General features: G+C 45.1%; 49 protein-coding genes and 3 pseudogenes. 6 read left to right on the forward strand and 46 right to left on the reverse strand.

Features of this window, described 5'->3' with window-relative positions; genetic code table 11:
* From BLT32_RS11230 to BLT32_RS11265, 8 genes and pseudogenes are all read right to left on the reverse strand, one after another.
* Nucleotides 1-257 (reverse strand): annotated as a pseudogene (locus BLT32_RS11230) (IS110 family transposase); the annotation flags it as partial.
* 180 nt (nt 258-437) lie between these two features.
* A complete protein-coding gene (locus BLT32_RS11235; protein WP_053954360.1) occupies nt 438-803 on the reverse strand; it encodes a hypothetical protein in 366 nt (121 codons plus the stop codon).
* A gap of 153 nt (nt 804-956) precedes the next feature.
* A pseudogene (locus BLT32_RS11240) lies at nt 957-1,939 on the reverse strand (type II toxin-antitoxin system HipA family toxin).
* The gene (locus BLT32_RS11245; protein WP_053954361.1) at nt 1,936-2,241 is read right to left on the reverse strand and encodes a hypothetical protein; all 306 of its coding nucleotides are present in this window, start codon (nt 2,239-2,241) and stop codon (nt 1,936-1,938) included. Before BLT32_RS11245 ends, BLT32_RS11240 begins: the two are co-directional and overlap by 4 nt.
* A 79-nt stretch (nt 2,242-2,320) precedes the next feature.
* On the reverse strand, nt 2,321-2,719 hold the full coding sequence (locus BLT32_RS11250; RefSeq protein WP_053954362.1) for an acyl-CoA thioesterase: 399 nt from the start codon (nt 2,717-2,719) through the stop codon (nt 2,321-2,323).
* Entirely contained in the window at nt 2,706-3,623 is a 918-nt protein-coding gene (locus BLT32_RS11255) for a dienelactone hydrolase family protein (RefSeq protein WP_053954363.1), read from the reverse strand. The genes BLT32_RS11250 and BLT32_RS11255 overlap by 14 nt, the downstream gene beginning before the upstream one ends.
* Nucleotides 3,613-5,190, reverse strand: a complete 1,578-nt coding sequence (locus tag BLT32_RS11260) for a BCCT family transporter (protein WP_053954364.1) — start codon at nt 5,188-5,190, stop codon at nt 3,613-3,615. Before BLT32_RS11260 ends, BLT32_RS11255 begins: the two co-directional genes overlap by 11 nt.
* Nucleotides 5,190-7,367 (reverse strand): TonB-dependent receptor, encoded by a 2,178-nt coding sequence (locus BLT32_RS11265; protein WP_053954365.1) that lies wholly within the window; start codon nt 7,365-7,367, stop codon nt 5,190-5,192. Before BLT32_RS11265 ends, BLT32_RS11260 begins: the two co-directional genes overlap by 1 nt.
* Nucleotides 7,368-7,510: 143 nt before the next feature.
* Here BLT32_RS11265 and BLT32_RS11270 point away from each other — a divergent pair, with 143 nt between their 5' ends.
* The 3 genes from BLT32_RS11270 to BLT32_RS11280 all read left to right on the forward strand — a co-directional run bounded on the left by BLT32_RS11270 (nt 7,511) and on the right by BLT32_RS11280 (nt 10,490).
* Complete coding sequence (locus tag BLT32_RS11270; protein ID WP_082343268.1) at nt 7,511-8,530, forward strand: GlxA family transcriptional regulator; 1,020 nt, start codon at nt 7,511-7,513, stop codon at nt 8,528-8,530.
* A 99-nt stretch (nt 8,531-8,629) separates the two neighbouring features.
* Nucleotides 8,630-9,520, forward strand: coding sequence for a beta-keto acid cleavage family enzyme (locus BLT32_RS11275; RefSeq protein ID WP_053954366.1), 891 nt, complete (start codon nt 8,630-8,632; stop codon nt 9,518-9,520).
* 1 nt (nt 9,521) lies between these two features.
* On the forward strand, nt 9,522-10,490 hold the full coding sequence (locus BLT32_RS11280) for an L-carnitine dehydrogenase (RefSeq protein ID WP_053954367.1): 969 nt from the start codon (nt 9,522-9,524) through the stop codon (nt 10,488-10,490).
* Nucleotides 10,491-10,535: 45 nt separating this feature from the next.
* On the opposite strand, the gene cysQ is transcribed toward BLT32_RS11280, so the two are convergent.
* The 33 genes and pseudogenes from cysQ to BLT32_RS11440 form a co-directional block, all read right to left on the reverse strand.
* Nucleotides 10,536-11,270: a 3'(2'),5'-bisphosphate nucleotidase CysQ gene (gene cysQ, locus BLT32_RS11285; protein ID WP_053954368.1), complete on the reverse strand. Its 735-nt coding sequence runs from the start codon at nt 11,268-11,270 to the stop codon at nt 10,536-10,538.
* Nucleotides 11,271-11,372: 102 nt separating this feature from the next.
* Nucleotides 11,373-11,858 (reverse strand): serine protease external chaperone, encoded by a 486-nt coding sequence (locus tag BLT32_RS11290; RefSeq protein WP_053954369.1) that lies wholly within the window; start codon nt 11,856-11,858, stop codon nt 11,373-11,375.
* Nucleotides 11,859-11,873: 15 nt separating this feature from the next.
* Complete coding sequence (locus BLT32_RS11295; RefSeq protein ID WP_053954370.1) at nt 11,874-14,081, reverse strand: S8 family serine peptidase; 2,208 nt, start codon at nt 14,079-14,081, stop codon at nt 11,874-11,876.
* 134 nt (nt 14,082-14,215) lie between these two features.
* Nucleotides 14,216-15,691 (reverse strand): glucose-6-phosphate isomerase, encoded by a 1,476-nt coding sequence (pgi, locus tag BLT32_RS11300; RefSeq protein ID WP_053954371.1) that lies wholly within the window; start codon nt 15,689-15,691, stop codon nt 14,216-14,218.
* A gap of 19 nt (nt 15,692-15,710) precedes the next feature.
* Nucleotides 15,711-17,621, reverse strand: a complete 1,911-nt coding sequence (locus tag BLT32_RS11305; protein ID WP_053954372.1) for a nucleoside-diphosphate sugar epimerase/dehydratase — start codon at nt 17,619-17,621, stop codon at nt 15,711-15,713.
* A 51-nt stretch (nt 17,622-17,672) separates the two neighbouring features.
* On the reverse strand, nt 17,673-20,552 hold the full coding sequence (locus BLT32_RS11310) for a YjbH domain-containing protein (protein ID WP_235444008.1): 2,880 nt from the start codon (nt 20,550-20,552) through the stop codon (nt 17,673-17,675).
* Nucleotides 20,549-21,232: a YjbF family lipoprotein gene (locus tag BLT32_RS11315; RefSeq protein WP_053954373.1), complete on the reverse strand. Its 684-nt coding sequence runs from the start codon at nt 21,230-21,232 to the stop codon at nt 20,549-20,551. Before BLT32_RS11315 ends, BLT32_RS11310 begins: the two co-directional genes overlap by 4 nt.
* Before the next feature lie 118 nt (nt 21,233-21,350).
* Nucleotides 21,351-21,641, reverse strand: coding sequence for a hypothetical protein (locus BLT32_RS11320; RefSeq protein ID WP_053954405.1), 291 nt, complete (start codon nt 21,639-21,641; stop codon nt 21,351-21,353).
* Between the two features lie 135 nt (nt 21,642-21,776).
* On the reverse strand, nt 21,777-24,518 hold the full coding sequence (locus BLT32_RS11325; protein WP_235444009.1) for an SLBB domain-containing protein: 2,742 nt from the start codon (nt 24,516-24,518) through the stop codon (nt 21,777-21,779).
* Nucleotides 24,519-24,626: 108 nt separating this feature from the next.
* Nucleotides 24,627-25,223 carry an adenylyl-sulfate kinase gene (gene cysC / locus BLT32_RS11330; protein ID WP_053954374.1) on the reverse strand — a complete coding sequence of 199 codons (597 nt, stop codon included), beginning with the start codon at nt 25,221-25,223 and terminating at the stop codon, nt 24,627-24,629.
* A gap of 46 nt (nt 25,224-25,269) precedes the next feature.
* On the reverse strand, nt 25,270-26,994 hold the full coding sequence (locus BLT32_RS11335; protein ID WP_053954375.1) for an SLC13 family permease: 1,725 nt from the start codon (nt 26,992-26,994) through the stop codon (nt 25,270-25,272).
* Between the two features lie 9 nt (nt 26,995-27,003).
* A complete protein-coding gene (cysN, locus tag BLT32_RS11340; protein ID WP_053954376.1) occupies nt 27,004-28,422 on the reverse strand; it encodes a sulfate adenylyltransferase subunit CysN in 1,419 nt (472 codons plus the stop codon).
* Nucleotides 28,422-29,333, reverse strand: a complete 912-nt coding sequence (gene cysD / locus BLT32_RS11345) for a sulfate adenylyltransferase subunit CysD (RefSeq protein ID WP_053954377.1) — start codon at nt 29,331-29,333, stop codon at nt 28,422-28,424. Before cysD ends, cysN begins: the two co-directional genes overlap by 1 nt.
* Before the next feature lie 30 nt (nt 29,334-29,363).
* Nucleotides 29,364-30,530: a nucleotide sugar dehydrogenase gene (locus BLT32_RS11350; RefSeq protein WP_053954378.1), complete on the reverse strand. Its 1,167-nt coding sequence runs from the start codon at nt 30,528-30,530 to the stop codon at nt 29,364-29,366.
* Nucleotides 30,531-30,598: 68 nt separating this feature from the next.
* A complete protein-coding gene (locus tag BLT32_RS11355; protein ID WP_053954379.1) occupies nt 30,599-31,147 on the reverse strand; it encodes a sugar transferase in 549 nt (182 codons plus the stop codon).
* The gene (locus BLT32_RS11360) at nt 31,140-32,081 is read right to left on the reverse strand and encodes an NAD-dependent epimerase/dehydratase family protein (RefSeq protein ID WP_235444010.1); all 942 of its coding nucleotides are present in this window, start codon (nt 32,079-32,081) and stop codon (nt 31,140-31,142) included. The genes BLT32_RS11355 and BLT32_RS11360 overlap by 8 nt, the downstream gene beginning before the upstream one ends.
* A 4-nt stretch (nt 32,082-32,085) precedes the next feature.
* Entirely contained in the window at nt 32,086-33,216 is a 1,131-nt protein-coding gene (locus BLT32_RS11365; RefSeq protein WP_053954381.1) for a glycosyltransferase, read from the reverse strand.
* Between the two features lie 27 nt (nt 33,217-33,243).
* Complete coding sequence (locus BLT32_RS11370) at nt 33,244-34,893, reverse strand: heparinase II/III family protein (RefSeq protein ID WP_053954382.1); 1,650 nt, start codon at nt 34,891-34,893, stop codon at nt 33,244-33,246.
* Nucleotides 34,890-36,023: a non-hydrolyzing UDP-N-acetylglucosamine 2-epimerase gene (gene wecB, locus BLT32_RS11375; RefSeq protein ID WP_053954383.1), complete on the reverse strand. Its 1,134-nt coding sequence runs from the start codon at nt 36,021-36,023 to the stop codon at nt 34,890-34,892. Before wecB ends, BLT32_RS11370 begins: the two co-directional genes overlap by 4 nt.
* A gap of 25 nt (nt 36,024-36,048) precedes the next feature.
* Nucleotides 36,049-37,257, reverse strand: coding sequence for a UDP-N-acetyl-D-mannosamine dehydrogenase (gene wecC / locus BLT32_RS11380; protein WP_053954384.1), 1,209 nt, complete (start codon nt 37,255-37,257; stop codon nt 36,049-36,051).
* A gap of 37 nt (nt 37,258-37,294) precedes the next feature.
* Entirely contained in the window at nt 37,295-38,293 is a 999-nt protein-coding gene (locus BLT32_RS11385) for a hypothetical protein (protein ID WP_053954385.1), read from the reverse strand.
* Entirely contained in the window at nt 38,275-39,243 is a 969-nt protein-coding gene (locus BLT32_RS11390) for a sulfotransferase family protein (protein WP_053954386.1), read from the reverse strand. The genes BLT32_RS11385 and BLT32_RS11390 overlap by 19 nt, the downstream gene beginning before the upstream one ends.
* Complete coding sequence (locus BLT32_RS13065) at nt 39,233-39,778, reverse strand: glycosyltransferase family 4 protein (protein WP_235444011.1); 546 nt, start codon at nt 39,776-39,778, stop codon at nt 39,233-39,235. Before BLT32_RS13065 ends, BLT32_RS11390 begins: the two co-directional genes overlap by 11 nt.
* Nucleotides 39,779-39,808: 30 nt before the next feature.
* Nucleotides 39,809-40,369, reverse strand: a pseudogene (locus BLT32_RS13155) (glycosyltransferase); the annotation flags it as partial.
* 22 nt (nt 40,370-40,391) lie between these two features.
* Nucleotides 40,392-41,519: a glycosyltransferase gene (locus BLT32_RS11400; RefSeq protein WP_053954388.1), complete on the reverse strand. Its 1,128-nt coding sequence runs from the start codon at nt 41,517-41,519 to the stop codon at nt 40,392-40,394.
* Nucleotides 41,512-42,741 carry an O-antigen ligase family protein gene (locus BLT32_RS11405; RefSeq protein WP_053954389.1) on the reverse strand — a complete coding sequence of 410 codons (1,230 nt, stop codon included), beginning with the start codon at nt 42,739-42,741 and terminating at the stop codon, nt 41,512-41,514. The genes BLT32_RS11400 and BLT32_RS11405 overlap by 8 nt, the downstream gene beginning before the upstream one ends.
* Complete coding sequence (locus tag BLT32_RS11410; RefSeq protein ID WP_053954390.1) at nt 42,722-44,164, reverse strand: lipopolysaccharide biosynthesis protein; 1,443 nt, start codon at nt 44,162-44,164, stop codon at nt 42,722-42,724. Before BLT32_RS11410 ends, BLT32_RS11405 begins: the two co-directional genes overlap by 20 nt.
* A gap of 34 nt (nt 44,165-44,198) precedes the next feature.
* Nucleotides 44,199-45,368 (reverse strand): TDP-N-acetylfucosamine:lipid II N-acetylfucosaminyltransferase family protein, encoded by a 1,170-nt coding sequence (locus BLT32_RS11415; RefSeq protein ID WP_053954391.1) that lies wholly within the window; start codon nt 45,366-45,368, stop codon nt 44,199-44,201.
* A 7-nt stretch (nt 45,369-45,375) separates the two neighbouring features.
* Nucleotides 45,376-46,224: a sulfotransferase family protein gene (locus BLT32_RS11420; protein ID WP_053954392.1), complete on the reverse strand. Its 849-nt coding sequence runs from the start codon at nt 46,222-46,224 to the stop codon at nt 45,376-45,378.
* A gap of 49 nt (nt 46,225-46,273) precedes the next feature.
* Nucleotides 46,274-47,374, reverse strand: a complete 1,101-nt coding sequence (locus BLT32_RS11425) for a DegT/DnrJ/EryC1/StrS family aminotransferase (RefSeq protein WP_053954393.1) — start codon at nt 47,372-47,374, stop codon at nt 46,274-46,276.
* On the reverse strand, nt 47,371-48,249 hold the full coding sequence (gene rfbA, locus BLT32_RS11430) for a glucose-1-phosphate thymidylyltransferase RfbA (protein WP_053954394.1): 879 nt from the start codon (nt 48,247-48,249) through the stop codon (nt 47,371-47,373). The genes BLT32_RS11425 and rfbA overlap by 4 nt, the downstream gene beginning before the upstream one ends.
* Nucleotides 48,246-49,331 (reverse strand): dTDP-glucose 4,6-dehydratase, encoded by a 1,086-nt coding sequence (gene rfbB, locus BLT32_RS11435; RefSeq protein WP_053954395.1) that lies wholly within the window; start codon nt 49,329-49,331, stop codon nt 48,246-48,248. The genes rfbA and rfbB overlap by 4 nt, the downstream gene beginning before the upstream one ends.
* 1 nt (nt 49,332) lies before the next feature.
* Entirely contained in the window at nt 49,333-50,292 is a 960-nt protein-coding gene (locus BLT32_RS11440; RefSeq protein ID WP_053954407.1) for a Wzz/FepE/Etk N-terminal domain-containing protein, read from the reverse strand.
* A 450-nt stretch (nt 50,293-50,742) separates the two neighbouring features.
* On the opposite strand from BLT32_RS11440, the gene BLT32_RS11445 reads away from it, so the two are divergent.
* Together BLT32_RS11445 and BLT32_RS11450 are read left to right on the forward strand one after the other, a co-directional pair.
* Nucleotides 50,743-51,282, forward strand: coding sequence for a hypothetical protein (locus BLT32_RS11445; protein ID WP_143020964.1), 540 nt, complete (start codon nt 50,743-50,745; stop codon nt 51,280-51,282).
* Nucleotides 51,282-51,905 (forward strand): ImmA/IrrE family metallo-endopeptidase, encoded by a 624-nt coding sequence (locus BLT32_RS11450; RefSeq protein WP_053954397.1) that lies wholly within the window; start codon nt 51,282-51,284, stop codon nt 51,903-51,905. The genes BLT32_RS11445 and BLT32_RS11450 overlap by 1 nt, the downstream gene beginning before the upstream one ends.
* 107 nt (nt 51,906-52,012) lie before the next feature.
* Here BLT32_RS11450 and BLT32_RS11455 read toward each other — a convergent pair whose 3' ends face one another.
* Nucleotides 52,013-52,909, reverse strand: a complete 897-nt coding sequence (locus tag BLT32_RS11455) for a nucleotidyl transferase AbiEii/AbiGii toxin family protein (protein ID WP_053954398.1) — start codon at nt 52,907-52,909, stop codon at nt 52,013-52,015.
* Nucleotides 52,899-53,474, reverse strand: coding sequence for a type IV toxin-antitoxin system AbiEi family antitoxin (gene abiEi, locus BLT32_RS11460; RefSeq protein WP_053954399.1), 576 nt, complete (start codon nt 53,472-53,474; stop codon nt 52,899-52,901). The genes BLT32_RS11455 and abiEi overlap by 11 nt, the downstream gene beginning before the upstream one ends.
* Nucleotides 53,475-53,678: 204 nt before the next feature.
* On the opposite strand from abiEi, the gene BLT32_RS11465 reads away from it, so the two are divergent.
* Nucleotides 53,679-55,070: an MBL fold metallo-hydrolase RNA specificity domain-containing protein gene (locus BLT32_RS11465; protein ID WP_053954400.1), complete on the forward strand. Its 1,392-nt coding sequence runs from the start codon at nt 53,679-53,681 to the stop codon at nt 55,068-55,070.
* Here BLT32_RS11465 and BLT32_RS11470 read toward each other — a convergent pair.
* From BLT32_RS11470 to BLT32_RS11480, 3 genes are all read right to left on the reverse strand, one after another.
* Nucleotides 55,063-55,326 (reverse strand): type II toxin-antitoxin system HipA family toxin, encoded by a 264-nt coding sequence (locus tag BLT32_RS11470; protein WP_143020965.1) that lies wholly within the window; start codon nt 55,324-55,326, stop codon nt 55,063-55,065. The genes BLT32_RS11465 and BLT32_RS11470 overlap by 8 nt on opposite strands.
* A gap of 5 nt (nt 55,327-55,331) precedes the next feature.
* The gene (locus tag BLT32_RS11475; protein ID WP_235444012.1) at nt 55,332-55,643 is read right to left on the reverse strand and encodes a helix-turn-helix domain-containing protein; all 312 of its coding nucleotides are present in this window, start codon (nt 55,641-55,643) and stop codon (nt 55,332-55,334) included.
* 266 nt (nt 55,644-55,909) lie between these two features.
* Nucleotides 55,910-56,941 carry an IS110 family RNA-guided transposase gene (locus BLT32_RS11480; RefSeq protein WP_074668980.1) on the reverse strand — a complete coding sequence of 344 codons (1,032 nt, stop codon included), beginning with the start codon at nt 56,939-56,941 and terminating at the stop codon, nt 55,910-55,912.
* Between the last annotated feature and the right edge of the window lie 94 nt (nt 56,942-57,035).

Consider the following 57,035-nt stretch of genomic DNA (forward strand, 5'->3'; position numbering starts at 1 on the left):
TTTCCACGTACAAATGGTTTTACATGCTGAGGGGGGATGAGTTTGACGGTTAAACCATGCTTAATAAACAAACGGCCCCAGTAGTTAGAGCCACTGCATGCCTCCATCACAACATCAGCATCTGGGAACTGTATAACGGTCTCGAGCAATTTGTTTCTTCGGACTTGGCGGTTGAACACTTCGGTTCCCCCTTGATTAGTTCCGCAAACTTGAAAAACAGATTTTGCCAAATCGATACTAATTGTTGTAACTTTCATGGGTGGACACCTCGTTTGAGATTATTGAACACATCACTTTAATAATGGCGCATTGCGACGCCGTGTAAAGCGAGGTGTCCATCCCATCATCCCTGGGGGCTTATGTAACGCCATCCATGGCGTTACATACCGGTCTGCTCCATAATATACATCTTTATCGCATTCATTCATTTTCCTGCGTTACGGTATCCAGCAAACGCCGCCTTTTAGTTGTGGCATCGGCTCAGGTATATGTTCACAAGTTGAATAGCCGGTCTTAGCGTCCTCTTTAGCCTTTTCATTGTACTTATAAATAGCGTCTAGTAGCGTTTGTTCATTAGTAATGGTTTCGCTGCTATACACCACATAGCCCTCCGGGCCACCGCAGGCTTTCTTACCCACGGGCAATACTTTGCAGCTTTCTACCGTTTGAGCTTTCGGCGTACCAATAAGCGCTTTTATGTCCGTCATAGTGACCGGCTCATCAACCTCAGTGCCGTTTGCCGACTGCGCACTATTGCACCCTGTCAAAACTAATGCTGTTAGTAAAACCAAAAGTCGCTTCATAACTTCACCTTAATGGGTTTGATAAGTTCTTGGTGCTATTGAATTCAAACTTCAATATTAGGTATATACCATATAAGCATAAAAACTAAGTGGATATAGTATTACTTTTGTAACAGAGCAGTGGCGATTCAATTAACCGAACCAAGTTACGTTCTATACATTAAATGCACTTTGCATCATCAGCTGCTCTGCGCGGCTTATTCCCAAACGTTTAGCAACAGCCTCCCAACTTCTTACAGCGCTAAGCACGTCATCATAAATTTGTGTCGCTTCGTCCTTAGACAAGCGAAAAAAGTCAATGACTTCAAAAGCTAAATCATAATCTAACGCATTGGCAGTATCGGTAATATTAAGGTGTAACCCACTCTTACCAATAATCGGATTTAAATCATAAGCAGGCGACAGCCGCCAACCTTTTGAGGTCAATAAAAATCCGTGGTTACGCAAATGATCGTCGGTATTTGACACCGCGATATTAAAAACAATTCGCCGCCATAGCTGCGCAAGATCAGCCTCGGTTTCAGCCCCCTGGTTCGTCAGAAACTCAGCAAGCTCCAAGTAACTTGCTCCCGCAGACTGCTCACCGTCATAGTATTGAAGCTGCGTCATTGCAGAGGAGAAGTGAATGCGCTTATCAGCCACACGATCAAACCGCTTTGTCAAAAAGGTATGGTATTGAGATGAAAATTTACGCACATCACAAGCAAACATTTCCACGCCTGATGCGACAGCTAACTCATGACACAGCATCTCCCAGGCACCAACATCGTAAGCGTCATTCAGGTTGGGAAACTTAGCAATCCAAAGATGGTTATTCTCGTCCACAACACATGCTTTTGGTCTTGCGCCTCCCAGCGAAGAGCGCGGCGCTGCATCAAAATCCGTCCCCACCTATCCGGAGACGAATCTAGAAACGCCCTGAAGTTTTTATCCGGTGTGTCATTGTAAAACTCACCACGGTGTAGCGTGAGCTGAGGGTCAACCTGCAAGCGGTAGTCCGACGTTAGGAAAGCATTATCGTAGGCAAAACTAAACACGCCTCCACGGCTTGTCTCTGAAAACGTTAACTCACCAATTAACAAAGGCTCTTCAATGGGTGCCCAGGATGCATACACATTAACCGTCCGCCGGCTCATTTCTTACCATCCAACAATTGAATATTCTGCAACTTAAGACCAACCTCATCGTGAGCCGCCATTTCTGAAAAGTTATCTTCCATGCCAAGCACAGCCATCACTTTTAAATAAGTGCCAATAGCGACCCCCGGGTCGCCTGAAAATACCTTATTAACCGTTTTGTTATCAAAGCCTGTTCGTTCACATATAATTTTTTTTGTGAGTCCCCGCCGTTTTGCAGCCAGCAGTAAATCCTCGCCAAAGTGCTTCAACACTTTACGCTGTTTGGGAAATAACACATTATGCAGGTTACGTTTTGCCATAAAATATAGGACTAAATTCCTATTAAATTAGATATATAGGGAATATAGTCCTACTTAAAGGTATGTTCAACATCTAATCTTAACGAAAGGCATCCGGTAAAGGCACGGCCTTACGAGCTTTCATATCAAACAGCACCGAGGTAGCCACATTCTCCGCCGCAACTTCTCCAGTGTCGCTAAGGTACATGGTTTGGCGATAACGGATCGATTTAGTCCCCAGCTTTTCCACCTGACAATCAATATGGACTAAGGCACCAACCGGTACCTCAGCCACATAATCGATCTCGTGACGCACATCCGCCCAGCCCAGGTTTTCTTGACGAGCTTCAGACGCATTGTGACCGAGACAGCGCATAAAGTGCTGCATGGCATCATCGAACATTCCAACATAATTGCGGGTATTCAAATGCCCCATTTCATCACATAACCAAGGATGTATAACGCCTTGAAAGGTCGTAAACACCTTATTGTTTGGCATTGCCGTCCTCCTCAATCATCGCTTTTATGCGTTGCCAGGCATCCAGTGTAGCCTGCTCGTCATAAACGCTGCCTGCTTCCACGTTTGCAGGGTTTGGATCCGCGTGATCAAAGGTATGTGTTGCGTCCGGGTAGACAACATACTCAAACTCACCAGCATTCTCCGGATGTTGGTAGTTTACGCACTCGGCTTCATCGATGTATCGATCATTCCCTCCAAGCAACATTAACGAGTCAATATCGGCTGACCATTGTCCGCGACACGTTCCGTAAAACATGAAAGCCCCATCAATGACCGACTCATAATCCGTTTCCGGCCAGCTTGCTACGCTCAATGGTGTCTTCTCGGCGGATAACTGGCGTAAGAACGTCCAAATGGTGCCCGCACCGTGCGAAAAGCCCGCAAGATAGACATTGTTTTCATCAAAGGTTGTGCGCTCGGACAGCGACTCGATGGTCGCCACAATATCACCAGAGCGCTCCCAGGGAGTCATTTTCTCGAAGTTACAGGCATCGTTCCAATCAATACCACGGCCGCTGTAGCTATCCACCGAAATAACCGCAACCCCTAACTCATTAAAGCGCTCCGCCCAATCTTCTTCGTGGCTTGCCGTAGGACCACTGCAGCCATGCAGAAAGATCAGTGTCGGAAACGGTCCATCGGTTTTGTCATCCGGCAGGTACACTTCTTCATGCGGCAAAAGTTCGTCTTGTAACTGCGACATAGATTTCGGCGACACCGTTTGCTCGGCATTTTTCTGCGCCTTAAGTATCCAATCTTCCTGAATACCATTATCAACGGCTTCTTCTAAGCTTGCCCGGTTATCTCCCACGTCGGACGAGCAAGCGGTTAACGCAAGCACCGCCGTCAGCGAGAATACGGCTCCTACAGTTTTAATTGTCATTCTTTACTCCTTTCCCTTTCGTCGAATGCTTGGTCGATATCACCAGCTCAGGTTTAGCAAGCTGTCGGCCAAAGTCATCATGCAATTGATTCAATAAAGACTTAAACAACACCAGTAACACCGGAATAAGCGGCAGTGCCAACATAATTGTGGACGCTTTCACAGTATCCAGCGCATCAATCACCAGCAGGCCAACCGCCAGCGCCGCTAGAATGACCGCCCAGGCAACGCGGTTCCAGCGCGCAGGCTCTTCGTCTCCAGCCAGGTTTTTAGTGCTAATGCTGGCAAGCACATACGCCGAGGAGTCTAACGTTGTTGCCAAGAACACAAAGCTCAACAAGGTAAATACGCCAATCACCAACGTGCTAAACGGCAAGGTTTCTAATATCGCAACAACGGTGGCAGGTATGCCCGACGTCCCCAGAATGCTCGATACATCGAGAGCTCCGGTCAGTTGCAAGTGCTGCGCATAGGCGCCACACACCGCCAAAAAGGTCATACAGCCCAAACTGCCCCAGGTGAGTGTGCCAAGCACTAAGCTTTTTATGGTGCGCCCTTTGGAAATACGCCCAATAAATAATCCCATTAATGGCGCATAAGCTATCCACCACGCCCAGTAAAACAATGTCCAGTTGTCAGGGAAGTTATCGCCGGTAATGGGAGCCAGCCAGAAGCTAATTTGTGCAAAGCTATCCAGCAGCAAACCCAAGCTATTCATGGTCAGTGACAAAATGAAAACGGTGGGGCCGGCAAACAACACAAACAGCACCACAATAATCGCCAGTACAATGTTAATATCACTCAACCATCGAATACCCTGCTTTAACCCTCGGTAGGCGCTGCCACCAAACAGTAGTGCCCAAAAACCAATGACGCCTAAACGCATGCCGATAGAGTCTTCGACACCAAACAGGTGGCTCACCAGCTCTGATACTAACGGCACTCCTAGTCCTAATGAAGTGCCGGCGCCGCCCAGTAACCCCAGTAAAATCAAGGTGTCTGTCAGCGCGCCTAAGGCTCCATCACTTTGCTTTTTATAGACCGGACGGCAAGCTTCTGAAATACGCAAAAACGGGCGCTCGCGCACGTACAAGCGATAAGCAACCGCCACAGCTGGAATGGCATAGAGTGTCCATGGAACGAAGCTCCAATGGAACAAGGTGTACATGTGTCCCCAGTTATAAGCCGCGGTGGAGTGCGCCTCCAGTCCCAGGGGCGGGGTCGACAAATAGTAAATCGGCTCTACAAACGACCAGCTCATCAGCCCAATGCCAATACCGGCTGAGAACATCATCGCAGCCCAGCTAACTTCTGAGTATTCCTTATCGACGTGCTCTGTCGCTAATTTCACCTGTCCATAGCGACCAAAAGCCAACCAAAGCGCAAAGACAAAAGCGCCAAACCCAAAAATTACCAGTAGCCAACCAAAATTATTAGTAATAGCTGACATGGCCTGGCTTGCCCAGGCTTGAGACTCGATCGGGGCTAAAATCAACGCAGCCGCCACAGCAGCTGCGATGATAAACGCCGGTGTAAAAACAGCGACGTCCAGTTTCGATTGCTTCATTAGAATGATTTAGCGACGCTAATTCCGAAAGTTCTAGGCTCTCCCTGAATTGCGAAGCCAACTCCTGTTAGTGAAAACGAATGCACAATATACTCTTTATCCGTTAAGTTTTTGCCATAAACGGAAAACTCCCAACCGTCCATGGTTTCCCAGGTAAGGTTAGAATTCACCAGAGCATAACTGTCCGTTTTTGTCGTTTCTTCGTTGCCAACACTAAAGAACATCTCATCCTGATAAGTGACATCTGTACGCCAGTCCATTGTATGCCCACCATCGAGCAGCCACTGGTAATTAAAGCCAACTGAGCCACTGTGCTCTGGGGTACGAGCCAGACTGTTGCCAACAACGCTTGCATCACTTTCAAACGACGTAAACTCCGAGTCGGTATACGCATAGGTCGCAAACATCCGCAAACCGTCAGTAATAAAGGCATTAGCATCAAGTTCGATACCTTTTACTTCAGCGTCACCTGTTGCCGTTCGCACTTCACCGGTTTCAATGTCGGTCGTAAAGTTCTGCAAGTCGGTGTAATCAAGGAAGTACGCCGCACCATTTAATGACAAGGCTTTGTCAAAGAAACGCGCTTTAAAGCCTAATTCATAGTTGCGCGCTTTTTCCTGATCAAAGGGCACGCCCGCCGCTTGCTCAGTCGCGGCAATACCGTTATAGCCTCCGGCTTTGTAGCCTTCCGACAACGTCAGGTACACCATATCACCTTGCTCAGAAAAGTAGTTCACTGTCAGCTTCGGCGTAAAGCTGTTCCAGCTTTTCTCTTTTGCTACCTGATAATTTCCCTGTAAGAAACCTAACAAGTCCGGCGCGCCAGAAGCAACGACAGAAAAGTCTTTTTTGTCGTAAGTATAACGACCACCTAAGGTTATCCCCCAGTTATTGTTTAAACGGTAGCTGCCTTCACCAAATACGGCGTAGCTATCGGTTTCATTCGCGGCATCCCAAACACCGCGCGAGCTCATGTTATCAACGCCCTGTAACTCGTACATTTTGGTTGAATCCCAGGCTTCCAGACGTTCAATCTCTTCATTGAACAAGTACACACCCGCGGTCCACTCAAACGGCCCGTTGGTGAGGTTTTGCAGACGAAACTCCTGGGTGATCTGTTTGGAAGTTTCACTGGCATCGTTCATTAACGACAAGCCTGCATCACGCAAGTAACGGCCGGTTAAATCGTCAAAAAAGTAATAGTCCTGCTCACGATAAGCCGTTATAGAGGTGAATAAATGCTCGTCTAAGTCAACGGTTAAGTTCGCCGACAACCCAAAAATCTCCCGATCAGTCGAGCCGTCTTTGTATAAGTCGACCTGGTCAATTTCATCTTGCGTTGGGTACTTGGAGCCAAACACTTCGTCATAGTGTGTCACTGAACGAGCACCGGGCCCTTCTAAAGTGTCTTTGGCATAATCGGCAATGAGCATTAAGTCAGCGGACTGTGACAAGTCAAAGTCCAGCTTGCCGCGAAACGACTTATTGTCCTGATCACGCAGTTCATTGCCGGTATAGACGTTATCAACCCAACCATCGCGCTGACGGGTAGAGCCGGCAAAGCGACCATTAATATCGTCAGCGACCGGGCCGCTGACCATGCCCTGAAGCTCCATCAGGTTGTAACTACCCAATGTTCCTTTAACCTTAGCTTCAAAAAACTCGGTCGGATCTTTGGTAATAACGCTAATAGCACCACCCGCGACGTTGCGTCCGTACAACGACCCTTGTGGGCCCCGCAGTACTTCAACACGCTGTATGTCGAACATGTCCGAGCGAAAGCCTCCGGCACGCCCTGCATAAACATCATCGATAAACACGCCCACAGAAGCGTCATCACCAACAGAGCTCGAGTTTGTGCCCACACCGCGAATATACGGTTGTGGTGTCACTGGATTATAAGTCGAAATGGAAAAGCCCGGTGTCATACCGGCCACATCTTCAATGTCCAGCACGTTTGCGCGCTCAATAGTCATTGAGCCCAGTGCGGTTACCGCCATAGGTACTTCATTTAAGCTTTTTGTACGGCGGTTAGACGTAACCGTAATGGTTTCATATTGCTCGTCTTGCGCGTCTGTTTCGTTTTGATTGTCCTGGGCTAACGTCACTGAGGGTATCGTTAGCGTACTAATGGTTAATGCAAGTGCTGATAATTTAAACTGTGATAATGTTTTCATCTTTTTCCCTATTGTTTCTTACCCGTTCGTTCCCAAAATGAGTGCCTTGAGCGGCAAGAAGTCTTTCTAGTGTGTTATGTATGCTATAACTCAGGTAAGATTAAACTTTAGGTTATACGACACTTTATTTAGGTTTTTCTCCTATGGACTCTAAGCAATGTGACTACAATTTAAGCGATAACTTTCTGCCACCGAAGTTTGGCGACAGTGACACCATCCACATTGCTTTTATTTTAGTGGACCAGTTTTCGTTGTTTGCACTGGCGTGTATTTCGGAACCACTACGTGTTGCAAACAGACTTTCCGGCGAGCATTTGTTTGAGTTTTCTTTTGTTACGGACACCGGCAAACCAGCAACCGCCAGCAACGGTATGAAAATAGACGCCGATTATCGCATAGATACCTGCCCCGATGACTACCAAACCTTTATCGTCGTGTCAGGGTTCGACCCTTATGAACATGCCTCGCACGAATTATACGCTGAACTGCGTCGCCTGGCCGCCAACGGCTATAGTCTCGGTGGTGTTGATACCGGTGCGCAATTATTGATTAAAGCCGGTGTCATGAGTGGCCAGCGCACCACCATGCACTGGGAAGCGGCCAGCAGCTTCAAAGAAGGCCACCCAACGGTGCAAGTGGTACCCGAGCGCTTTTTAATTGAAGAGAACCGCATTTCCTCTTCGGGAGGGCTCAGCAGTTTAGACATGATGCTGAACATTATTTGGGCCAGTCACAGTTACGAACTTGCCGCCGATGTTGCCGAGCAGTTTATGTATCATCGAATTTTAGGCGCAAACGACTCGCAGCGTATGAAGCTACGCAACCGTTTAATGACCACCAATCGTAAGCTGATAAAAGCCGTCTCTCTGATGGAAGACAACCTCACGTCAAATTTATCCATTCGCGAAATTGCAGAGAAAGCACTGGTGTCTCAACGTGAACTTGAGCGACTGTTTGCTAAAGAGCTCAATACAACTCCGAAAAAATATTACCGCAAGTTACGTCTGGAGCATGCTCGTCAACTGCTACATCAAACTGAAATGTCGGTTTTAGAAGTTTCTCTCGCTTGTGGTTTTTCATCCGCCGCTTATTTAAGCGCTATTTACAAAGACGAATTTGGTATTCAACCGAGTAAAGACCGAGGATTACTGCTCGCTCCTTAAAAATTGTCGAAAAACCATAAGTCGCTCTCGCTTTCTCAATAGTTAGCGACGGGAAAACAGCTAGCATGATAGAAAACTTATCAATGCTTAAGGTGACTTATGAACAACAACGTCATTGTGACATGCGCTATTACCGGTGCTGGTGACACGACCGGCAAAAACCCAGCGGTTCCGGTAACCCCAAAAGAAATCGCAGAATCAACCATTGCTGCCGCGGAAGCCGGCGCTTCTGTTGCTCACATTCATGTGCGCGATCCGCAAACGGGCAAGCCCAGTCGTGACGTGGCACTTTATCGCGAAGTGGTTGACCGGGTCAGAAGCAGCAACACGGACATTGTACTAAACCTCACCGCCGGCATGGGCGGCGATCTTTTTTTGGGACCGGACAGCGACCCGACTCAGTTCACTCAAGATACAGACCTAGTGGGCGCAGAAGAGCGCCTGGTTCACATAGAAGAGCTGAAGCCAGAAATCTGCACCTTAGATTGTGGCTCACTTAATTTTGGTGACGAAAACCTCGTTTATGTGTCCAGTCCGGAAATGCTGCGTAAAGGCGCTAAACGTGTTCAAGAGCTTGGCGTAAAACCGGAGCTTGAGATTTTTGACACCGGCAACCTTGCGTTTGCCAAACAAATGCAAAAAGAAGGCTTGCTCGATTCGCCCGCTTTATTTCAGCTGTGTTTAGGCATTCCCTGGGGAGCGCCGGCTGATACCACCACTATGAAAGCAATGGTCGACAGTTTGCCCGACGACTCAGTATGGGCCGGGTTTGGAATTGGTCGCCATCAGTTTCCAATGGCAGCACAAGCCGCACTGTTAGGTGGCAATATTCGTATTGGCCTAGAGGACAACTTGTACTTGCGAAAAGGCGAGCTTGCCAGCAACGAACAACTGGTTGAAAAAGCGGTAAACCTTTTAGATAACCTGGGAGCTGTGCCAATGACACCGCAGCAAACGCGAGACAAGCTGAACTTGGTAAAGGTGGGCTAATATGACACAGGCAACAGCAGCTATTATTGGAACCGGCGTTATTGGCGCAGGCTGGGCGGCACGTTATCTTGCAAATGGGTATCGTGTGAAAGCCTGGGACCCAGGTGAAAATGCTCATGAAAAGCTGAAAGAAAGTATCGGAAATGCCTGGCCGTCGCTCGAGAAACTGGGCTTAAAAGACGGTGCCAGCATCGATAACCTAACGTTTTATGACACACTGGAAGATGCCTGCGATGAGGCTGACATTATTCAGGAAAGCGCGCCGGAAGTGGTGGAGCTGAAATGTTCGTTATTAAAGCAAATTAGTGAGTGTGCGCCAACGGATGCCATCATTGGTTCATCAACCTCAGGCTTTAAGCCCAGCGTGTTACAAGAAAATGTGGCGCTACCCGAGCGTTTAGTCGTGACGCATCCGTTCAACCCGGTGTATTTACTGCCATTGGTCGAAGTTGTTGGTGGTGAGAAAACAGCCGCCGATGCCATTAACAAAGCTCAGCGCATATATAAAAGCCTGGGTATGCACCCATTGCATGTTCGTAAGGAAATTGACGGTCACTTGTCCGATCGCCTGCTTGAAGCTTTGTGGCGCGAAAACCTTCACCTGGTGAACGACGGTATTGCAACAACCGGTGAGTTGGATGATGCCATTACCTACGGCCCGGGCTTACGCTGGGCACTCATGGGCACCAACTTGACTTATCATTTAGCCGGCGGTGACACCGGTATGCGGCACATGCTTAAGCAGTTCGGCCCCGCTTTAAAACTGCCCTGGACCAAACTGGAAGCACCGGAGCTTACCGAGTCATTGATTGATCGCATGGTTGAAGGAACTCATGAACAAGCAGCTAACCGCAGCGTTAAAGAGCTTGAGCAGCTACGTGACAACTGTCTGGTTGCTATTATGGAAGCGCTTGCTCAATATGAAGTCGGTGCCGGAAAGGTTCTGTCGGATCACCGCAAAACAGTATAAATGCAGAGAATGCACCTGAGGCTTATAGCATCAGGTGCCATTGTTTTATTTCGCAATAAAATGCGGGTTCAAATAATCGTCTTTTTGATTATAAAGCAGTGGATCGCCGTTAATGGTGGTAATGTCGCCACCCGCGGCGCTTAAGACGGCATGGGCTGCCGCGGTATCCCACTCACAGGTAGGGCCTAAACGCGGGTAAATATCCGCTTCACCTTCGGCCACCAGGCATATCTTCAATGAGCTGCCCATGGGCACCATTTCGTAAGGTTTGCCTAAGGCATCCAGCCAATCCGTCGTTTCTTGTGACGGGTGTGAGCGCGAGCCGACCACACGCAAAGTCGCGGGGGCCTCGATAGCCACTTTAATCGGCTTGTCATTCAAAAAGGCGCCCTCGTCGCGCTCGCCGGTATACATGGCATCCAGCACTGGGGCATAAACCACGCCCATCACTGGCACGCCTTTTTCAATTAACGCAATGTTCACCGTGAACTCACCGTTACGCTTAATAAACTCTTTGGTGCCATCAAGTGGGTCAACCAACCAGTAGCGACTCCAGTGTTTACGCTGCTCCCAACTAATATCTGAAGACTCTTCAGAAATAATCGGATACTGGGTCTCCAACGTACGCAGACCGTCACAAATAACCTTGTGCGCTGCTAAATCGGCCTTTGTCAGCGGGCTGTCGTCGCCCTTTTTTTGCACGTTAAAGTTATCACTTTCGTACACGTCCATAATGGCTGCGCCAGCTTCGCGGGCAATTTTCTTTACATCTTCAAGCATAAATAGTGTGTTTCTAAAAGTTATGTCCAAATTGTACCTTAAACCCCATAAAAAAACCGCACCAGGAACGAACCAGATGCGGCTTCATTGGTTGGGCAACTATTAAAGCACGTGAGGTTTGCGAATATTCTCGACAATCTCGACTTTAATACTGTTAACACCTTCTACGCCTTTAAGCTGCTCTCGCAACTGCAGCATGTCAGTGCCTTCAGGAGCCTTAAGTAAGGCCAGATTCAGGCGCGAATAGACACGCTCTACGATTAATCCAAACTCTGAGGCTAAGTCATCAGCACTTACGTTCTCGGTTAACACCGTGACCACACCCGAAACATAAGCTTTCTCTCCGGTAAAGCGGTCAACCATCTCAGTGCCGGCCAACAAAACATCCCCACTTTGCTCAGAAGCATCAACTGACTCTGGCAGGCTTGTAAAGCTATACCGTTGGTAATCCGCCTTTCCGTCAAACTTTTTGGTTAAATCGACAGCAGGCGTCTTCTTCTGTTGAGGAGCCGGTAGCTCCTGCGCGGTAGCCGAAACTGCAACTACGCCGCTTACGGCCACTGCTAATAGTGCTTTTACTAAACTCATATCTCTTTGCCCCTATTAATGACCGAATGCACGAACGCTGACAGCTTCCAGAACTGAAGGTACTGTATTATTAGATACCGCGAGTTCACCTAAGTTCAAATCATCACCATTAGTATCGACTAAACGAACTGTCCATTCGCCGGCTAAGTTTTCACCGTAAAATGCATTTGCTAAAAATACTGTCTCTTCAAGTATATACGAACTGCATTGCCCGTTTGCACCAACAACAATCTCCTGGCGACCAGACAATAACTGAGTTGTTGTTCCTGCCGGTGACGTTAACTCCACCGCCAAGTCAGATCCAGCGGTGCTATAAAAATCACACCCTGCCCCTTCGAAGTCATCGTTACTTACGGTTAAGGCCATTTGCAGACCTTCCAGTGTCATGTCGCTTTCAACGGTGAAGCTATAACTCGCACCTTCAGCATTGTTATCCGGAATATTTAGCGCGGTCTCAGGCGAAACATCCATCCAACTCGTTTCGACCAAAGCTGGCATAGAGCCCGCTTCCGTTTCTTTCGCCATAGCAACCGCAGCACCAGCATTCACACGACCAAAGCCGTATTTCAGGTTAAATGCATAGCCTGCTGCGTTTTCAACCCAACCTGGATCTGCAACGAACTCGCCGCCATTAACTGCAAGGACAACGCCTTCGTCTTCAGCATCAACCTGGTCAGCAGTATTCGCTAAAATATGACGAATTTCGCGAGCACTTAACGCAGGGTTAGCCGAACCAACCAGAGCGACGACTCCTGAAGCGTTTGGTGCCGCTGAAGAGGTACCGTTAAAGGTGCTGGTAAAGTTACACGATGGGTTTTCATCATGGCCTGGCGCGTTAAAGTTGCGGAACGCTTCGAAATAACCCGGCGCTCCGGCTAGCTCATCCAAGTACTCCTGGTAAGCGAAGCTACTGTAGCCTTGTAAACAAGTCGACTGGTCGGTCGTTACCATAGCCGGTGCAAACTCACCACTTTCGCCTGCCGGAGCGGATACGAAAATATTAGCACCTGCAGTAGAGTAGCTACTGTGTCCACCGTCTGAGTTTACAGCCGCAATTGTCGTTGTGTAGAAGTTCGCGTTAGACGGGTCCATATTACCGTTCAAACAAGATAGTCCAGAGCTGTTGGCTCCGTTGATATCACAAAGCCCGGTGGCACTGCCATAACTGTTAAATGCATTACCCGCAGACTTAACATTTAAAGCGCCGAGCCCACTACGCAGCTGAGTCGCTACATATTTCTCAAACGCTTCGTCTGTTGGGTAAGTATATAACGCCGCTGGGTAAGAAATACCGTAACTGCGGTTATAAGCGATAAGAGGATCATTTTCTGTCACACCACTGCCCGGCAAACCGTGGCTTAAAGCGGTATTAAGTACACTTTGATCAACATTAGCATTCAAATAGTTAGTACCAAACACCTTCGCCTGTGGCGCGACGCCTCGCCCCCCAACTCCGTTTCCTGAAACAGCAGCTATTAGCCCAGCAACTGAAGTGCCGTGGTCTCCGGTAGCCGAAGAGCGATTGGTTGGGTCCATTTTGTCCAACGCATTCGGCGCAAAGTTCAGTGACATATTGGCAGCAATGTTAGCGTTTAAATCCGGGTGGTTAATTTCTAAACCAGAGTCGACCACGCCAACCATCATGCCCTGACCAAAGGCACCTTGCGCATAGGCTTCCAGCACATTCATGTCTTCGCCCGGCACATAAATACTTTCATCAAAGAAGGCTTCGCGCGCTTGCTCTTCCGTCCAACCATAATTATTGACTAAAAAGTCTAGTGCGGCCTGGGTTTGGGTATAAGCTTTTTGCCCAGTATTTTGTAAGTGCCACTGTTGATAAGCAATTGGGTCACTTGGAATTTGCTCGGCGGCTAATTCAATAGTTTCAATCGTTTCTTCTTCACCATCACTAACCGTCACTTCAATAGTTACGTCCTCTGCAGCTAGGGTGATGTATTTAAAATGACCAGAAGAATCGATAGTGACTATGCCATTGGCTTCTTTACCGTCAGCAGTGAAAGCGCGTGCAGAGTAGGTTAATGCATCGCCGTTAGGGTCTGTTGCCTGAACTTGCCCTTCAATAGTCTGACCTTCGCCGACCATTACTTCGGTTTCAGCCGAGACCGTTGGTGCGTAGTTGTCATCGCTGCTGCCACCGCAGGCTGCCAAGCCCATGACCACCGCAGCTGACAATGCCGCTAATTTGAATTGTTGTTTTGGCATTTTTACCTCTTATAGTACGTACCCTGAATAGGACCAACACTATAACGCTGATGTTAAAATGCCGTAAATTAGAAATGTAACAAGTTATTAACCGAAGTGTGCGTAGCCTGACGTTATTACGTCAGGAGAGATATTTAAAACGATGTCATGCGTTTTATAACCGCATCAGTACTTTCATCAAAGGACTCATCGCTGTCGCCGTCCAACACATTCAACACATCCATTGCTATTTTCTTGCCTTTCTCAACCCCCGGCTGGTCGAAGCTGTTTAAGCCCCAAATAACGCCCTGGGTAAATACCTTGTGCTCATAAGCGGCTATCAACGCACCGAAGCTTTCGGGGGTCAGCTCATCCATTATCAGTAGGTTCGATGGGTGTCCGCCGGGGTAGTTATCTCGCGGTGACTCAACGTTCTTACTGCCTTCCCACATCAGGCGTCGGTGCGCCAAACAATTAGCAACGGCCAAACGCTGTTGCTCTGCCAGACCATCCTGAACTGCGGGTTCGAAACCCGGCGCAGCGCGCTTTAACACGGCAACAAAGTCCGCAGTAAACTCGTCATAGCCCTGATGCAAATGCTGGAAAAACGCATGTTGTCCGTTAGGTCCAAAACCGCCCCAAATAATAGGGCCGGTTGGGTAATCTATTGCTTTATTGTCTGCCGTTGACTGTTTACCGTTACTTTCCATGTCCAGTTGCTGCAAATAGTTGGGCAACATACGCAAGCGACCGTCATACGGCAAAATAGCCAAATTATTAATGCCTAGCTCTTCACGGTTATATGCTCCGTAAAGCGCTAATAATATGGGCAAGTTTTCTTCTGCCGGCGCCGTAAAGAAATGCTCATCCATGGCTTTGGCACCTTCCAGCATACGCTCAAATGCCCGCACACCAGTTGTCAGCGCTATGCTCAAGCCTATAGCTGACCATAACGAAAAACGTCCACCCACCCCTTCGCCAAAGGTAAATTGCTGCGCCGGTGGAATACCGTAGTCCGTCATAGCCTGGGCGTTCGCCGACACACCTATTACGTGTTTGTCCAACCACTGCTCCCGGCTTAACGCAGGCTCTATCCAGCGGCGCACAGTATCGACATTAGCAAAGGTGTCGATAGTGCCAAACGACTTAGACGAAATAATGAATAACGTGGTTTCGGGGTCGACAATAGGTAATACCGCGTAAAGCTGTCCACCGTCCATCGATGACACAAAATGCACTTGTAAGTCATGCAAAACTGCATCATCAGCGAACTCTTTCAACGCAAACGAGCCCATTTGCGGACCTAAGTCAGAGCCACCTACGCCAATATTGACTACGTTGGTAATTGGTTTACCGGTAGAGCCTAACCAACGCCCCGAGCGCAGCTTTTGTACCACTTCCACAAAGCGGGTTTTACGGTTCGCCTGCTTAGCCACCGCGTGAACAGAGCGGCTTAAGGTATGGGTCACCGGGCGGTTTTCACTGACATTCAGGTATTCACCACGGCTTAAGTGCTTACGAGCTTCATGAAACGATTCAGGCAAGCGTTTGCTTGCCTGCTCTGTTAATTCATTTACTGACAGCTTCTGGTAGCTGGTATCCAGTGCCAGATAAGGTCCGTTTTTTATCATTTAACTGTCCCTAAGTACGTCATGCAACGTCTGCGTCGTCGCTTTTATCTTCACAAGTTCTGTGTTTGTTCCAAATCACATCACAAATACGGTCGTCTGTTGGCTTGTAACCTGTTGGGGCTTTTAGCAACACGTCACGTAGCTCATCAATCGCAAAGCGTTGGCAAGTGTCATCAAGTTTTTCAAGCAACAACTGCATGTCGCTCCAAGCCAGAGACTGCTCATTTGCGCGCAGAATACGAGCGTGATCACTGGCTTCCACATTGTCGCCAATGAGTAACTCTTCGTACAACTTCTCACCAGGGCGCAAACCGGTAAACTCAATAGCTATATCGCCGTGCGGGTTCTTCTCAGTTTTTTCTTCAAGACCAGACAAGCGAATCATCTTACGGGCTAAGTCGACAATTTTAACGGACTCGCCCATGTCTAATACAAACACGGACCCAGTGTGTCCCATAGTACCGGCTTGAATCACCAGCTGAGCCGCCTCGGGTATGGTCATAAAGAACCGCGTAATATCCGGGTGCGTCACCGTTACCGGTCCGCCACGTTCAATTTGCTCTTTAAACAGTGGTACGACAGAGCCCGACGACCCCAAAACATTACCAAAACGCACCATGCAAAAACGGGTCTCTGACTGACGCAACGCTAAGGCTTGCAACACCAACTCCGATAGACGCTTCGTTGTTCCCATCACATTGGTCGGGCGCACCGCCTTGTCGGTAGAAATCAGTACAAACTGTTTAACGCCGGCCGCTATAGCAGCTTCCGCGGTATGCCAGGTACCAAACACGTTATTACGCACGCCTTCGACCATATTGTATTCAACCAAAGGCACATGCTTATAAGCCGCAGCATGGTACACCGTATCGACATTAAAGCTTTTCAGTACAGTCTCAATGCGGTTACGCCGTTGCACGGTACCAATAACCGGTATCACTTCGGCACCAATGCCCTGTTGCTCACAGATATCAATCAAGTCACGCTCAATGCTGTACAAGGCGAACTCAGAGAGTTCATAAAGCACCAACACTTTCGGTCGCTGCAACAATATCTGACGACACAGCTCAGAGCCAATAGAACCGCCGGCTCCGGTCACCAGAACCGTTAAACCAGTAATGTGCTTTTCCATTAAACGGGCGTCGGGAGTTACCGGATCACGTCCCAAAAGGTCTTCAACTCGAATATCCTGTAACTGGTCAATGGACATTTCATTGTTCACCATGTCGGCCATGCCCGGCACTGTTTGTACTTTAACCGGCAAAGACTCTAAGGCTTCAAGAATTTCACGACGGCGTGAACGAGGAGTACTCGGTAGGGCTAAAAGCACACGTTGGATATCAGCGTCGTACACGGCTTTTTCAATACGTCCCGGTTTAATAACGCTCATACCCAGTACCGACGTATCTTGCAAGCTAGAATCATCGTCAGCAAACATCACCGGATGAAACTCGCCACCATTATTCAACGCTTGCGCCAGCTGACGGCCAGCAGACCCAGCGCCGTATATCAGCACCCGATCCTTCTTACGACTCATAGCACGCTGGTAGCCTTCACGAACAATCAAACGGCTGCCACCGGTTAACAAAAATGCCAGCAACACATAATTCACGACCGCTGAAACCGGCAACGCAATACCCATGACCAAAGCGCCAATCACTAAGAACGCGCCACTGAATATCACGGTGACAAAAACTAAGCTTAGAACTTTAAAGCCAACGTAGCGGACAACCGCGCGGTACAAGCCAAAACGAATAAACGCCAATAAGGTTGCGCACAAAACAAGACCGCCAAGAATCATCCACTGCGACCATTTCAGCGGCATAATGGCATCAAAGCTGAGTAAATAGGCCGTTACCATTGCTACCGTAATAGACACAACATCAACGAAAAGCCCTATTCCGCGCTTCACATTTCTCGGTAACTGCATCAACAACTTCAATGGATTCACGGTATTTATCCTTTTTATCGTTTCCGTGTATTAGCGGTTATAAAACGGCGCTCTGTTATCCGTATAGTCATACAAACGGGCGCGACGTTGCAACTGTTGTCCACCATTTCGTGATAATGGTACCCAGGTAAAGCCAACGCGCTCACGTGTCGGACGCACACTCATTAAGTCGAACGGTATGCTAATGAAGAAGCCTTTGGTAAAGCTTCCTTCACCATACTCTTCCGATGACACATCCGTAAAGGCCGCATACGCACCGGCAACCACACCGCTGTCAAAGCGTTTTTGCATGGTCACCTGTACACCTTTGTCTTTCGCCAGGAACTGGCCAAAGTCTAACTGCAATAACGAGTCAGACAACCATGGCATTTGATAATACACACTAGCAAAACCTGTCGTCACTTCGTAATCTAAGAAACCGGCACCGCCTTCAAAGTCACGTTTACGAACCCGGTTAGCATTCAAACCAAAGGCCCACCGACTGTCTACCGGCTTATAAAGCACTTCGGCCCCCAAGCCACCGTACATACGCTCTAAATAACCGGCATAAGCCATGGCAAACCAGTCCTGCCCTAAACGTTTGTGGTAGGTTACCTGCGCTGAGTCTAACCAAATGTCACTTTGTACATATTTACGAATGTCAGTACGCACCGGCGGTAGCGCATCTCGTCCACCACCTAAGAACAGAAAGTCGTCATAGTTAGTAGCAATGTTAAAGCCTACCTCACCAAACAACTCAATATTGTCATTCAGCCAACGACGGCCAAAGGCGTACACACCCAACTGGTAGGTATAGAAGGTTTCCGGGTTACCAAAGCTTTGGTCCAGGAAAGGCTTCAGGCCATAGCGGTTGGTGAACTTATTCTCAGGGTTCAGCATCCAGCTATCGTCGCCGCGCTCAGGCATATCCGGCGACTCCAGTCGAACGAACAAGTCGTCCACTTCGTCAACGTCTTTGCCCGGCTCCCGGTTAAGCACCCTATCTTTAAACTGTTCGGCATCAATTTTGGTATTCACGTTCGGGTCAAACAGCGTCATATCGACCATATTGTAGGTTTTTACACTGTCGGGTAATTCCGCCGCCATAACGCGAGCCGCCCGGTCATAAGCTTCGTCACTGTCACGGTAACGGAAGTGGTAAGCATACATCGTCACTTCATCGTCTTCCGCCGCAAAGCGCGCTCCGCTAAACGCCATTTGTTCACGCATAGTGCGGTTCATTCCTGCCCAGTCTACGTCGGCCAATGACTCTTTGCGCTTTTCTTCCGTTGGGACGACCTTATCTGGCGTCACCTTTATCTGGTTCAGCGTATTGAAGTTGGTGCGCAGGCTGAAGTTGAACATGAGCGTATTACCGCGCTCGTAACTCAGTTGCACATCGAAGTAATCAGAAACCTGATAATTAGCACCAAAGTTCCAGCGGCTGTCTTGTTTTATCGGTACGCCGGCACGCTCGGTCGAGTAGTCGTTACCGTCATACTCAACTTTCAGACTAAGCGGCTCCCATGGGGTTTGATACTCCAAGCCACCGAACACGGCCATAGGTCCGGTAAACCAGCGGTCAAATTCAACCTTACCGCCGTTGCCGCCGAAGCTAGTTTCTCGTTGGCAGTACTCGTCGGACAATTCACAAAATGGGTTGGTGAAGTCGTCATGGGTCCCCATGCGCCCAAAGCCCAACCCTAAGCTCACATCAACCGGGCCAAAACGTTTATTCGCGACTAGGTATTCCGCATCAAACAAGCCGGTACCGGCAAAGTCACGAAAACCCACGCTCACTTCCGGCAGCCAATAACTCTCTTCCCATAAACGGGCTTTAATATCAAAGCCTTTATCGGCAAGAATGTTGTCACCACTAAAGTCCGGCACATCACTGTACAGTTTATTCGGAAATTCCGTATAAAACGCCGTGGTTTCTAACCAAGGCAACAACTGCAGACTCACTGTATAGCGGCGATACTCATCCATATCGGTGTAGCTAAGTGCAAAAGCGCCTTCATCCATCATGCGGGCTGTCGGATTCTGTAATAACCCCACCGAGCCATAATCGTTATAACTGGGCGATAAATCACGGCGCGACCAATGCCATTCTGAGGTGGGTGTTGCGCTTACCTGATACACAGGCGCGTTAGTTGCTGAACGAACCGATGTATCTGCCACAAAATGCTTCAACAAACCCCGAATGTCGTCATTCAAGGACTTATATTTTGGCGGTAGCTGATTCGGCTCAAAGCCTAACCAAAGAATATTGCCGGGCATAAGCTCGGTGTCACTTTGTTTGTAGTACGCCCAGTTAGTTTGTTGTTCGTCATCAACAGACACCACCGTCGCAACGTTTTTGTTATAGCCATCAAGTAACTCAGATTGCTCTTCAACACTACTCAGCCAATTTGCGACTGTCTTTCCTGTATGAAATGCGTACTTACCTGGCTTACTGACTAAGCCATACATATAAATATGCTCTGGGCGTTCAGGCAAAACTAGCGAGTAACTTCCTTCCGGCAACAGTGGGTTGTCAGCTAAATTTTGGCGCGTTTGCTCAATGCGTATGTGGCCCCAGTATTGTTGCCCCAGCTGCCAGCCCTTAATTTGCCCTTGCAACATCAGCGCGGCATCGGCTTTGTCGGTTTCACGGCGGCCGCGCCAATAAGCTTCCAGCTCAGCCAACTGCAATAGTATATTTTGTTTTTTACGTTCTAAGTCAGCAGCCTCATCGGTTTTAACCAAGCGCACAGCCGGCCAATAGACATCCGCCAGAAGGCCTTGCTCTTCAATGGCGTTCAAAGCTTGTTTAAGTCGAACCGGCCCCTCAAATTGCACCTGTTTGGTTTCTGCGTTTGCCACGTCTGATTCCGCCAAAACGGCCATAGCGAATAAAGCAATAAGAATACGTTTCATAACATCACTCATTGGGCTGACTCTGAGTTATTGGTGCGACCAATCCAGGTGACCTGGGTAAGGTTTAATAGCGGCTTATTGGGAATAATGCGTTGCTCGCTTTTTATGACATGACCGTCCTGTTCCACCCAGAATCGATTTACAAAGCGCTCGCCGGTTAGAAGAAACTTACCCGCTTCTTCGACTTGTGTCGCCGTTGCCTGACCATAAGGCATAGCCAGTTGCTCAGGCTGCTTCACAGTGAAAGTCGACTGCACGTTTCGGCTAACACGAGTGCCGTCGTCGAACTGGTAGTCATAAGCGCGCTGCCAGGTGTTATTACAAGACTGAGGGGCTGTTACAATGCAGCGCAATGGGTCATTCTTTAAATTCGAAACGCTCAACAGGTTATCGTCCAGGCTTTGGGTGCGTGTAACGCGCCCATTCTCAAGAACGAAGGTCTCTTTCTCGGCAGTAATAAAATGGTACTTATTCGGTTTATTAACAAAGCCTAAAACAATCAGGCTTCGGGCTTTTCCCTGCCACTGAGCATACAAAGAGGTGTAAGGGAAGTTATCTATTTCTTCAGCGCTTAGCTCTGCATCTTCAGTGTCTTTAAACGCATATTCAACCGTTTCACGAACTTCGTCCGTGACGGCTGTACAGCCCGCTAAAATAAGTAAGAAACCAGCAAAGAGTCCGTTCCGAATCATAAGAAGTCTCACAAGTTAAGCTATCACGCATAAAAAAATACCGCCAAACGGCGGTATTTTATCACAGCTCTTTTAAAGTGTTCACTGCGAAGCGCTTCGCAATTAACACAATAAGCTATTACTGAGCTGGAATAGTAATAGTGTAGGTGTTAGTACCTGTACCAGTAACCGTTACGATTGGGTCTGGATCTGTTGGATCTTCAGGGTCGTCAACTATTGGGTTTGATGAGCTGTCAGAAACAACGGCTACAGTTGCTGCTGCTGCAACACCTGCAAATACTAATGCCTGAGTTGACATGCCACCGATGCCAGCGCCTGAAGCACCTTCACCAGCTGCACCGTCTTGTGCCATTGCTGGTGCAGTCGCTAAACCTAACGCAGCAATAACTGATAATGCTAAAGTTTTCATAATATTAACCTCACTCCCGAGATATTGATACATGTATCGCTGTAGACTGAAAACACTCCAGTTAACAGCAACTTTCATAGTATGTTTATACGCTGCTAAATGCAAACTGGATTTATAAATTTTCAGTAAAATTTGTTAAATACTGTTAATAGCAGCCACTGCTACCGCCGTGTTATACAAAATGGTGGTAACCTGTGACCAAAGCTCAAGATCTTCTGTGTAAGTTGTGTCCATAGGCACAATAATAGCATCGCCCGGGCCTAGCTGTGAGCTTTCGCTAAAGCTAAACCAACTGCTGCCGCCTTCGTAACGTTCAATGGCCCCGTTGGCTTTAACAATATAAATGCGATCTTCGTCCGCTTTTTCTTTAGTGCCACCACTGCGGTCAATGTACTCTTCCACCGATACGTCAGGGTCGAAACGGTAGGACGTTGCCATTTGCACTTCACCCATAATACTCACCGAGTCATTACGGGAAGGAACGTGCAAGGTATCACCGTCTTTTAACTGAACGTCGTTGGCACCATTAGCGCTTAACAGTTTCGGCAAGTCCATAATTAGACGACCCACCGGCTCTGCCGACAGCAAGTCAGCCAACAACGTGCGCATTTCATCATAAGAAACGCGACTATCGCCGGTGCCAGTCAGCATATTTCCGGCAACTTCGCGCTGAAGCTCTTGCGCCAGAATTTTTTTACGCTCTTGCTCCTGCTTGCGCAGCTCTTCACGAGTAAACACCGCACCTTTTATAAACGCATGCTCTGTAAAGCCACCTGCCCGTTCAATAAGCTGCGTGAGAGTTTCCCCCCGCTTAATGGCGTAGGTTCCCGGGAAGCGGACTTCCCCCCGCAGGGTTACTTCATAGGTATTTTGCCACTCAGGAATACTCAATACATTTAAGCGGTCACGACCTTGTAACGGAACATCCATAGCGCCTTGCAGAACATTGTTTAAGGCAACAGTAACGTAGTCTGTCTTCGTGGTGTCTTTATTGAACTCAAAGCGAGTAATTTCAGCTCGTTTTAAGTAGGCCGAGTCTTTAACTCCGCCAGCGGCTTCCACCAAGCGACTAACACTGGCGTTTTCCACTAACGGATACACGCCAGGGTGGTTTACCTCACCAGACACATAGACTAACGGCGTATTACCGTTACTGGTACGCTGACGCTGTATACGCTGCATAATCGGCTCTAATAGCTTGTCGCGCGAATACAGCGCTAAGTCTTCTTCGGCAACTTCAACGTCGTCTTCATCGGGTGAGCCGAACAAATCAGACAGCGGTGTTAAACGGCGCTCTTCTGCCAAACGCTCCCGCTCTTCCTCTTCTGACGCTTTAGCGTCTTTAACCAAGTCTTTCAAAAACGCCTGACGGTAATCACTTAATAGTTCCTGACGCTCTTCCGCCTGACGCTCTTGCTTGGTTAAAGTAAAGCGAGAGAGTTTCTGCTTTTCTTCTTCTTTCGTCTGATAGCGGCTAAAAATGACAATTTGGTCACGCTCTTGCAGTTGTAAGTTCTCACCTTCAACGCCAGAAATAGCCTCTGCTACGTTAAACTGGTACAAGCTCAAGTCACGTTTCGTACCAGTTTCACGCACAACAAGGCCATAGCCTAGGTCAGCCTGCTCTAATAAGTCCTGACGGCTATCGAGCAAAATATCGTTAATGCGAATGCCCGGCTTCCACTCATAATGTCCCGGGCGAGTCACCGCGCCCACTAACAATAGGCTATTATTAAGCGACTCTGACACCTGACGAAGCGTTAATACGTCACCACCTTTCAATTCTTTGCTCAGTTCCGCGTTTGAGGTTAAGTCAACCGTACTAATAACTCGCTGGCCTCGAACAATACGCTCGAGCTGTGCCGACGCTAAGTAAGCGTCGTCTTCACTACCACCAGCAAAACGCAATGCGTCTTTTAAAGTTTCATCGCCTTTTAGCTCATATAAAGCCGGACGTTTAACCTGGCCTTTAACGGTCACCATGTCACCACGTGCCGGAATGAAAACGACATCGCCACTTTGCAAAATGCGGTCGTCAGACGCGTCGCCTTTTAATAGCAAGTCGTACAAGTCAAAGTCTACAATAACCTCGCCAGCACGCATTAGCCGAATAGAACGCAGTGACGCAATGTCCGACACACCACCGGCAACATACAGCGCTTGGCTAATGGTCGACAGCGAGCTTACCGTGTAAGAGCCCGGCTTATAGGCTTCTCCAGCAATAAACACCTGAATGGAGCGCAGCTCACCCATAGAAACAGCTGCATTAAAGCCAATAAGGCGCTGTTTTACCTGATTTTGAATTAGCTCCTGCATTAAGGTGTAGCTTAAGCCCGCAACCGTTAGCTCGCCTAAGTCAGGAATAACCACTTTACCTTCTCGGTCAATGGTTAAGTCGTAGGTGCGGTTTTCTTTACCAAAAAGCTGAATTTTAATGGTGTCGCCAACGCCCATAATGTAACTGGAAGGCACTGGTGCATAAGAGGTGGGTGCAAACGTTTTTGGCTCGCCGGAAAACAAGTCATAGCCGAATGCTTTTAACTCATCATCGTCACGAGTGAACTGAGCTTCTAAGTCTTCCGGAATTATCGGGTCGCCATTTTTATCAAAACGAGTACCTCGCGGGAAAACGACATCTTCTTGTTGCTGGCTCTTGCTGCCTGAGCTTGAAGAAGAACCGTTTAACTGATCCAACATGCTGGGGTCAATGCCAAACTGTCGGGCAAGAGCTTCCTGCTGAGCACGGGGCAGTTTTTTTAACTGCTCAATTTGAGCCTGGCTCGGCATAGACTGCGCATGTGCCGTTACTGAATTACCTAAAGCCACAACAGCAACGAGCAGTACCATACTCGACAAGATAGACTTCCAAGAAATCAAAGCGCTTCCCCTTTATGTTTATTACTTAATTTGCACCCGGATAATCGCAGCATTTTATAAGCTAACTTCCAAAAAAGCTACGGTAGCTTCACGTTATCTACGTAAACCTTAGTAAGGTATCATGCCTTTGTTTTTCAAATACTGCACCACTTGCTCTGCTGCTTGCTCTATGGTCATTTCATCAGTTTTTAAATGCACTTCCGGCTTCTCTGGTGCCTCATAGGGCGACGAAATACCCGTAAAGTGAGAAATGTCACCAGCACGGGCTTTTTTATAGAGGCCTTTAGGGTCTCGATGCTCGCAGATTTCCAGCGGCGTATCGACGAAAACTTCAATAAAACCTTCGCCCGCTAATTCACGCGCTTGCGCCCTATCAGCAATAAAAGGAGAAATGAACGCCGTACCAACAATAAGGCCTGCGTCTAAAAACAAGCGACTGACTTCAGTAATGCGTCGAATGTTCTCAACACGGTCAGTGTCGTTAAAGCCCAAATCTTTATTCAGGCCATGGCGAACGTTATCGCCATCTAACAGGTAAGTGTGGCAACCCAGCTCAAACAATTTACGGTCAACAGCATTAGCAATGGTTGACTTGCCGGAGCCACTTAACCCTGTATACCAAAGCAATGCGGGTTGGTGTTGTTTCTGCGTCACACGGTCATTGTGCGAAACGGCGGCATCATGCCAGACAATATTTTCTGTCATTGGTTTGTCATCTTGTCAGTTATGGAAAAATTGTACCGCAGGGGTCTTAAAACGGAAACACTAACGGAATAAGCCACAAGCTCATTGCAATGTAGGTTGCCGAAACAGGCAGGCCTGCGAGCAAGAAGTGCTTAAGCCGGTAATGGGTTGCGTTAAAGACCATCAGGTTGGTCTGATAGCCGTATGGGGTAATAAAGCTGGCAGAGGCGGCAAAAGCAACGCCCATAACCATAGGGAACGGGTCTACCCCCATACCCAGCGCCAGAGAGTATGCGACCGGGAACATCAGCGCAGCAGCGGCATTGTTGGTGACCAACTCTGTCAGTAGGTACGTCAGCAAAAAGACACCGGCAAAGGTTAAATACACACCATTGCCCGCCAACGACGTTGCCGCAAAGTCACCAATGGCGTCCGCAACCCCCGTGCTCTGCATAGCAGTCGCGAGGCACAAAGCGCTGGTCACTATCAGCCATATTTCAACCGGAAAACGGCGCTTAATTTCATTCAGCCGCAAACAACCGGTTGCAACCAATGCCGCCAACAGAAACAATACGCCCAGAAACAAAGAAGAGCCCGTCGCTACGGTTGCGCCTATCATGGCGACAAAGCCCCATAGCGTCAGTTTTTCACGCCAACCGCTAAGCATGTTCTCGGGGCGCACACCACTTAATACAAAGAAGTTTTTCGTTAAGTTAGTGCGGGCAGCAAAGTCGGGGCCCGTCGCCAGCAACAAAATGTCGCCGGCCCGCAAGCGCACATAACCTAGTCGACCATTAATGCGCTCGCCCTCTCGTCGTATTGCTACCACGGCGGCATCAAAGCGAGCCCGGAAGCCACTTTCTTTTAGTGTTTGTCCACACAGTACAGACTCGGACTTAATCACCACCTCTGTCAGCTCATGCGTTTCCAGCCCTTTTTGCTCAGCAAAAAGTGACAGACCCGGGAACTGGTTCAGTACCTTCACCTTGCCAACATCCCCCGAGAAAATGAGCTTGTCGCCAGCCTGCAACACGTCGTAACGTGTCACCGGTCGCTTTATTTCTCCGTCACGGTGCAGTTCAGCTAAAAACAGATCTTCTAAATGGCGCAATCCCGCGGCTTCAACAGTTTGGCCTACTAAGGGTGAGTTGTTCTCAAGCTCTGCTTCTACAAAGTACTCTCGCCCACCTTCGTCGGCTTCGGTGAAGCTCGGTAGAAAACGACTCACCACAAACAGCACCAATAGCCCGGAGCCGAGAACACCAACACCCACCAGCGTGAAATCAAAAAACGCAAAGCCGCTGTGACCGGTTTCGGTAAATAAGCTGTTAACAATAAGGTTGGTAGAGGTACCAATAAGCGTCAGTGTACCGCCCATAATAGCCGCGTACGACAGAGGAATAAGCAATTTAGAGGCAGGAATGTAGCGGTTGCGCCGCACAGCGTTAAGCAGCGCTGCAACAACCGCTGTATTATTCAATACTGAAGAGGCTAGCGCGCTCAACCCCATAACGCGCCACGTGGTCAAGGCATTTGAACGACTAAACAGGTAACGCGACAGGGTTCTCAGTAAACTGGTTTTCTCTAGCGCAAAAGAAATAAGCACCAGCATAACCAGTGTCGCCAGACCCGGGTTGGCTGCGTTCGACAGCAATGCGTCTTGCGACACCCAGCCACTGGCCACCGTAACAAGCATAGCGCCAGAGAAGATCATGGCAGAGCGCTCCTGGTAGCGTATAAGCAACACCACCATGAGCAACATCAGCCCTGCCAGTAATATCCCCGGCGTCATAGCGACAGGTTACTTCAGCAGGTCTTTCGCTTCCCAATGCGGGAAGTGTTTGCGAATGAGAGCATTCAGCTCCAGTTCAAACTCGCTGTACTCGTGCTTCACTGCATCGCTGTCACCCGAGTCCGACAACGCCTGCTCTATCATGCCCGCGCCTACGGTCATATTGGTCATGCGATCAATCACAATAAAAGCCCCGGTTTTCGGGTTGCTTTGGTAGTCGTCGAACATGACTTTTTCAGTCACACGCACATCGACCTGACCAATTTCGTTCAGCGCCAGTTCACCAGCTTTGTGCTCGTCAAAGGTATTTACGTCAATGCGATGCTGAATATTCTCAATTTCACCGGTCGTCAGCTTACTGTTGAACTTCAGGTAGTACTCACGATGCGTTTGCATAGCGTCTTCGTTCATCCACACCAACTTGGCACGGAAACGCGACGACACATTCGGCAACTCGTCTTTTTTGACAATCATGTCGCCACGACTAATGTCGATTTCATCGTTCAGCGTCAGCGTTACCGCCGCCGGTGCTTTAATTGACTTGTGCTCACCTTCAAAGGTGACAATCGATTTAATAGTCGAAATTTTACCCGACGGTAATACCCGAACCGTGTCGCCTACCGCAATTTCACCAGAGGCAATAGTACCGGCAAAGCCGCGGAAGTCTGAGTTTGGACGGTTCACATACTGAACCGGGAAACGAAACTCCGAGTTGTTCGCGCCGCGCTGTACTTCCATGGTTTCCAGGTACTGCATTAAGGTCGAGCCACGGAACCAGCTGAGCTTTTCACTGGTATTTACCACGTTATCGCCTTTAAGCGCCGAAATAGGCACAAAGCGAATATCAGGGATATCCAGCGAGCCAGCCATGTCCAGGTAGTCAGCTTGTATTTGCTTATAAACGTCTTGTGAATAATCGACTAAGTCCATTTTATTCACCGCAACTACCACGTGCTTAATACCCAACAGCGAGCAAATGAAGCTATGGCGGCGCGTTTGTGTTTGCACACCTTTGCTGGCATCAATAAGAATAACCGCTACGTCACAGGTTGATGCGCCTGTAGCCATGTTACGGGTGTACTGCTCGTGGCCCGGGGTATCTGCAATAATGAACTTACGTTTGTCAGTCGAGAAGTAGCGGTAGGCCACGTCTATGGTAATACCCTGCTCACGCTCCGACTGTAAGCCGTCAACCAATAAAGCCAGGTCAACCTCGTCGCCGGTTGTTCCCATCTTTTTACTGTCAGCAGTAATAGCCGCCAGCTGGTCTTCAAAAATCATTTTACTGTCATGCAGTAAACGTCCAATTAGGGTGCTTTTACCGTCATCGACACTACCGCAGGTAATAAAGCGCAGCAGCTCTTTATTCTCGTGCTGTTTTAAATAAGCAAGTATGTCCTGTTCAATTAATGGGCTGGCGTGTGACATTAAAAGTAGCCCTCCATTTTTTTCTTTTCCATGGAACCGGCACTGTCGTGGTCAATCACTCGGCCCTGACGCTCAGATGTGGTTGTCAGCAGCATTTCCTGGATAATTTCCGGCAAGGTTGCTGCGTCAGACTCAATAGCACCGGTTAGTGGGTAACAACCCAGTGTACGGAAGCGCACCATCTTCATTTCCGGTGTTTCTCCGTCTTCCAGCGGCATGCGGTCATCGTCCACCATAATTAAGGTGCCGTCGCGTTTAACCACTGGGCGCTCTTTCGCAAAGTACAGTTCTGGAATATCAATATTTTCTAAATAGATGTACTGCCAAATGTCCAGCTCTGTCCAATTCGACAGTGGAAAGACACGAATGCTTTCGCCTTTATTCACTTTGCCGTTAAAAATATTCCAAAGCTCAGGGCGTTGATTTTTCGGGTCCCAACGGTGGTTTTTGTCACGGAAGGAATACACACGCTCTTTTGCGCGAGACTTTTCTTCGTCTCGACGGGCGCCGCCGAAAGCAGCGTCAAACTGGTATTTATTTAACGCCTGCTTCAACGCCTGAGTTTTCATTACGTCGGTATGCAACGCACTACCGTGGCTGAAAGGTCCAATGCCTTTTTCCACACCTTCCGCATTAATGTGCTCAAGCAATTCAAAGTCATACTTTTCTGCCATGCGGTCACGAAACTCTATCATTTCGCGGAACTTCCAAGTGGTGTTCACGTGCATTAGCGGAAACGGAATTTTACCCGGCGCAAACGCTTTACGTGCCAAATGCAGTAACACAGAAGAGTCTTTGCCCACGGAGTACAACATAACCGGGTTATCGAACTCTGCCGCTACTTCACGGAAAATATGAATAGATTCATACTCTAACGCTTTTAAGTGCGTTAACTTCTCTTCGCTGATCATTGGTTTTCCATCTTGTCTAAGCGTAAATGTTTAATCATTGCCGAATAGGTCGCGAGTATACACTTTCTCGCTAACATCCTGAAGTTCGGGCGCCATACGGTTCGAGACAATAACGTCCGCTTCAGCCTTAAAAGCCTTAAAGTCATTCACTACTCGCGAGTTATAGAACTTATCGTTTTCTAACACAGGTTCATACACAATAACGTCAATACCCTTGGCCTTAATGCGTTTCATAACGCCTTGAATGGCCGAAGCACGGAAGTTGTCGGAACCTTGCTTCATGACTAAGCGATAAATACCCACGACCTTTGGTTTACGAGCAATAATACTGTCCGCAATAAAGTCTTTACGGGTACGGTTGGCATCGACCACCGCACGCATCATGTTTTGAGGTACATCCTGGTAGTTGGCTAATAGCTGCTTGGTGTCTTTTGGTAAGCAATAACCGCCGTAGCCGAAACTCGGATTATTGTAATGGTCACCAATACGCGGGTCCAAACCAACTCCCTCAATAATCTGCCGGGTATTCAAACCGTGAACTTCAGCATAAGTATCCAGCTCGTTAAAGTAAGCGACTCGCATTGCAAGGTAAGTATTAGCAAAAAGTTTAATGGCTTCAGCTTCGGTGCTGTCGGTAAAGAGTGTCGGCACGTCCTTTTTAATCGCACCCTCTTTCAAAAGCTCGGAAAATACCTCAGCACGCTGTGATCGCTCCCCGACAATAATACGAGACGGGTACAGGTTGTCATAGAGAGCTTTACCCTCACGCAAAAACTCCGGCGAGAAAATGATATTATCGGTCCCCATTTTCTCTTTTAACATTTCGGTATAGCCCACCGGTATGGTCGACTTTATGACCATAACCGCTTCAGGATTAATTTGCTTTACCTGAGCAATAACGGCTTCTACACTGCTGGTGTTGAAGTAATTGGTCTCCGGGTCGTAGTCTGTCGGTGTAGCTATAACAACATAGTCCGCATTTATATAAGCTTCTTCAGCGCTCAGTGTCGCTTTAAGGTTTAAGCTCTTATTAGCTAAAAACTCACTAATCTCTTTATCTTCTATTGGCGACTGGCCAGAGTTGATTAAGTCGACTTTTTCTTTGATAAGGTCTACTGCGACAACTTCGTTTTGCTGTGCAAGTAACACCGCGTTTGATAAGCCAACGTACCCTGTTCCGGCTACTGCTATTTTCATAATATACGTATTCCCTAAAGCCGCGGTTAATTAGTTTGCCTATTCTGAGCAACAGTCCAAGCGAGTTCTCACCGAACTCGATCGCCAGAACCTTTACCAGTCACTGTCATTAAAATGTAATGGAAGTAACTTCTAAGGTTTAAGGTTTTAATCATCTTTGCATCAGTTTCCGCCAACAGCTCTGGTGTCGACATATCTATTTCATTGATTTGAGCCAGTCCAGTTATGCCTGGGCGAACATCAAAAACCCCTTTTACTTCGCGCGCAGCGGTTAACTCTTCCTGATTAAATAGGCCAGGCCTAGGGCCTACCAAACTCATTTCTCCCTTCAAAACATTCCAAAGCTGTGGCAGTTCATCTAACTTCGTTTTACGAAGAAAACGTCCAAATTTTGTAATTGACGAAGCACTTGCCAAATGGCTAGCAACTGAAGCGGTATTTTTCTTCATTGTTCTAAACTTAACTAAAATAAAAGGTTTTTTATTCTTTCCTACACGCTCCTGTCGAAAAATAGGAGAGCCAGTGTCAAAAAAGCCAATTAACGCGAGCAAAACTAATATAGGGGATGCAACAAGCAACCCTACTAATGAAAAGCAAAAATCCAATAATCTAATCAACTCTTTTCTCCGTTATGAAGCAACGACGTAGACCTTGCTCTACTGAGATAGGTGGAAGCCACCCCATTAACTTTGTTGCTTTTGACATATCAACTCTTAAATCTCCAAGCAATTGCTCTGCTATTACCTGCTTTCCTGATAGCTTTGCCAAAATAGTCAAAAAGCGTTTATGAACAGGTAGTAGCCGAACTGGCTTACCCATAGCTTTCCCAACTTCCCGAAGCAATTGTGTTGTGGATATATCTTTGTTATCGCTAACCAAAAATAGCTCATTCCCCGCTCGAGGATGGCTAATTGTCGCTAGAATAAAATCCACAAGATTATCAACACTGATAAACGCTCTTTTGTTATCTACAGCTCCTAAAGGAAGGGGGATACCTTTTCTAACAAAGTTTACTAAAGTAGCAAAATTACCTGGAGCATTCTGACCATAGATCATTGGTGGACGTATAATGGTAACTTCCATATCAGTTGTTTCTGCAATTTCCCATAAAGCTTGTTCAGCCTCATATTTTGAACGAGTATACTCGTTAACAGGACACGGTTCGTCTTGTTCAGTAAAAGGGCTTCCCGATGTCGCTCCATTAACACCTATTGAGCTAATAAAAATAAACCTTTTAACACCAGCTTTAGCTGATTGCACCGCTAAGTTTTTAGTTCCATGAAAGTTTATGTTTCTATAGCTTTCCAGAGCTTCACTACCTACTTTATTCTTTTTGTGGGCGACTCCTGCCACATGAATTACCACGTCCTTGTTAGCGAGAGCCTCTGTCCAATCCTGTATGCCGTCAACTGAACCTTTAAAAGTGTTTTCAATTATTTTTTGCGGCTTTTCGCGTCTTATGACACCGGTAACCTTATAGTCAGTCTCCTCTATTGCCTGGAGTATGTTGTAACCTAAAAAACCATTTGCTCCGGTCAACAAAATATTCAAGTCATTAGTCCTCATTAAAGACCATACGATAGAAGCTATTTACCCCATCTTCTCGGATATATTTTTTTTTGATTATCTCTCTGTTATAAAAATTAAGCTGCGACCGTTCGGTACCTTCCACAAGTTGTTTAATGGTCGCAACCAATACAGAAGGTTGGTTAGGGGGAATAATTTCGACGTCCTGAAATTCGGATAAAACTGATATTGCTTGCCCTTCACCTCCGTAAACAACACGCTTACCCGTAGCCAAATATTCGTATAATTTAGACGGAACCGCCCCGGCAAACTCAGGTGTAAGTTGGGCCCATAAAACATCCGATTTTTGATAGAACTTAGGAATCTCAGACCAGTCCACACGTCCTTTTAAAAAAACATTAGCAATGCCTTTTGCTTCTTCTTGAATCCTATCAAATTCCGAGCCTTTTCCGACAACTACAAAGTCAACCTCTGGACACTCTTTTGCTGCTTCAATAAACGTTCTCAAATTCTGCGCAACACCGACATTGCCAATATATAGAACTTGCTTTCTCTCGCATTCGTTAGCATCTGACGCCTCCGTAACGGCCTGTACTTGAGCAAACTGCTTCAAAGATATTCCATTTGGGCAAAGCACCACTTTGTTTAAATCCACACCCATTTCTTCTATTAAATATTTTTTCTCCGCGTTATTCGTAACGGAAATGTAATCGAAAAAAACAAGCCTTCTTTTCGCAAAGTATCTGAAAACCTTTTTTATAAAGCGACTGAAAAATGACTTATCGCTTAAGTATTCCCATGTAATATCGCGTACATCAAGAAGAGAGACTTTGGCAATTGAGGGGTTAAATAGAAACAGCAAAAACATGGAGGGGATAGTTATACAAATACACTCGGTACCATGCGGAGTGCTTTTTAAAACTTTTCTTGCTAACCTTAGCTCTTTCCATGCTCTTATAAAAAAGTTTCCTTTATTCGCTTGTTCAGCGTCAAGAGCTTTATGCCTAAACCTCTCTATTTCACCGTAACTTCCGCCTTTAGGGTTAACAAGAGTTACCGAAGCATTTCGTTCCAAAGCCAAATTTATAAATGGGGTTATTCTGTTTCTTAAGACAGGTTCGTTTAAAGAGTAAGTAGAGAGAAATGTGATTTTTTTCATATTCAACAGGCTACAATATTCCACTGTTTAGAATTCAAGTCGGGTTGTTAATGTAGAACCATCAATAGAAACTTGAATCACCTTATTTGTAACCGACTCGCCAAAACTTGGGTGCCATGTTCCCTTAGTAACTTTAACCGCTTTTGCTCCATCAAATGAAAGCGAAAGCCTTTCACCATTTGCAGTTATTAGTGAAAAACAGCGACTACTGTTCTCTTTAAGTATCACTTCAGGGTGTAGATGCCATAGCGCAACCGCCGTTTCAAAACGACCAGTAATATTATCTTCAATAGTTAGAGAGGAGCTTTTTGCGAGCCACATCCTTTTGTGAATTACACCTTTTCTAAATTTTTTATAACCATCATGGCTTCCCTGTAATTGAATTACTCCACCTTGCTTCTCAAAAGAGACACCAAAAGGCTTGGCTCGCTGCCCCACTCTGAAACCTGACCAAACTTCCGTAGAATTCTCATCATCAACTACTACTGTATTGTGAGCTTTAGTTGAACGCTGGCGGTGCCTTTCCTCGTCATCTCCGTACTGAGAAATGCCTGAATTTACCAGAACTCTATGTCCATAAAAACTAAATTCACAGCTTAACGTGTCCGCGTGCGCATGGCCTGGCTGATAATCCGGACCTATGTGAGCCACATCAGCTAAAAGACAATGCCCTTCATTCCACTGAATGACTCCATAACCACTGCTTTCAAGTAATTTGCCATCAATATCATAGGGCTTTATCTCACTATTGTGAGTGGATATACCCAGTATTGAGGAATAGCGATTTAAATCTTCTAAGGTTGGAGCAATACCCAGAGTAGCATCATTAAAAAATGCAATATCACCATCGGGATGACACATGCTAGCAAGCCACTCACCCCCCTTTGAAAATACCTCTTTCCACACCCTCTTGTGTTTACTAAGCTCCGGCAGCTCTGAAGTGCGTTCTAAAGTAAGCAAATCTGCCAAATCCCACAAAAGGATTGCTTGGTACATAGTCGAGCGCTCAAAGTGCCCCCCATCATCTAAAAACTGCTCCTTTATTTCCCTTTCTAACAGGTTAAGGCCCATATTGAGCCAAGACTCCCCTTGCTTTCCCCCAAAAAAGGAACCAATAAACACAAGAGCTTTTGCATTTGCAAATAAGTGGTTGGCAAGAATATGGTATTCCAGTTGCTGCTCTAATGCTTTCCCTTGTTGAGCAAGGGATGCAAGCCACTCTTTTTTTATCCTGTCAGTCGGCAGCCTAAGGAAGTATTTAACCCAATTCACAATACGGAGTGATAAGCAATAAGGCTCCCAGCCATTGCCGTGCAAAGGAGGATTACCCTCTATCCACTCATCAATAATTTTTGAGCAAAGGTCTACACGGTCGCCCTCATGCTTTGCATTTAGATCATCATGATAATGTAAATTGTAGAGCCATAATTTGGGAAGTAAGTCGTCATTCCAGTCACCTTTCAATTGAGCCGTTTGCCCTAAAAAGGTGAATATTCTCGCATCATTTGTCATCGGCTCTAAATAATAATGACCCGACCAACTTTTTATACTTCCACGTAACGTTAACTGACCAGTACTTTGTAATTGTGGCTTTCTTAAACGATAGTAGAACTGATAGAAAATCTGGCTCAGTTTCAGGTACTTTAGCGTGTGAAAAAGCAACACTAACTTCTTCATTGTTTTTTAAGAAACTCAGCAATTCTCTTACACGCTTTACCATCTCCATAAGGGTTATGAGCCCGAGACATGCTTTTATAGATTTCATTATTCGTAAGCAACTCAGAAACCTCATCGAAAATCCGCCCAGCACTTGTACCTACAAGTTTCACGGTTCCGGCCTCTACCGCTTCTGGCCTTTCCGTCGTGTCTCGCATAACAAGAACCGGCTTACCCAAGCCTGGCGCTTCCTCTTGTACTCCTCCACTATCCGTAAGCACTAAAAGGCAATTTTGCATAAGGTAAACAAACGGTTCATAACCCAAAGGTTTAATCAGGTGAACATTTTTTAATCCCGCTAGTAACCTTTTTACCGGTTCCTGAACATTTGGGTTCAAATGCACTGGGTATACGAAATTTACATTAGGATAACTCGTGGCTAGCTGTTTCAAGGCCATACAAATACCCTCAAAACCCTGACCAAAATTCTCACGCCGATGTCCCGTAATTAGCACATAAGGGGAGTTAGCTAAATTAATTGATAAACCCGCTTCTTCAAGCTTCTCTCCAATGAGTTTTTTCAGCTCAGGCGAGCCACTAATTTTGTCCGATACCCACTGAAGCGCATCAATTACAGTATTACCAGTTACTAATATGCTACTTTCAGCAACTTTTTCAGCAACGAGATCTTTACGATTTCTCTCGGTCGGCGCGAAGTGCCACTTAGCTAAACGCCCAGTGAGCTGTCGATTTGCCTCTTCAGGCCATGGCGAGTGCAGGTCATGAGTTCTTAAGCCTGCTTCTACATGACCAACAGCAACTTTTTTGTAAAATGCAGCCAGAGATGCAGCAAATGTGGTCGCGGTATCTCCGTGCACCAAGACTAAATCAGGTTCTACTTTATCAATCACATCTCGCATGCCTAAAAGGACTCGAGAGGTGATATCAAATAAGTCCTGACCACCTTTCATAATATCTAGATCATAATCTGGCTCTATATCAAATAAGTTAAGCACCTGATCTAGCATTTCTCTGTGTTGCGCTGTAACAGCTACGCTAACCTTAAAGTCTGACCGGTTTTCTAACTCTTTAACAAGCGGAGCCATTTTTATAGCTTCAGGACGAGTACCAAACGCTAATAATACTTTCATTTAACAACCTTGATTGCGTTAATACTTACTTTTGCTTAACAGTAACGCCGCAAAAATCCAAAACCTTTCCTTTAGTGGTTAAATCACTAAATTCTTTATGAGCAACAAGGTAAATAACAATATCAGCGGTATCTGAAGCATCTATAAAATCATGCAGTCTAATACTCTTGTGCTCTTTCAAGTTAGGCTCAACAGCCAATACATCAATATTTTCAGCTACAAGAGCTTGAAAAACTTCTAATGCAGGAGACTCTCGCAAATCATCTATATTAGGCTTAAATGCAAGTCCCATACAGGCGACAGTAGGTTTCTTATCAAAGCTCTTTTCAAAATGCTGCACCTCAGAAAGAACTCTCGCAGTCACCCACTCAGTCTTATAGTCATTAATTTCTCGAGCTGCTCTAATGATGCGCGCATCTTCACCTCCCGCATCAACAATAAACCAAGGGTCAACAGCAATACAGTGCCCGCCCACTCCTGTTCCGGGTTGTAAAATATTAACTCGTGGATGGCGGTTTGCTAAACGTATTAGCTCCCACACATCAATTTTAAATTTATCGCACAAAATCGAAAGCTCGTTAGCGAAGGCTATATTTACGTCACGGAAACTATTTTCCGTCAACTTAGCCATTTCAGCGGTTCGAGCATCCGTAACCAAGACTTCACCAGATACGAATGTTCGGTAAAAGTTTGCCACTATCTCCCCAGCCTCTGGGTCTACTCCGCCAACAATTCGGTCATTTTCAACAAGTTCCCGCATTATGTGACCAGGTAAAACTCTCTCAGGACAGTGGGCTATATGGACTTGAGAGATATCTACACCACTTTCTTCAAGAATTTTAGCAACTTTCTCAGTCGTTCCAACCGGCGAAGTCGACTCAAGAATGACTACATTGCCAGGACGAACCACATCAGCAATAGACTTAGCCGCCTCTAAAACATAATCAATGTTAGGTACAAAACCGTCATGGAAAGGGGTTGGCACAGCAAGAATAAAAATATCTGAGGTTTCAGGCTGTAAGCCAGCCTTTAAATGCCCAGAATTTACTGCTGAGCGCACGAAAGCATCCAATTCTGGTTCAACAATATGAATCTCACCGCGATTTATTGTATCGACGACATGGCTAGATACATCAACTCCCTGGACTTGGTAGCCCTTGTTTGCAAGCAAGGCTGCCGATGGAAGACCAATATAACCCAAGCCCAAAATACAAATTTTCGAATTAGAAAACATAAAAACCTTTGATTTAAGTTAGGATAGAACAGGATGCCTAAATAGAGACTTGGATAGTTCTTCCATGCCCACCTACTGCAAACGGAGTCAAATAAAGAGTATCGTGATTTTCTTCGTTCGTCGAAGGAAGTAGCACTTGCCCATACTGAAAATATTTCATAGAGAGGAAATCTTTTCGCCATTCCACCAGTTTGTTCCAATCTTTTCCATTTGAAGAGTACCAAACTTCAGCTAAGCGACTAGAGTTTATATCGCTTTGCTCAACAGCTGTCGAAAACACCAATTTGTCCTCTACCTTGCATCCGTAGAAAACGGAGCCTCCAACCGGTTGAAGCTTTTCTATATGATTACCTTCTCTATCCGTTCTGTAAATGAAGTTTTGCTCCTGCGGAGTATCTGAGCCAAAGTAGATCCACTTACTAGAAAATAGTAACTGAACAGCTCGAGTTTGTTGTGATCCCCCAAGCACTTTATCTAAAGTAGTAAAGTTATTCCTTGTACACCAGATACCCGACTCTTCATTAGAGTCACCGGTAGTGACCCAAAAGGAGTCTGTGTAAGCATCATGAAAAACACCGTGAATATGCCTTACATCATTGAACTGCCACACTGACCGCCATTTGTTAGACTCAAAGTCTAGACTATATATATGCACTGGAGAGCGCTCTGAATTAGAGCGATATTCACCATAGAAAACTTTATCGTCTGATGCACAAAGAACCATCGGACGAGAGCCTTCAATAAAGCCTAAACGAGTTATAGAGGCATCGGCTTGTATTAAAAAAGACTCATTATTTACAATTGCGACCCATTTCCCTCGAGCTTTAACAAGGTGGTGTACTCCTAAGCGCAGCAATCTTGATAACATATGGGACTTCATTGCTAGTCTTAACGACGTCCTCACAGGTAGAGTCAGCCAGTGCTTCCAGGTTTGTCCTTTGTCTTCGCTAACGAAAAGGTCTGCACCACACGCTAAAATTAGTTTGTTTTTATTTGCAAAAACAATCCGCCCTTTCGTCACTTTAACCGCTTGCATGCTTTTTTCACTTTGTAGTTTCTATATATACGGTAGGGTTTATCAAACAGGGAAATAGCTATGAACCCGGAGTACACCCAAAAAAGGTCGAGAATAGACAATCGATTTTTTTTTGAGTCACGTTTGTATTTACCAACCTGAAATGCTTGTTTGCAAGACATTTCCGTCAATAAGATCTCTTTTGCAGATAACTCATTCATCCACTTTTGCTTGTTACCTTTTAATAAAGGCCCAAAAGTCTCCTTCTTCCAACTCAGTTCCTCGGCGGATACTAGTTTTCTCGCCGCATCACCAAAGTTAAGCATACTTTCTTCAAATGGAAGACCTACTTGTTCGCAAAGTCTTTTCAGTACTCTTTCAGGATCTTTCAATAAGTCTTCGTATACTATTTCATAATAGTTTTTTCCAAAAAATCGCTTACCCATTTCACGCCCAAGTTTCAACTGAACTCTGTTAGCGAAAATATGTTTCCACACGTGCCCCGTTTTAGACCACGCTGCCTTCTTTTTAGAAAGCAGAACGTCCCTAGGATCCCGGACAATATTAACTATTGTTGCTGTGGGAGTAATAGCTGATACCAAAGGCAAGAATTCAATCAACCTTGGATCTTTATCCCCAACCCAATCGCGCATCTCAGAGTTAGCAGCGTTAGCCAACTTGTGAAAAAGCTCTCTTTCAGAAAAAGAACTATCTTCGGAAAACCAAGAATTGATATCAATACCTGTTCTAGCCAAATGCGAATCACTACCTAAACGTTCTTTTACAGCATTAATTCCGCAACGCTCATATAGCTCAGATAACACTCCAGTAAAAATATAACGTCTTATAAAAGAGGTCTCAGGTAGATAGCAAACTTTACTGTTAGCAGCAATCATGCTTTGTAAAAGAGAGGTACCGGAGCGCCCCACACCAATTACGAATAGGAGCTTCACAGATCGTTCAATGCTCATAGAGTGCTCTAATCTTATTGATATATGACTCTTTAGAAAAGTTCTCTTTAAGCTTGTTTATCAATGACGTGGATATGGTCAGATATTGGCTATCATAATTTCTTAAAACTTCTTCTAAAATACCGGCTAAAACATAAGGGTCGTTTTCATTCGGTGAAAAACCTCTAAAAAATTTCTGTTCGTCACAGTTCAACCCTGATAGCTCGGACATCTCTTTAATTGTATTCTCGTACCCAATGACAGCCGCTCCGCTCAACGCAGCTTCCACATAAACTAAACCGAAACTTTCCGAGACACTTGGGACACAAAGGATTTTACTTCTATTCATTAATTTTAAGACTTTCTCATGACTAATTGCACCCAAAAAGTCCACCCTATTTCCATATCCTTTCTTAAGGTCTCCAAGTAGCTCACCTTGACCGACTATTTTACACTTTGGCTTATCATCAATTTTACTCAAAGCCTCCAAAACTAACTTTGGGCGCTTTCGTTCAGTTAAACTTCCCACAAATAATACATCTATATCCTTAGCCATGCGTCGACTCGTTAGGATTTCAACAGGGTTATGGATTACTCGATTATTAGGAGTATTCAGTCCGAGCTCGTCAGACCTGTTTTTATCTGTCTCAGAAACATGAACTACACAATCAAACCAAAGCTGCCCGGTTTTGTGGATACTTATGTACTTTCTTCGAGTTTGACCACTTGACCTAAGAATATCATCATAACTATGTACCGTGAGAATTTTTCGCCTAATAGCGGCAGACTTAGTTACACTATGAAACTGATTGTGTATCGAGTGCACATGAACTACATCAAACACACTTACGTCCAAGTTATCCAACTTATAACGAGTCAAGAACCTATTGATGATAGCTCTTATTCTAAAATCCCGTATTAGAACACTTGCACTAATGGATTTATATATTGCTCTCAAAAAACCAAAAACAGAGAAACTTGGAATCCCGACTACTCTAATTTTAGAATTTAATAGAAACGATGAACCAAGGTAGGAGCCTACTGCTAGTATAGTCACATCATATCCATACTCGGATAGCAGCTCGGCGTGTTGCAAAGTGTGTACTGAAACTCCACCGTAGTTACTGGAACCAAAAGAAGATGGCATTGGGCCTACGATCAATACACTTTTAACTGAGTTGTCTGTTGTCAAAATTCACCTTAATAAAACTGCGTAAATCATCACGAAACTTATTGTCTGCATTTTGGATAATCAATCGGTACTTACATGTTTCCAATTCATTATTATAGTCCGAAATGTTTTCAATAAAATCTGTCAATTTCTTAGCCCATGTTTCTATGCGCATACTTTCAACACTAAAAAAGGACGAGCCAGATGCTTCAGATAACCCTCCTCGATTCGAATGAAGCACAGGCACACCATGGAGAATAGATTCCGCTGCGACTCGACCATAGGGTTCATACCAATAAGACGGAGCGAGGAGCACATCTATTAACTGAAAAATATTATCATGTGATTCATAACCATGAAGAACGACATTTTTATTATTCACTTTAGTTGTATTTTTATCGGCATTAAACACATGAAATTCGATTTCAGGAAATAAGACAGATAATTGTAAAACGAGACTTAGCCCCTTATATTTTGGTCCCGATATAAAGCCAGCTTTAAGGTGCGCCGCGTCCAATAGCCTATCTCTTTCGAACGTAGCTACTGATTTTATTTTAGGGTGAAAAACAAAGAATCTATTTATTCGATAAACCTTAGCAATCTCTTGCGCTAGGAAGCTGCTATTTACTATTACATTATCTGCTATACGATAAGCACGCCTCCAAATAAGATAAAAGAAAGCATCTCTAATAAGGTCTCTAACTCCACCTTTACCATAAAGCCTCCCCTTTAGAGGGAGCTCGTTATAATCCCTGGTAATTATTGTGAGTTTTTTATTGTCAGATGAAATATGCTTATAAAACTGACAAGCATGCGGAATCGAGCCTTTCGAACCAAAAAAAATAAGCTTTTCATAGCTAGCTAGATGACGGCGCATAAAAGCATTAAGCTGCTTATTTCCTTTCCTCACGAAAAAAGGAAAAGGCAATGTAACGAACTCGACAAAATTAATCGAAACACCTTGTCTCTCAGACTTATAAAAACTGAATTCTCTCCCCGGAATAAATATGAAAATATCGCCGAATTCTGATAGTGATTTAATCAACTCTATATTAGAGATAACGCCGCCTCTTGGTTTAACTACAGAAAACGGGTCTTCTCTGAAAACAAAGGAAAAGCTAATCATCACTCATACTCTTAAGTTTTTTATACTCGTAAATAAACATCGTAAAAAAAATAAATATAGGGGCGTTATAATAAAAAATATTAACATCGACGGCCATAGCATAGATCAAAAGGAATACTAGCAAAGATATCAGCGGTCGATTAAAAGCATTTATTTTTTTATAAGATAACGAAAGGGAAAATATGAAAACCGCCCAAACTATGACAGTAAGCAGAGGGATCAATCCAAACTTCAACCAAATATTCAACAACTCATTGTCTAAAGAATGAAGTCTCGCGTCTGCTGGAAGACCTAAAAACCACTCGTTATTGACTGTCGATAAGGCGTCAGACCAAACTTCAAAAACACGAGCTTTGAAACTACTCATATTTACAAATCGATCATAAATTTTTTCGTAAATATCAGTAACAAAAAACGCAGAAAGTACACATATGATGAAAAGGATAAAATAAAGAACTCTCTTGGGTTTTAGCCTTTTTGAAAAGTAATAAAAGCCGAACGACACAGTTAAAGCTATCCAGACGGATCTCGACTGAGAAGAAACTATGGCTAAGAAAAACAAACTAGTCAAAGTTAATTCTAAGATATTACTTGCCTTTCTTAAATGATTGTTAATCATAAAAATAAAGGCTAAACCCATTACAAAACCAGCTTCGTTAGGGTTTCCGTAGAATCCGATCGCACGATCCACATTATTGTCTGCATAGTGTAATGCACGTTCAGCGCCAAGCAACTCATAGTATAATGAGTTAATCCCATAAGGATTAAAAAATTGGACAATCATGATAATAGACAGGAGCATTGCTCCGAAGTAAATCCCAGATTTAACTTTCTTCTTGTAGTTTTCCACATCAAAAGCCTTTAATAAGACTATGCAGTAAATTATCATCCCACTAATCGTGACTATTCTAGCAATGCTAACATCGGAAGCTGCTCTTATTTGCGAAAAAGCTTCGAAGGCCAGAAATATAAAAAATGGAGATAATACATATATGTCATAACGAGATAATGTTACCTTTTCTATTTTTAATAAAAAATAGAAAATAGATATAGTAGAAAACAAGATAAAGAAAGACAAGTTAATAGGTTGTAAACGAATCGGAAGAATAAATGCAATTAACAGGCAAAAAGCAATAGATAATACAAAAAGACTCTCAACCGAAAATCTAATACGCTTTATAGTTGAGTTGGCGGTTGTGTTATTATAATTTTTTTGAAGCATTTTTCACAACACTTAATATTTCAAATATTATTTTCCTATCAAATAAAAATAAAAGAAAGAAGTATCCCACACAAAAAAACAAAGCCGACAAAATTATTTTGGATGCCGTACCAACATTAAAATATAAAAAAAACAAATAAATTAGAATAAATGATAAGCTTGAAAATAAGTAATAGAATGAAACATCTTTTAATTGCTCTAACGTTGAGTAACCTATCAATCTTCCTGAGTAATATTTGTTAGGGAAATAAAACAAAAACGCCTGACAAACTTGCCCCCAAATAACAGCTTCCAAGCCAATAGGAATTGTAATAAAAAGTATGATTGTCATCAGAACTTTTTTAAAAATCTCTAAAACTAAAAAGATGTCAGATCGGCCGGTTACCTTTAGTATATTTAGGTTTAAAGAATTCACGCAAAGAGGTAACGAAGCTATTAGAAGAATTTGTAGATATACATGTGCATCTTTCCATTTTTCGGAAAAAAACAAATCGAAAAGCCATGGAACCACTAATATAAAAAATACAATCACAGGAACATAAATTGCGGTAACTACTTTAATTACTCGCCTGTAACCTGCTTTTAGCTCGAGTTTGTTAGATTGCTTTTTAGAGAGTGCAGGAAAGGTTACAGCTTGTATAGAATGCAAAAGTTGGCTGACCACTAGCTCTCGTATTTTGTCTGCGAGAAAATATAGGCCAGCAGCAGAAGAGCTAAATAGTTTTGCTATTACTAAAGGGTAAAGATTTTTATATAAAGTATCCAAACTACCCGATAAGAAAATTTTATAACCGAAGTGATATAAGTTTCTCAGAGAGTTCCAACTAAATGACTTCGCTGGCCGCCACCCTTGGAAATACCAAAGTAATATAGTTTGGCAACCTGAAAATACTAGGGATTGTCCAACTAATGCCCATGCCCCATACCCTAAAGACGCGAAAGTCAATGCCACTGCAGCTGATATAAAACTTGACGGAAGACTAGCAAACATTTGAACTTTGAAATTCAACTTTCTGCTTAGACTAGCAACTTGTACTAATTGAAAAGAATTAATTATTATAGCTAAAGAAGAGACACGTACGAGCTCAACAAGCTGACTTTCTTCGTAAAAATTGGCTATGACCGGCGCGAGGAAAAACAGTAGTAAATACGATACAAGACCCAAACAGATATTAGAATAAAATGCTGTAGAATAATCGATTTTAGTAACTAACTCAGAACGAATCAAAGCTTGCCTGAAACCTGAGTCCATTAAGGATTGGCCAAGCGCTATAAATAGACTTATCATCGCAATCAATCCAAAATCTGTGGGAAGCAGGAATTTAGCTAAAAGCAGTGTTACTAAAATCCCAATCCCCCGACGTGACAACTGCTCACCGAAGTTCCAGACTACGCCGACTGTGGTTTTCTTAGCTAAGTTCAATATTTATGCCTAAAGTAAAACACAATGAATCTCTTTATTTCTTAGAAGAATTTATAGATTCAATTAAAATTTTTGTCTTGAAGAGAGCAGTTTCAGATCCTCTTGCCTTCCTAAGATGAATTCGATTAAAGAGTCTTTCTTTATAAGTAAGAGGCTGTGATAATAATTCTGGAGTCTTATTAATATCCTCAATCGAGTTTAAGTAAACACCCCTCTGTTTATAATCCGTATAGAAAGGATTTTTAGAATCCAAAATAACTCTAGCTCCCATAAATAACGCTTGAGCAATATTATTCCCCGCTTGCTGTCTTAAATGGTTCATAAATACTAAGCCACATGATTCGAGGACTCTATTATATTCATTGACAGTTAACATTTCAGTTAATGGGTAAAACCTATCACCGAAACGCTTAACACCCTCATTAATAACAACGTTACGATAATTCATATCTCCATAGCTTAGCGGAGCTATTATTTTACTACTCTCATTTAGATGATGTTCATACTTCTTTAAAAATCTAATGGCATCGAGATGATTATTAGTTGGTGTAGAACTATTTCCCAACAGGATGTTTTTTCCCATTGAAAAATCGTTTCCAAACTTACAATCTACCAAATTAGAGCTATTTGCATAATTCCAATCAATATACTTTGGGTTCCAGCCATTAACCTTATTTAATACGCTATGAAATTCACTTTCCAAAACTGGACAGAAATAATCGACCCGAAGAATTCCAGTTTCTTTCCTAATCGAATTAGGATATAAGATTTTATCTCGACAGTATTTAATAAGACTAATAATTTTAGATCTTCTTAAATTAGACCAAAAACTATTGTTAATTACTATATCGTTAGTTGCCGCCTTTAACATCTCTGACGCTGAATTATAAATTATGTCATAATAATCAAAGCCCATACCAATCCAGTATACAGGCATCGTCTTTCGACAACGGTTTATCAATTCGATAGAAAACTTATTCATTCCATGAATTATCAATGCATCATAGTTGTTAAGTTTATTAATAAATTTACCATTCAAGTACGAAAATTTACTGACACGAACAGGATTAACTTTCTTTAGATTTTTTATTGGAGAGTCCAAGTCCGGCAATATGAAGTCGTTAGCGTGAGGCGCAACTGACTCAAACATTTCAAAAGCTGAGTCAGGAAACTTTTCATCCATTATTATGTGAGCAATTTTCATATGTGATCTAGAGGCTGTAGCCTAATAATTCCAACCTATCGCTAGCCACGCTTTCAAAATCAATTAACTGTTTTTCAGACAAATCCCTTTTATATCTACCTACACTACTATCAGCCAAAGGCATAAATGTCTTATCTTTCCAACCCTTAAATTCATTCGGCTCATCATTATTTTTATAAAAGGCTAGCATTTCTTCCGAAAAAGTTACTGACAAAAAATCACACACTTCTTTAAGGGTATTAATAGGACTATTGACCAAGTCTTCATACCGAATATATATTGCGCCCTTATTAACCCATTGCAACATTACCTCAACTGACTTCTTCCACTCTTCTGCGATATCTTTAATATCTGCAGTCAGATTTGGTTTATATCGAGAATTGAGCTTCTTATTACTAAGATCTAAATATGAACAGGCAACATCCCTTCCATCACGAACAATAAATATTTTCCTACACTCGGGAAATATTTTTTCCAACTTTCTCACACGACTTATGTAGTAGTTATTTTTATCACCAAATAATTCAGCTTTTTTATTCGCTTTATTAGCGTAAGCACGATAGATCTCTAGAACTAGTTCTTGATAGGTAGTCGGCTTATTTTCTATTATTAGCGAAAAAACTTCATCAAAGTCGAGCTCCCACGTCTCGAATTTTTTAGTTGAAAAAACTTTACGTAGAAAGTCACCATAAATTTTTATATTTAGTTTTGTTCCTGCAAATTCTTCATAAAGCCACTCGCAAAAACCACATTCTGGAGGAACAGCAATTTTAGGGTGGTTATTCAACATAAGACGGAACAAAGATGTTCCCGACCGAGGATTACCCAAAATAAAAAAGGGAGGGGTTCTATGCATTTTAGTAAAAGTACCTTATTGAATTTGCAGTTAATTTCAGTTGGAAGAGCTAGTTGCTTAAAGAGTTAACAAGAAGATTTAAGGTGCTTTCTTGCTCATTTTCTTCTAAAGTTGTATATACTGGTAAACACAATATACGGCTCGCAATATTTTTAGATATTGGTTGTGGACTCCGTGCCCCTAAGCACTCTACTGAGTCTAATGAAGGGTAAAAATACCGCCTCACCGATACACCATTTTTCTTCAAATCTTCCGTTATTTTCAAGGCTCGTTCTTCACTTTCAAATACAACGGGGAAATAGGCATAGTTATAATCTTGATCTTCTGACTTCACTTGTAATTGCAACGACTGGCTCAATTCTCGCTCATAACGGTGCCACACAGTAGCGCGAGCTTTTAGATTCTCTTCCATTTCATCCAGAACACATAGCCCCATAGCAGCCTGAAACTCATTCATTTTTGCATTAATTCCAAGCTCTTCAATAGCATCAGGCCCCGTAATGCCAAAGCTCATCATTTTTTTTGCTGTTTCTAAGTCTTCTTTTCTCTTAAAGACAATAGCCCCGCCTTCAATGGTGTGAAACAGCTTTGTCGCATGAAAGCTTAGAGTAGCCGCATCTCCATGCCGCAATAAACTTTCTCCCTTGTAATTCACCCCAAACGCATGAGCGGCATCATAAATCACTTTTAAACCATGCTTATTAGCTATCTCATCAATAGCTTCAACTTCACAGGCATTACCAAACACGTGTACAGGCACAATAGCTTTGGTTTGTGGCGTTATAGCTTTTTCGATGTTTTTAGGGTCTAAACACCAAGTATCAGGATCTATGTCTGCAAACACTGGCTCCACGCCTTCCCACTTTAAAGAGCTTGCTGTTGCGACAAACGTAAAAGGCGTGGTTATGGCTTCAGGTTTTTCGTCACGGTTAGTTGTGCTAACACCAAGCGCGCGGTAGGCAATCTGCAGCGCCAAGGTACCATTAGAAACTAACAGTAAATTTTCAACGCCAAGATATTCTTCTAAACGTTTGGTCAGCTCTTGTACTAAAGGACCGTTATTCGTCAGCCATTCACGCTCGTAAATACCGTCAATATATTTGTCGAGCTTTTCACGGGCAGGAAGATAAGGCTTTGTAACAGGTATCATACTGATGACTTCTTTGGTTTAAGGCTAAGCAAGTATTCGCCGTAGCCATTTTTTCGCAAATCTTGACCGGCCTGCTGTACTTGTTCCCAGCTCAGCCAGTTTTGTAGGTAGCCTATTTCTTCCAGGCAGGCAATTTTGTACCCCTGACGCTTTTCAATGGTCTCAACAAACTGAGCGGCTTCCAATAAGCTTTCGTGCGTGCCAGTATCCAACCAGGCAAAGCCTCGGCCTAACTGTTCTACATTTAAGTCACCACGCTCTAGGTAAGCTTGGTTTATACTGGTAATTTCAAGCTCTCCTCGGTCAGAGGGCTCGACTTGTTTGGCTATATCCACAACATCGTTGTCATAGAAGTACAGTCCCGTCACTGCATAATTCGATTTAGGCTCTGCTGGCTTTTCTTCAATTGAAATAGCTCGTTTATTGTCATCAAATTCTACAACCCCAAAACGCTCGGGGTCTTTTACCTGATAACCAAATACGGTTGCACCCGATGTTTGTTTTGCAGCATGCTGAAGTTTCGGACTAAAACCTTGGCCATAAAAAATGTTATCGCCAAGTACTAAACAGACACTGTCATCACCAATAAACTCTTCGCCAATGATAAAGGCTTGAGCTAAGCCATCGGGGCTTGGCTGCTCTTTGTAGCTAAGCTCTATACCGAACTGAGAGCCATCGCCCAGCAGCTTTTCGAAATTCGGTAAGTCTTCTGGTGTGGAAATAATGAGTATCTCACGGATACCCGCCAACATTAGTACCGACAGCGGATAGTAAATCATTGGCTTGTCGTAAATAGGTAGTAACTGTTTCGACACACCTTTTGTTATTGGGTATAGGCGTGTACCTGAGCCGCCTGCTAACACTATTCCTTTCATGCCACTTCTCCTGACTGCGCACTTCCTAGCCGCTCTCGCTGGTAGCTCCCGTCCTGCACTCGCTGACACCATTCCTGATTGTCTAAGTACCATTGGACTGTTTTACGTATACCGGACTCGAATGTTTCTTCGGGCACCCAGCCTAAGTCCTTTTTAATTTTAGTTGAGTCAATGGCGTAGCGCATGTCATGACCCGGGCGGTCTTCAACGTAAGTTATTAGGTCTTTATGCGAGCTGTTAATGGGTACTAACTCATCGAGTATGTCGCAAATGGTGGTGACCACTTCAATGTTTTGCTTTTCGTTATGTCCACCAATATTGTAGGTTTCACCCACCTGACCTTCCCCTGCTACTTTGACCAATGCTCGAGCATGGTCTTCCACATACAGCCAATCTCGTATTTGGTTGCCTTTGCCGTAAACCGGTAAGGGTTTACCGTCTAAGGCATTTAATACCATTAATGGAATGAGCTTTTCCGGGAAGTGGTAAGGACCATAGTTGTTTGAACAGTTAGTAATAACAGTTGGTAGGCCATAGGTGCGGTGCCACGCCCTAACTAAGTGATCACTACTGGCTTTTGACGCGCTGTATGGTGAGCTAGGCTTGTAAGCAGTGGTTTCTGTGAATAACGGTAGCTCACCTTCGTGTGTATCAGGATGCGGTAAATCACCATACACTTCGTCGGTCGATATATGATGAAACTTAAACGTCGCCTTTTGATTCTCCGGCAGGTTTTGCCAGTAGACTCTTGTCTCCTCGAGCAGCGTATAAGTGCCAATAATGTTGGTTTGCATAAATTCACCGGGACCGTCAATGGAGCGGTCCACGTGAGACTCTGCCGCTAAGTGCATAACAACATCTGGTTGATGCTGCTCGAATACTCGTTTTATTTCGTTAGCGTCGCAAATATCGACTTGCTCGAATGCATAACGGTTATTGTTGCTGACTGATGCCAGGCTTTCTAAATTGCCTGCGTAGGTGAGCTTGTCAACATTGACCACGCTGTGGTTAGTGTCATTGATTAAGTGGCGGATAACGGCTGAGCCTATGAAGCCTGCACCGCCTGTAACAAGTATCTTCATACTACTTTTCATCTTCTTTTCTGAATATGTTTCTGACTAACACAAAGCCAACACTTAAAAAGCCACCTAAGAAGGTGCCAATAATGCAAATTAGTGCGCGCGATGGTTTGGCTTTTTGTTCTGGGACTACGGCAGGGTCTAGTGTTTGGAAAATATACTCAGGTCGCACATTCGCCAGCATTATGGTTTGTGTTTGCTTTTCGATTAGCTGGTAGAACACCTGTTGCATGTCGCTTAATGAGGTGCTTTGCAGTTCTTTGTCTAAATATTCCAGGCTTCGCTGCGCTTCCTGAATGTCTCTTTCGCGCATGTGGTTGTTTATTTCTTCAATCAGCCAGACCACCCATTGCTCGGCTACTTCTGGAGATTGATGGTTTACTGCTATTGTTACGAGACCGGTTGTGTCGTCTTTACTGACTTCCAGCACTTCTTCCCTGAACACTTTTACGTATTCCCAACTCGTTGGTTTGGGCTGCTGCGGCGGTTCGACTTCTCTTACCCACTCATTGGTATCCGGGTTATACAGCTCATTGTCGAATACAATACCAGCACCTCGGCTCCATTCTTCTACTGCCATAAGCTCTGGCAATATGTCGTACTTTTCGACAAAGCCTTTTATGAAGGCACGAGACTCTAAAATCTCCAGCGCTATAGTCGTTTTGTCGGCATTTTTGCCACCTAAGTTAACGCCAGCGAGGCTTGCCAGACCACCTAATTGCCCCGCCATTTGCGAGAGTCCACCACCACTGGCTTCTTCGGTCGGTGCCAATGTCGCTTCTGACTTATAAATATTCGGCAGACTTAATGAGTAAATAACCGAGCCCACAGCAAACACAAAAGTAATGGCAATAATCCACCATTTGCCCTGCCAAATAATGCCAAACAGCTCGCGCAGATCTATTTCGTCGTCTTGGTAATCCGAATGCCGTTGAGGGTCGTAGTTATGAGTATCGTTTGTCATTGTTGGGCCTTCAGGCACGCTACCGCCCATGGGTTGCGGTTCCCATAGGCCGGTGGTGCGGGTAATTATGTGATTTATTCGTACTATTCTGAATTTTGATCAAGCAGGTATCATACCGCATGCAGCCCTTTTCCTACAAAGGCTTTATTGTTAGCAATTGATGATATTTTAAGCGGTTAGTTCAGTTACCGGATTACATTACCGGCGGGGTAAACCGGTATTGCCGAATCTGCCGATTATTAATTTGACACAACTGTCGCATTAAACTCTATTGTGTACATAACTGTAACGCTATATTACTCCAGCTCCTGGATATATTCGTTGCGCTTTGAATTGCGGCTAATTGAAAGTAAAGCTTCGGCTGATTGAAAGTTAGCGCTGAACGGCAGTTAAACCAGAACTTTTAAAATTTGCTATAATGCAAATATAAACAACTGAATGGATGCAGTTATGAGCATAAATGATAAGGATACAGAAGAGTTACAAAACCAAATATCAGAGCTTGAAGCGCAGATGAGAGAGTTACAGCTAAAAAGTGCTCAGTACGAAGGAAAGGTTGACTCCATAGAGAAGTCGCAACTCCTTGTAAGCCAAAGCTATACATCTACGTATGACTCTAGCCTCTTTTGGTATAGTATAATTATTTCAATTGTCGGGCTATTGGTAGCTGTTTCAGGCGTGATAGGCTTTGTCTTAATTAAAAACTACAAGAAACGCGAAGTAGCGCAAGTTGTTGACGAAGCTGAAGCAAACCTAGAAAAAAAACTGTCTAATAATGAACAAATGGCCGCATACCTGTCCGCAGGCTTAAAAAGTGATGACTTCAATAAAAAGTTAGACGCATTGAAAAAAGACTTATTTAACGAGCTTAATAGGGATTTAGTCACTTACCTCGAAGACAAAATGAACAAACAAGATAGCGACGAATCTGCACAGGCAAGTAACGATACAAGCGACATTCTTGAAGATGATGATGGGAGGAAGGAATAATGACTGCAACAGCATTTAAAAGTACAGCTTTCTCTGTTCAGCAACTTGAGAATGTGCGCTCTGCCAATGACTTTCTTGAAAAATGCACGGGCAAACCTGTTGCAGATCTGGAACTTCCTATTAATGTCGATGCTTTAGTCAAATCAATCGCTGGGGTTCGCTTTAGCAACGAGCTCGACTTTGAGAATTTGACAAAGTCTGGCTTCGTTAAGGTTGAAAGAGATGACTTCGGGCAGGTTCATTCTATTCATATTTGGGTAAACCCGACTGAGCCACCAGTAAGACAACGTTTTACTCTTGCTCATGAACTTGGACACCTTGTTTATGACGTATATCCGCACATTGATGACAGTAATTACGACGAAGTTATAACAGACAGTATTGTCACGCTTAACCGCGACGAAACAAGTACTTACCGAGAAACACGCGCTAACCGCTTCGCAGCTCAATTGTTAATGCCTGCTGTACTAATTAAGCAGGAAATTGACCGGTTGCGTGAGCTTCTAAAAAAAGAAGAGCGTAAAATTACCACTGAACAACTACTAGAACTGTTCAGTAGCAAGTTTGATGTCTCTCGAGACGCTATGCGCTATCGCCTGCAAAATCTTGGGTATTTGAAGTAGTCTAATATCACCCTTTTGTCCGATAGCGCAGGTCTCTTGCATTTAAACTGACGTTACTTACGTCAGGTGCTGTCTCACCTTATGCCATAGCATCAGGCCACATTAACTTACATCTTAAATTCCGATGACCCACCACTTTGCTCGCGTAACAACTGGTCGCCCATTCGGGTAACCGTATCGGTAACATAGTCGACAAAGCCATCTTGTTCGATACTATTTGCGACCGTTGATGAGTCTAGAAAGCGCCGCATTTCCTGCTCAAAATCACCTGAAGCCATATAAGAAGGTAGTTCTTGTAACCGCCCGGAAAGCGCTTCAAAACCGGCAGGTTGATGATAGTCCTGAAACTTGGTTCGGACTAACTCCGCATCTACCTGTACATTACGCTGATTTAGCCAAGCAATATCCCAAACATCTCGTGCTTTAATCGAACGGCGCAGGGCTAGAGCAACAAACTTGTCAGCAGCAATTTCTTCGAGTGTTTCACAGTTGAGAAGAATGCTTACGTAGGCATCGGGAACACTAGGATAGCTTTTTACAAGCGGCCTTAGAACTTGCGTATGGGCAATAACTGTTGCCACTTCCAATTTCACTTTCTGCCATGGCAGGCTTTTCTTATCAGGCTCGGTTTCAATAGATATTTTCCAACGGCCTACCTGAATCGCCTCTTTATTCGATAACTTTCCATAATTAGGTTCAGTCACATTGACTTTAAGATTGTGCCTTTGCGACAGGTCTTCATGTAGGCAATCACGAAGATGAGCTAGCTGATCAAAGTCAAAATCTGCGCCGCCGACAAAATCCAAATCTTCCGATAGCCTACTCGATCCATACATCATTCGCAGACAGGTACCACCTTGAAAGGTAAGTTGTTTAAGAAAACCGTGCTTTGCCATTGAAGCTAGTACTTCATAATGGAGCAGCTCTTTTTCAACTGTTGTTGTAAGACCCGCTAACTCAGACGAATCAGCACAAATTTTTTGCGCAAGAGATTTAATGTTCATAGTTATCACTTCCTTGTCTTGTAATCGCTTCACTTAAAGCATCCTGGTCAACCAATTCGAGATTTCGTCCGACGTTTTTCAAATCTAAGTACGCTCTCTTTATTGTCGCTTCTCTCAATGGGTAATCATCTAATGGATACGTCTCATTAGTGATTGCCACTGGGTCACGCTTAGTATGTGTAAGCTCGAGCGTCCCAAGCGGAGTTTTAAATGTCCCACTCCGCCCCGTTGTCATTACAGTGGCATAATCAAACATCTGCTGACTAATAACGCTATATTTGCTGAGTACAGATTCCAAACTGAGGTAATTAAGGCTTGATGGCCGCACCAAATGCGGTAAGTGCAAAATACTCGTCGAGTGGTAATAGTGGCTTTCAGGAAAAGCCCATACTCCCCGACAAACCTTTTGAAGGACGCCTTTTTTTACCAGGTAATTTAGACGGACTTTTAGTGCATCGTCTGAATATTCTGGCATTAACATCTTAAATTGTGGCATAGATACAAGCGCATGATATGTATATTTTTGCAACGCATGTAACTTACCTTTCAACTGATGTATGCTCATAGGTTCGCATTAGGTTAATAAATTTAATAACCTAGCGTACACCAAGCAACCAATTAGGTCTACAATTAGTTATCAAAAAAGATAACCTACTGTAAACTTAAAGACCTCGGTTATTTGGAATGATCCAATATCACCCTTTTGTCCGATAGCGCTTTTCCGTTGGTTTTTGTAATCTGGTTGTTTTAAACGAGACGGAACCTACACATGGATGTTATTCATCACGGCGCGTTTGAAGGCGTTACGGGCTCTTGCCACGAACTGTTGTTAGACAGTGACCACTCACTTTTAATTGACTGCGGGCTGTTTCAAGGGGCGGAGACCTCGGGTTCAGGCGCGGACTCAAACACGCAGGAAATTGACTTCGATATTAGCAAGGTGCAGGCGTTGGTGGTGACCCACTGCCACATTGACCACGTAGGTCGCATTCCCTGGTTGTTAATTGCCGGCTTTACCGGCCCTATTTACTGCACGAAAGCTACCGCCCATTTGTTGCCGCTGGTGATTGAAGACGCGTTAAAGGTGGGCTTAACCCGCAACGCCGATATTATTGATGCAGTAGTGACTCGCCTGCAGCGCCAGCTACAGCCGGTGGAGTACGATGATTGGTTAGAACTGCCTGCCGACTTCTCTACTGAGCGCTTTAAGCTGCGCTTTCGTCAGGCGGGCCATATTCTGGGGTCGTCTTATGTGGAAATTGAGAATGTGAATAATCACTACCGTGTGGTGTTCTCGGGTGACCTGGGTTGTAAAAACACGCCGTTGCTGCCCGACCCTACCCCGCTGGAGCGCGCCGACTTTCTGTTGCTGGAAAGCACTTACGGCGACAAGAACCATGAGTCGCGCCTTGACCGCGAGCAACGCCTGAAGTCGGTGGTTGAGCGTTGTGTGGAGAACAAAGGCACTATTTTAATTCCGGCGTTTAGTATTGGCCGTACGCAAGAGCTTTTGTACGAGTTAGAAGACATTATTCATAAAGCAAGGGCTAAGGAAGCGGAGACTGGGGTAGCGGATGCCGTATGGCACAAAATGACGGTTATTTTAGATTCGCCACTGGCCGCGCAATTTACCAAACAGTACCGAGCCATGAAGGCGTTGTGGGACGAAGAGGCATTGGCACGGGTAGAAGAAGACCGGCATCCGTTAAACTTCGATCGCATGATGACGGTAGACGACCACGGTGACCATGAGCGCGTGGTGAATTATTTAAAAAGCAGCGGCGACCCCTGCATTGTTATTGCCGCCAGCGGTATGTGTACCGGCGGACGTATGCTCAATTACTTAAAAGCCTTGCTGCCCGACTCGCGCACCGATGTGTTGTTTGTAGGCTACCAGGCTGCCGGAACCCCGGGGCGCGATATTCAAACCTACGGCCCGCGCGGCGGCTATGTCGACTTAGACCACGAACGTGTCTGGATTAAAGCGGGTATTTATACTTTAGGTGGCTACTCCGCTCACGCCGACCAGCAAGAGCTTTTAGACTTTATTGATGCCACCGATGAACCGGTGAAGCGCATACGTTTAATTCACGGCGAGCCCGACGCCCGTTTGGCGTTAGCAGCGAAAATAAAAGGTCGGTATGGGATAGTCGTCAGCTGAGTTGGCTCGCGAATTCCCCAATACAGCGGTATCGTATATTGCGTAGTAGCTGCAGCTCGCCGGCTTTTGACTCAAAATTGGGCTGTTGCTCAAGCTCGGTGATAAGTTTGTCGGCTTCTTGCTGAATGCTTTTGCACAGCCGCTCTATTTCTCGCTCTGCGACGGGCTTGTTAAGCCCTAAGCCTTCTGCGAACGCTAAAACAGATTGTCGTGTCACCCGCCCAAAATGATGAGCGTCGCCAATGGGTTGCGACAAGTGCACTACTCATGATTGAGGCGTCCGGTTAATTCGGTGAGCTTGTCACTTGAAGCGCTGTCGGGAATGTCTAAATAAACTTTTATGCCAAGCGCATTCAGTACATTTAGGGCTTTTTCCAGTTGCACTGTTGGCTTGCCGTTTTCGAATTGACTCACAAAATTAATGCCACAGCCTGCAAACGCGCCAGCTGTTGTCTGATCCAACTCTTGTTGCTGCCGCACGACTTTGGCAATGCGCCCGATGGTTTTTGTGTCTTTTGCTTCCAGCAGCATGGGGGCTCCTGTTCTGGACCGCACCTGACGTAATAACGTCATATATGGTCCCCTCCCGTTTTTGCAACGTGAGCCTGTGGTAAATGTCGGGGCGCTCGCATATATACGGCCTGTTTATGGTGCGCTTCGCGCACCTGGCCTGGATGAACTCCGCACGGCAACTGGCTTATCAGGCTAACGTACTGAGTGTACTGACGCTATCCAGTCTCAGTTGCCGTCGGTTTACCCTATTTTACCATCCTGCTTACGTTTGCAACTCCCGGAAGGAATGAACCTTCGCTTTGCTCTTTTACTAAACGCTGTTGCTGTTAAGCAGCAGCCATTCGGTAATCTTCTTTATTCTTTAACATCGCCCAGATTATCCGGGCGTGCTTATTGGCCAGTGCCACTGCGGCAACATTGTTGCCCCTGCGTTTGGCAACATCCTGTGCCCAGAGGCTCAGCCGGTCATCACGTTGCTGCGCGACCCGCAGCGCAGAGCGCGCACCGTGCACCAGCAGTGTCCTCAGCTTGGTATTGCCTTTTTTGGTAATACCACCTAAACGGTCTTTGCCGCCGCTGCTGTTTTGCCGTGGTACCAGCCCCAGATATTCCGACAGGTTACGGCCGCGCTTAAATTCATTCACATCGCCTATCAGAGCCAACAACGATGTTGCTGTTATCGGGCCGATGCCCGGTATCGTCATCAGCCTGCGGCTGTCTTCGTTGTTATCAGCCTGTGCCGCTAAGCGCTTATCCAGTGCTTTTACTTCTTCATCGACCGCTCGCAGCATCTGATACAACCGGTTGATGAGGTCCCGGGACTGAAGCGTCAGCGCATTGCTGTCATCTTCCAGTATCTCCGGCACTCTCTGCAATATAGTACTAACCCGCTTGGGTAAAATAATACCGTACTCAGCCAACTGACCTCTTAGCCGGTTCGAGAACTGCGTTCTCGTCTGCACGAAGCCTTCCCGTTGATTCACCATCAGAGCTAAATCCTGCTGCTCAATACTTTTCAGCCTGACCGTCTGACGATTAGGCCGTGATGCCGCCTCGGCTATCGCCCGGGCGTCATTTGCATCGTTCTTCTCACCCTGCAAATACGCTTTGACGAAGCGTGGTGGCAGCGCCACCGTTTTATAACCCAGTTTTTCACATTCGCGGCGCCAGTAATGACTCATGCCGCAGGACTCAACCGCCACTTCACAGTCATCTGTACGTTTCAATGTTGCCAGCTTCGCTAACACCTTGTTGCTGCGCAGCTTTTTATTAAACACTTCCTGCTCATTTTCATCCAGCGCCAAAACCTGAATAAAATCCTTTGCCAAATCCAGTGCAATTCTGTTTACAATAGCCATTGGTCCTCTCCACTCTGTTTCTATAGAAGCTTGAACCTCTATATTGGCACATTGCGATGCCGTAAGAGGGAGGGGACCATCTCATCAGGCTACA

It is taken from the genome of Idiomarina zobellii, from assembly GCF_900100855.1.
Taxonomy (GTDB): domain Bacteria; phylum Pseudomonadota; class Gammaproteobacteria; order Enterobacterales; family Alteromonadaceae; genus Idiomarina; species Idiomarina zobellii.

What these genes read in the sequence shown, in the direction of transcription:
- BLT32_RS11235 (WP_053954360.1), bottom strand. Translation starts at nt 803, where the DNA reads ATGAAGCGACTTTTGGTTTTACTAACAGCATTAGTTTTGACAGGGTGC.
- BLT32_RS11245 (WP_053954361.1), bottom strand. Translation starts at nt 2,241, where the DNA reads ATGGCAAAACGTAACCTGCATAATGTGTTATTTCCCAAACAGCGTAAA.
- BLT32_RS11250 (WP_053954362.1), bottom strand. Translation starts at nt 2,719, where the DNA reads ATGCCAAACAATAAGGTGTTTACGACCTTTCAAGGCGTTATACATCCT.
- BLT32_RS11255 (WP_053954363.1), bottom strand. Translation starts at nt 3,623, where the DNA reads ATGACAATTAAAACTGTAGGAGCCGTATTCTCGCTGACGGCGGTGCTT.
- BLT32_RS11260 (WP_053954364.1), bottom strand. Translation starts at nt 5,190, where the DNA reads ATGAAGCAATCGAAACTGGACGTCGCTGTTTTTACACCGGCGTTTATC.
- BLT32_RS11265 (WP_053954365.1), bottom strand. Translation starts at nt 7,367, where the DNA reads ATGAAAACATTATCACAGTTTAAATTATCAGCACTTGCATTAACCATT.
- BLT32_RS11270 (WP_082343268.1), top strand. Translation starts at nt 7,511, where the DNA reads ATGGACTCTAAGCAATGTGACTACAATTTAAGCGATAACTTTCTGCCA.
- BLT32_RS11275 (WP_053954366.1), top strand. Translation starts at nt 8,630, where the DNA reads ATGAACAACAACGTCATTGTGACATGCGCTATTACCGGTGCTGGTGAC.
- BLT32_RS11280 (WP_053954367.1), top strand. Translation starts at nt 9,522, where the DNA reads ATGACACAGGCAACAGCAGCTATTATTGGAACCGGCGTTATTGGCGCA.
- cysQ (WP_053954368.1), bottom strand. Translation starts at nt 11,270, where the DNA reads ATGCTTGAAGATGTAAAGAAAATTGCCCGCGAAGCTGGCGCAGCCATT.
- BLT32_RS11290 (WP_053954369.1), bottom strand. Translation starts at nt 11,858, where the DNA reads ATGAGTTTAGTAAAAGCACTATTAGCAGTGGCCGTAAGCGGCGTAGTT.
- BLT32_RS11295 (WP_053954370.1), bottom strand. Translation starts at nt 14,081, where the DNA reads ATGCCAAAACAACAATTCAAATTAGCGGCATTGTCAGCTGCGGTGGTC.
- pgi (WP_053954371.1), bottom strand. Translation starts at nt 15,691, where the DNA reads ATGATAAAAAACGGACCTTATCTGGCACTGGATACCAGCTACCAGAAG.
- BLT32_RS11305 (WP_053954372.1), bottom strand. Translation starts at nt 17,621, where the DNA reads ATGCAGTTACCGAGAAATGTGAAGCGCGGAATAGGGCTTTTCGTTGAT.
- BLT32_RS11310 (WP_235444008.1), bottom strand. Translation starts at nt 20,552, where the DNA reads ATGAGTGATGTTATGAAACGTATTCTTATTGCTTTATTCGCTATGGCC.
- BLT32_RS11315 (WP_053954373.1), bottom strand. Translation starts at nt 21,232, where the DNA reads ATGATTCGGAACGGACTCTTTGCTGGTTTCTTACTTATTTTAGCGGGC.
- BLT32_RS11320 (WP_053954405.1), bottom strand. Translation starts at nt 21,641, where the DNA reads ATGAAAACTTTAGCATTATCAGTTATTGCTGCGTTAGGTTTAGCGACT.
- cysC (WP_053954374.1), bottom strand. Translation starts at nt 25,223, where the DNA reads ATGACAGAAAATATTGTCTGGCATGATGCCGCCGTTTCGCACAATGAC.
- BLT32_RS11335 (WP_053954375.1), bottom strand. Translation starts at nt 26,994, where the DNA reads ATGACGCCGGGGATATTACTGGCAGGGCTGATGTTGCTCATGGTGGTG.
- cysN (WP_053954376.1), bottom strand. Translation starts at nt 28,422, where the DNA reads ATGTCACACGCCAGCCCATTAATTGAACAGGACATACTTGCTTATTTA.
- cysD (WP_053954377.1), bottom strand. Translation starts at nt 29,333, where the DNA reads ATGATCAGCGAAGAGAAGTTAACGCACTTAAAAGCGTTAGAGTATGAA.
- BLT32_RS11350 (WP_053954378.1), bottom strand. Translation starts at nt 30,530, where the DNA reads ATGAAAATAGCAGTAGCCGGAACAGGGTACGTTGGCTTATCAAACGCG.
- BLT32_RS11365 (WP_053954381.1), bottom strand. Translation starts at nt 33,216, where the DNA reads ATGAAAAAAATCACATTTCTCTCTACTTACTCTTTAAACGAACCTGTC.
- BLT32_RS11370 (WP_053954382.1), bottom strand. Translation starts at nt 34,893, where the DNA reads ATGAAGAAGTTAGTGTTGCTTTTTCACACGCTAAAGTACCTGAAACTG.
- wecB (WP_053954383.1), bottom strand. Translation starts at nt 36,023, where the DNA reads ATGAAAGTATTATTAGCGTTTGGTACTCGTCCTGAAGCTATAAAAATG.
- wecC (WP_053954384.1), bottom strand. Translation starts at nt 37,257, where the DNA reads ATGTTTTCTAATTCGAAAATTTGTATTTTGGGCTTGGGTTATATTGGT.
- BLT32_RS11385 (WP_053954385.1), bottom strand. Translation starts at nt 38,293, where the DNA reads ATGCAAGCGGTTAAAGTGACGAAAGGGCGGATTGTTTTTGCAAATAAA.
- BLT32_RS11390 (WP_053954386.1), bottom strand. Translation starts at nt 39,243, where the DNA reads ATGAGCATTGAACGATCTGTGAAGCTCCTATTCGTAATTGGTGTGGGG.
- BLT32_RS13065 (WP_235444011.1), bottom strand. Translation starts at nt 39,778, where the DNA reads ATGGCTAAGGATATAGATGTATTATTTGTGGGAAGTTTAACTGAACGA.
- BLT32_RS11400 (WP_053954388.1), bottom strand. Translation starts at nt 41,519, where the DNA reads ATGATTAGCTTTTCCTTTGTTTTCAGAGAAGACCCGTTTTCTGTAGTT.
- BLT32_RS11405 (WP_053954389.1), bottom strand. Translation starts at nt 42,741, where the DNA reads ATGCTTCAAAAAAATTATAATAACACAACCGCCAACTCAACTATAAAG.
- BLT32_RS11415 (WP_053954391.1), bottom strand. Translation starts at nt 45,368, where the DNA reads ATGAAAATTGCTCACATAATAATGGATGAAAAGTTTCCTGACTCAGCT.
- BLT32_RS11420 (WP_053954392.1), bottom strand. Translation starts at nt 46,224, where the DNA reads ATGCATAGAACCCCTCCCTTTTTTATTTTGGGTAATCCTCGGTCGGGA.
- BLT32_RS11425 (WP_053954393.1), bottom strand. Translation starts at nt 47,374, where the DNA reads ATGATACCTGTTACAAAGCCTTATCTTCCTGCCCGTGAAAAGCTCGAC.
- rfbA (WP_053954394.1), bottom strand. Translation starts at nt 48,249, where the DNA reads ATGAAAGGAATAGTGTTAGCAGGCGGCTCAGGTACACGCCTATACCCA.
- rfbB (WP_053954395.1), bottom strand. Translation starts at nt 49,331, where the DNA reads ATGAAGATACTTGTTACAGGCGGTGCAGGCTTCATAGGCTCAGCCGTT.
- BLT32_RS11440 (WP_053954407.1), bottom strand. Translation starts at nt 50,292, where the DNA reads ATGACAAACGATACTCATAACTACGACCCTCAACGGCATTCGGATTAC.
- BLT32_RS11445 (WP_143020964.1), top strand. Translation starts at nt 50,743, where the DNA reads ATGAGCATAAATGATAAGGATACAGAAGAGTTACAAAACCAAATATCA.
- BLT32_RS11450 (WP_053954397.1), top strand. Translation starts at nt 51,282, where the DNA reads ATGACTGCAACAGCATTTAAAAGTACAGCTTTCTCTGTTCAGCAACTT.
- BLT32_RS11455 (WP_053954398.1), bottom strand. Translation starts at nt 52,909, where the DNA reads ATGAACATTAAATCTCTTGCGCAAAAAATTTGTGCTGATTCGTCTGAG.
- abiEi (WP_053954399.1), bottom strand. Translation starts at nt 53,474, where the DNA reads ATGAGCATACATCAGTTGAAAGGTAAGTTACATGCGTTGCAAAAATAT.
- BLT32_RS11465 (WP_053954400.1), top strand. Translation starts at nt 53,679, where the DNA reads ATGGATGTTATTCATCACGGCGCGTTTGAAGGCGTTACGGGCTCTTGC.
- BLT32_RS11475 (WP_235444012.1), bottom strand. Translation starts at nt 55,643, where the DNA reads ATGACGTTATTACGTCAGGTGCGGTCCAGAACAGGAGCCCCCATGCTG.
- BLT32_RS11480 (WP_074668980.1), bottom strand. Translation starts at nt 56,941, where the DNA reads ATGGCTATTGTAAACAGAATTGCACTGGATTTGGCAAAGGATTTTATT.